Source organism: Geitlerinema calcuttense NRMC-F 0142, from assembly GCF_030285425.1.
Window position 1 is genome coordinate 1 of sequence record NZ_JASVEJ010000023.1, and the last position, 44,150, is coordinate 44,150.

Here is a 44,150-nt window from a genome sequence, read left to right on the forward strand (position 1 = left end):
CTGATGTTTCCCTACACAGGATTACAATAAACTTTCTCTCTATTTCCTTCCCCAACTCCTAATTCCCAATTCCCAACTCCCTTCTTCCCCAACCCCCAACTCCCAACTCCCAACTCCCTTCTTCCCCACTCAGCACTCAGCACTTTAAACTCAGCACTAACTATGCGTCCTCCAGATGATGAATTTTCCGGTTCGGTTCTCGGTTGTTTTGGGTGGGTGGTTTCGTATTTAGTGGCGGCGTTTGTTTTATTTGTGGTTGTTTTGATCGCCTGTAGCTATTTCAGAACCACCTTTTCAACCGCAATTTTGGCTTGGCTAGGGATAATGATGTTTGTGTCGCTGTTATTTTTGTTGAAACTAACTGAAGGGAGGGGTTAGTTTAGAGGCTTTTGCAGGCGACGGACGGCTGAAAGATATTGTCCCAAAAAGGGCAGACCTGCGATCGCGGGAATTAAGTAGCGCGAAGTACACAATAACCCTAGCGCGGCGGCGGTGGGGGCATCAAAATAGGGTTGATAAAACAGAATTAAGGCTGCATCGCGGGTTCCCACGCCAGCGAAGGTTAGCGGTAACAATCCGGCTAAAATTGCGAGGGGAGATAGGGCTAAATTAGCTAGAAAGGGCGTCCACGCGTTTAAAGCGAGGATGAAAAACCAGATTTGCAACAGGTGGCCTAACCAGATCAGAATGGAGGTGAGGGCGATAATTTGCAGTTGGCGTTGATCTTGCCAGAAATAGCGGTGCATTTCTCCCCAGGAGATTTGCAGGCTATCGAGTTTTTTGCGAAACTTGCGCGGCGCGATCGCTTTTGCTAATAAAAAGAAAAATCGGGCAAATCTCCGCGAGGCTAATAGCAGCGAGAAGAATAGGAAGCCACTCACCACGCAGACGGTCATCACCCAAAATAAAGTATCTTTCTGGGGATATAAGATTAAGCCAAACACGCACCACAATAGCAGCGAGAGGAAATCGCAGGACTTTTCAAACACGACTAGCGAGAGGGACAGCGAACCGTCTAGATGGCCTCGTTCCTTCATGAAGTAGGCTTTGGCGATGTCTCCCATTTTGGAAGGCAAAATCATATTCAGGGTACTGGAGGCTAAAATCAGGCGGTTAGCTTCCCCAATTCCCAAGGCGGTACCGGGTGGCATGAGTCGATCGAGTCGCCAAGAGGTTGCAAAAATTAAAGGGATAACCATCCCCAGGCTAATCGCCATCCAAGTGCGATCGCAGTTTTGAAAGACTTGTATCAGTCCTGAAAAATCTATTTTCCAGTAAATCGCCGCTAGAATAACCAGGCTGACGGCTAGTGAAATAATCCGCTTCATGCGCTTAGATGGCGTTCGAGTTTGAGGGTAGAGTGGGGGGGTAGGTGCTGAATGCGATCGCTTAAATCTAACCACGGTTGCAATTGTCCCCGTTGAAACGTCCGACTCATGACAACATAGATCGAAGTTTGATCGCCCCCTATCCCTGCTGATTCTACATTGTCCCAAGATTGCGCTTGCAACTCATCGGTGACGCGCCACTGTCCATTTTCCCATTGCACTTGTCGCAGAAACTTAAACGGGGCGGTTTGTTTGCCCGTAATCAGCATCTTTTGTAACAATTTACGAATTAAGTTGGGAAAAAATCGCCCTAACGTTAGCATCACCACCCGCAAAACTAACAAGTTCTGGGGGTTCATCTGTTTCTGCTTCGCCCATCCCAAGCTTCCCTGAATTAAAATCCGATCGGGTTCAATCTCAATGGCATAATTATCCACTAAATGCCCAACTGCGTTTTTCAGCTTGCCGCGATCGCGAACCTGTAGGGAAAATTGAGTATCGGAAAGGATGAGTTTGTTATCGCAAAATAGCTTAAAAACGCCTCCTTTGTTCAAGGCGATATATAATTCGGTATTCTCGCGACGGTCGATTAAAAGTTTGGCATTCTCTAGCCACATTCTTTCAGGTTTGCGCGGCGATAAGGCGGGGCGTTCTGGCACAAAATCGCGCCATGCTAAAAGATAATTCCAGGTATGATGTCCAATAATATGATCGTCTGCATAACAGGGATTTAAACCTTGGGCAATCCCTTGTAAAAAGCGGTCGTTAATTTGCAAGGCTTCCGGGAACCAGCGCCCGACTAATTCAAAGCCATGCGGAAAAAGTTATAGGTATTGCGACTAGCATATTCTCCGCCATAGGAACCATCGGGATGAATAAAGTATTGGGCGAGTTCAACGGCTTTAATCAGGGCATCTTTGAGCCGAGGATCGCTGTTTCTCTGATAAAGTCTGGCTAAACAAGAAATTGTTAAGGTATGGTATCCTGGATCGCAGCCTTCATATTCTTGGAACCAGCCTTCAGGATTTTGCCATGCTAATACGCGCTCAATTCGCAACATTTTAGCGCGATCCCATTGGGAGGTATTCAGCAATTCTGAAAGTAAATCGAGGCAAAGGGCAATTAAGGCTTGATGATTCGTCAGTTGTCCGCTTTCGTGATGGGATGACAGCCAGTTTGCCCGCTTTTCAAAGAATTTGAGTAGGGTTTTATTTTTTAAGTCTAGTAACTGATAGCTATCAATACAAGCTAAAAGGGAAAAAGCGGCTGCACCGCTGGCTCGTTCAAAGGGAAAATAATCGTCGCAAGAGCCATCTTTATGAGCGCTTTTTGCGGCGTATAAAATTCCAGCTTCTACCCAATCTCGGATTGCGGGTTGTTGATAATAGGGGTTATTAGGAATATCGCTGTCATAAGCTAAGGCTAGGGGTAAAACAAACTCTTGAGACATTCCGCTGGGAAAGTCGATAATTTTATAATGCCAAAAGTTACGGTCAAAACAACCATAGGTGGGACTATGGGGATTGCGGTCTAAAAGGGTTAGTATTTTAGGGATTTGAGCCAGTGCTTCTTGAGCAAATAAATCTTTCGTCATAGAGAAACCCAACGGCGGGAATTGAATCTTTAATAGAAGTAGCCTTAAAGAAGCTAGGAGCGATCGCTCCTCAAATTACCATGAAACTCAGCATTGTTAACGATACCCTAAAAATCCATTGGGAATGGTACGAGCAACTCTGGGGGTTTAACTTGCAAAATCCCTTTATCATCCCTTTTGAGCATATTACGGATGTCCAGATCGATGAACCTGAAAGCACCTGGAAAGAACTGCGGGCCCCAGGAACGTTTCTCCCCGGTGTCATTAAAGCCGGAACTTATTATACGCCAAGGGGTCGTGAGTTCTGGTACGTGACTCAGGACAAGAATTATTTAACCTTGGTGCTTTATGAAGAAGCCTACAAACGGATTGTTTTGACCCTTGAGGACAACGAATTCTGGCAGCATCAAATACGCCAGCATTTAACGATCTCTTAAAAGGACTCTGCATTTCAGACAGCGAGTCAACTCAGATCGCCCTATCGTATCAATTTTGCCTTTAAAATACGGAAGTAGCCCCTCCACGATCATTTTAGGAAACGACTGTGATTCAGGACTACAAAGGCTGGGTCATTCAACTTATCCAGCAGAATAACACTTGGCAAGTTTGCATCACTTCACCCGATGGGGTGAGTTCCAAAATCGGAAGTTTAGTCGGCTTTCATGCCCATCCAGAAACCGCGATTTTAGAGGCGCAATCTTGTATCGATCGTCACCAAACTGAAATTTTATTGCGAGATATCCTGGAGGATTGGTGCGATCGCGCTCTCATCTCTTGGCCGGAATGGGAGCATCTCAGCACCTCCGTCACCCGCTGGGTTATCCAACATTAAGCGAGCATTTCCTTGGCCCGTTGAATATTCTCGCGTACGGCGTTGGCTGAAACCTGCAACGCCTCTAACTCAGCATCAGTCAGGTTTAAACTCAGAACCTGACGCACGCCGCCACAATGAATCCAACAGGGAACGCCAATAAACACATCGTCAAGATTATATTCGCCCTGGACGTAAGCCGCGACAGGCATTAAACGCGACTGATTGAGCAAAATCGCTTCTATCATCGAACAAACCGAGGAAGCAGGTGCAAAAAAAGCCCCCCCAGTTTGCATCAATTCCACAATTTCCGCCCCCCCATTGCGCGTTCTGGCAACCAAACGCTCGATTGTCGCTGCATCCAAAAGTTCTGTAATCGGAATTCCCCGCACCGTCGAAAACCGGGGAATAGGTACCATTAAATCCCCATGACTGCCTAAAACCGTGGCGCTGATATCCGCAATTGAGCATCCCAACTCCATTGCAATAAACGTCTCAAACCGCGAGGAATCCAAAATTCCAGCCATTCCTAGCACGCGCTGGGGAGGAATTCCCGTCGCTTCCCAAGCGAGATACGTCATCACATCTAGGGGATTGGTCACAATAATCAAGATGGCGTTAGGAGAATGCGCGATCGCATTTTTGGCCGCCTCTACCACAATTCGAGCATTTATCTTTAACAAATCGTCGCGGCTCATTCCCGGCGTGCGGGGTTTTCCGGCAGTAATTACCACAATCGAGGCATCCGCCGTATCCGCATAATCGTTGGTGCCAATAATTTGGCGATCGTGGCGTTCTACTCCCCTAGCCTCCATTAAATCAAGCGCGACCCCTTGCGGCCAACCTTGAATGACATCCAGTAACACCACATCGGCTAAATTCTTTTCAGCAATGCGCTGTGCCAAAGTGCTGCCAACTCGACCTGCACCCACGACTGCTACGCGAGTGGGGGTACACATAATTGAGGAGAGGGGAGTAGAAGCCATGATTTAGATGCTATTTAAACTCTTCTAGTTGATCGAGACGCAACCAAATATTGGGTGTCGGAACTTGACCAAACTTTACCAAAGCATACTCTCCCCGCAAGTCTACCACCTCACCCTTCGTTTCAAACAGGTAGGGGGAAAAGCGCGAATCGCTTGCCTTTGCCTCTAAACTATTTTCTAACTTTTCGCGAACTGCGCGAACGAACGATCCTTTTTTAATCTTGCTCTCGGCCATAAGATTCCGTGCTAGCGTGCAACGAGATACCTTTTGAATTTTAAAGGACATTGCCACAGTTAGGGCTGTGGCGTTCTTTTCCCCCACCTCCCCGCCTCCCCATCCCCCCATCTCCCCACTCTGTTCTCACCACTGCACGGTCAATTCGATTAAGCTAGTCTAGTTATGACTTGAGTGTGAAAAAAAGGAAAGTGTTCATGACGGCAACTTCTGTCCAGTTACAACATGAGATCAAGGATATTTCTCTAGCTCCTCTAGGGAGAAAGCGCATTGAATGGGCTGGACGGGAAATGCCTGTGCTGCGGCAAATTCGCGATCGCTTTGCTCAAGAAAGACCTTTTGAAGGCATTCGATTGGTTGCCTGCTGCCACGTTACCACCGAAACGGCCCATTTAGCGATCGCCCTCAAAGCCGGTGGTGCAGATGCGCTGCTAATTGCCAGTAACCCCCTTTCCACGCAAGATGATGTTGCTGCCAGCTTAGTTGCAGATCATGGCATTCCCGTTTTTGCCATCAAAGGCGAAGATAACGAAACCTACCATCGCCACGTTGAAATTGCCCTCGACCACAAACCCAACATCATCATTGATGATGGTAGCGATGTGGTCGCAACCTTAATTGCCAACCGCCAAAACCAACTGGCTGATTTAATCGGAACCACCGAAGAAACCACCACCGGGATCGTCCGCCTCAAAGCGATGTTCAAAGATGGGGTACTCACCTTCCCCGCCATGAACGTCAACGACGCCGACACCAAACACTTCTTCGATAACCGCTACGGTACCGGACAATCCACCCTCGACGGCATCATCCGCGCCACCAACATCCTGCTCGCCGGAAAAACCGTTGTGGTTGCGGGTTATGGCTGGTGCGGTAAAGGAACCGCTTTGCGCGCTCGCGGTATGGGTGCTAATGTGATTGTCACCGAAATTGACCCGATCCGCGCCATTGAAGCGGTTATGGATGGTTTCCGCGTGATGCCAATGGCAGAAGCCGCACCCCAAGGGGATCTGTTTATCACCGTTACCGGAAACAAGCATGTCATCCGTTCCGAACACTTTGATGTGATGAAAGACGGCGCAATGGTTTGCAACTCCGGTCACTTTGATATTGAAATTGACCTCAAATCCTTGGGTGCCAAAGCCACTGAAATCCGCGACGCGCGTAACTTTACCCAAGAATATCGCCTGCAAAGCGGTAAATCGATTGTGGTATTGGGCGAAGGTCGTTTAATTAACCTCGCTGCGGCTGAAGGCCACCCCAGCGCCGTGATGGATATGAGCTTTGCTAACCAAGCCCTGGCTTGCGAATACTTGGTGAAGAATCAAGGTAAGCTGGAACCCGGCCTGCATTCTATCCCCACTGAAGTAGACAAAGAAATTGCGCGGTTAAAACTCACCGCAATGGGAATTGCAGTCGATACGCTCACCAACGAGCAAGTTGAGTATATCAATAGCTGGAAGTCAGGAACCTAACGCGGGGGTTGGGAGATGGGCGTCAGTTTAACACCCCAACTCCTGATTCACTGTGCAACTTTCTGAACTGTTGCTAAGAGTCAGAACATCTCTTGAAATCCCCTATTTCAGGGGATTTTGAGTATTATCATCCCTCTATTTTCAGATTCTCTTCCTCACCTCTTCAACCCTCAATTCCTACAATGGCTCGACTTTCTGTAGAACTGCAACGCTACTTTTTTGAAGAAGAACGCGCCTCTACTGTCACCCTATCGGAAATCCTATCGCTAGCGGGAGAGCGAATTTTTGGGTTTTTATTTGTTTTATTATCTCTGCCCTCAGCATTGCCCGTTCCTGCACCGGGTTATTCAGTGCCGTTTGGGATTGTGATTTTTTTATTAGCGGTGCAATTAATTGCGGGTGCTAAACAGCCTGCTTTACCAGAACGCATCAGCCACCGACCCATCGCGCTAAAGCAAATTCAAGGGATTATGAAAGCAGGGATTCCTTGGTTGCGTCGGATTGAAACGATTGCGCGTCCAAGACTCATGGGGGTTTGTACCAGTTTACCGGGTCGGGTTGTGGTGGGAAGCGCGATCGCGCTCATGGCGATTTCAATGATGATTCCAATTCCCGGTACCAATACCCTACCTGCGATCGGCATCTTCGTCACCGGATTTGGCTTAATGGAAGATGATGGCTTCATTAGCCTGGGTGGATTAATTCTGTGTGTAATGGGGGCAATTCTCAGCACCTCCATTATTGTTGCCCTCTATATCGGTGGCAGCAATATTCTCGATTTGCTCAAAGATTGGCTTTCTACCCTTTAACCTTGAAATACGCGATCTAGCCCTTTATGGCGCAGTGGATTACCACCATTATGAATTCCCTCGGCTATGGGGGAATCGCATTGTTGATGTTTCTGGAAAACCTATTTCCCCCCATTCCCTCAGAGCTAATTATGCCTCTAGCCGGGTTTACGGTCGCTCAGGGTCAGATGAATTTTACCTTGGCGGTTCTCGCAGGTTTAGCCGGAACCTTATTAGGGGCCCTGCCTTGGTACTATGTGGGTTATGCCTTTGGGGAAGAACGGATTAAGCAGTTTGTAGACCGTTATGGGCGCTGGTTAACCCTCAGCAGCCAAGATATAGAGAAGGCGAACCGCTGGTTCGATCGCAATGGCAAGAAAGCGGTATTAACAGGTCGTCTCGTTCCTGGAGTGCGGACGTTAATTTCGCTCCCGGCGGGTTTAAATCGGATGCCGTTTATCCCATTTCTCTTCTACACCAGTCTGGGTAGTGTCGTTTGGATTGGTTTGCTCACCTTTGCTGGCTATGCTTTGGGGAATAATTACGCCCTAGTTGAGCGATATATTGGGCCGCTTTCCAAAATTATTCTGCTGGCGTTGGTGATTTTCGTTGTCTTTTGGATTGTGAAACGCCAACGACGAGAATCAGAGTAATTGCACTAAGAATGTTGGTCGGTTTACCTATTTCGGCTTGAATACCAAATCGTTTGAATGACTCGTTCTAGTTCTGTTTCCTGCAAGTTAGAGCCGGAGGGCAGACAAAGACCGCGTTCAAACAGGGTTTCGGCAACCTGGCCCCCAATGCATTCGCAACCATTAAATACGGGTTGGAGATGCAGGGGTTTCCAAACGGGGCGGGCTTCTATTTGCTGTTGCGCTAAGGCTAGACGCACTTGTTCTCGCGTTGCCCCAAAGCGTTCGGGATCGAGGGTTAAGCAGGTGAGCCAACGGGTTGCCCGTCCATAGCGTGCCTCTGGCATAAATTCTAGTCCGGGTAGGTGCTTTAAGGCTTGCTGGTAGATGTCAAAGTTACGCCGTCGGGCGGCTACGCGCTCGTTAAGAACCTGGAGTTGTCCCCGTCCAATGCCTGCGAGGACGTTACTGAGGCGATAGTTATAGCCAATTTCAGAATGCTGATAATAGGGAGAGGGATCTCGTGCTTGGGTTGCCAGGTAGCGGGCGCGATGGACGAGGATAGGATCGTCTGAAACCAACATGCCGCCCCCAGAGGTGGTAATAATTTTATTGCCATTAAACGAGTAAATGCCAATGCGCCCAAAGGTTCCAGGCGATCGCCCTTTGTAGGTGGCTCCCAAGGCTTCTGCGGCATCTTCGATCAGGGGAATTTCATAGCGATCGCAAATTTGTAAGATCGGGTCAATATCGGCACTTTGTCCGTACAGATGCACCAAGACGACGGCTTTGGGTAATTTACCCCGCTTGGCTCGTTGTTCGATCGTCTCTTGTAGGAGTTCGGGGTTCATGTTCCAACTGAGGCGATCGCTATCTACAAAAATGGGGGTTGCACCCAGATAAACAATGGGGTTGGCGCTGGCGATAAAGGTGAGGGTTGAGCAAAGGACTTCATCTCCAGGTTGGATGCCCACTAAGCGCAGGGCTAGATGTAAAGCCGCAGTTCCAGAACTGACTGCTGCGGCATGGGGGCTTCCCACAACCTCACAGAATTCTTGTTCAAAAGCATCCACATGGGGACCGACTGGCGCGATCCAGTTGGTGAGGAATGCTTCTTTGACGAATTCCAATTCGCGATCGCTTAAATGGGGCGGTGAAAGTAAAATTGGGTGGTTCATTGCAAAACCGGGTTAACACCCCATCATTTACTACAAATGAAGTAAAGCCCCCCTTGGATGGGTTCATGGAGGAGGGGTTCTAGAGTATTGAGTAACTTTCCTTGGCTAATTTGATAGCTAGACCCTAGCGCTAGGACTTGAAAGCCTAGGTTTTTTAATTCCCGATACATTTCTTCGGCTCTGTACCAGTAGACATAAGGGCCGCGATCGAGTAAGGCGGCAAGATTTGGCTTGCCTCCAGGTTTGAGCCAAGGCTGTTCTTGAATGGGGCGATCGCTACCGGAAAATTGCCTAAACAAATGCAAATACTGGGAATACAACCAATACATCGGCGTCCGCATCCTAGAATCAAAATTGAGGAAGGAAAATAATCCAATCCCATTGCGTCGTAGGATACGATACGCTTCTTTTAACGCTTGCGATCGCTTTTCTTTCTCGTCAATCGATGAAATGATATTTTGGAGATAAACAATTTGGTCAAAGGATTGACTTTCATAACCCAAGTTGGTAGCATCTTGGACTTCAAAACAAATCCTGTGGCTCTTATCTCTACTTTTTGCGGTTTCAATTAATTCGGGAACAAAGTCAAAGCCATAAAGCGACTTAAATCCTAACTCTTGCAAGCCTAAAACAAGCCGACCTCCACCCGTTCCAGCTTCAACCGTTTTGCGGTTTTTATCGAGATAGTTGGCAAACAGAAACTTGTCATCGCGGTCTAAATTGACGCCATACGCCCAACGATTAAACTCCCAAGTGCTATACATCTCTTTGTTGGTTTTCATAACTTCGTTTCCCTCTAGATTTGGCGCAAACGTCTTTAGGCTCTATTTTTGATTTCTTCGAGTTGTCGATCGACCCATTTTTTAAGCGTTTCTGTGTTATCTTTAATTTCTGATAACTGATGCTTGGCTTCTTCCTTCTCTAAGAAACCCGTAATCACTTCTCGCGAAAGTAAGTTAAGTTCGGGATGATAGCCCAATCTTTTAGAGACTTGATACTCCACCAATCCAGGAATCACGCAGTTTGTGCTATTTCCATGAATTTTTACCGTTGACCAACCGATGCCATCCAGAATTCTATAGATATCTTTTTCGGTTAATTGCAGCACAAAAGGAAGCGCAAATAGTTGCATTTTTAATCCCGTTTTCTCATTTGTCACCCACCGAGTAGAACGGACTTCTGGCTCTATCCAATGCCACCAGTTACGCCCCATAATAATTCGATTGATACGGTTTTCAATGCAGTAATCTTGGATTGCTTTATGGAACATATCACCGCACTTGTAGCAGGGATATCCCGTTTTAAAGTTATTGTCCATCATCTCTTTAATATAAGGAGCGAGATCGATGTTAAGAACGACTAGCTCTACTCCCAGCATATCGCAAAGTTTTCGACCATTTTCAATAACCAGGTCGGGTATAAAACCATTTTGAACTAAAACGGCGGTGACATCTAAGCCTAACTTTTTCTTGGCAAGACACAAAGAAACCGCACTATCTTTACCTCCCGAAAACCCAACAACAGCATCCACTTTTGCTCCAGGTTCTCTCGGTGTATTCACAAAGGTTTGTAACTCGCTATCCAAAATTTCTGGCTTGAAGTTTTTCTGATAAGTCATGCACATATTGCACAAACCATCAGCCCCGATATAAATATTGGGAATGCGCGTATCAAATAAGCAATGACTGCACTCTACTGGCTTAATAAACGGGTTCTTGCCTGTATTCAACCAAGTTTTAATCCGATTTTGGAAGTGGATTCGCTTTGCCCGCAGGTTATAATGTTCTCGATTGGAAGAAACATTGCACTGATAGGGCGAGTAATCTTCTCGTAAAAACTTAGGCAATATTGCTTCCCAAGACTTGACTAGAGAAATCATAATTCTAAAAGTCTCCATTAATGTCGATTTCACACTTTTATCAACTGGGCAAAGGCACCCCAAAAACAGAATTAATTATCTGAAAATTGGAACATTTTCAACACCAGATAGGGTTCTATCTGAATATTGCTCTACTTCTTTTAAGGCATTGGTAGAACAACGATAGGACGGAAAAAAGCTGGTTTTCAATAAGAGGTCAGAAGAAACGTTTAAGGATTGCGATCGCAGTTTGACTAACCGAGAATATTGCTGCTCATCTACAATCAATCGCAAAGTCAGAAACTTGCGTCTTTGATGAGAGAAGCCCGCCTTAAAATAATAAACTCCATCTTGCTTAGAACTCCCAACTCCACCTCCCATATTAAAAAATTCATTACCTCGCTCTTTTGCCCAGAAACGAACGTAATCAAACAGAAGCTTTTCAGGAGCAAGCTTCAAGAAACTGTTTCTCGTTCCACCCAAAAATGAGTTAACGATACCGCAGCATTCAGTTACCAAACAAGCGCTAGCAACTCGATTATCTATTTCTACAATACAAAGGTGAAGCTGTTCTTCCAAGGCTAAAAGTGATGAAAAATAGTCGTAACTAAAATAGTAAGACTGGGCGGCGCTGACGCGTTCCATCGTTTCTCGGTAAATCTCGATGAATTCCGACATATAATTTGCAAAAGGAACCATCCTCGCAACCCATCCCGAACGCTTATGGCGATTGATATCTTTACGATGATCGGAACGAGTTTGTCGCCAAATCTCCTCTGGAGATTGCGTTAAATCAATGCCAATTGTCTCCCCGGTTTCTTGGCAAATACTAGCGGGATACACTTGACTTAAATTTTGATTCAAAAAGGGATGCAGGCGGAAAAAAGCAGAGCAAATTTGCTGAGATTGAAAGCTTAAAATAAGCTGCTCTAAAGCCTCCAGTAAAAAATCTGGCGATTGAGCTGCGGCTTCGCTCATCAGAATCCCTGGATAGCCGTAGGGAGACACAACATCATACAGCGGGTAGGGCAGTATTTCACAATTAAATAACTCATTGCAAGAGCGAAGCAAATAGGGAACAAAAAATTTCCGGCTTCCCTGTACGGCCAAAAAAGCCTGTGGGGTTGCGCCAATTCGAGCCGCTTCTAATGCTAGATAAGCCGGTAAATGAAAAACATCATGACGGAGTTGAGACAGGAAATGCTGCCATAACGGACTGGAAAGATTAATAATTTGAGTCTTCATTATTTGACTTATTCAATAATTTCACGTACTAACATGAAAGCCTCTGCGGCAGGCACGCTAATGGTTGACCCTCGAAATTGCGCGAGAGCTTCAAGAGCGGCTAAAGAACGGGGATGAGGCGATTGTTTGAGTTCGGCTTGGTAACAAGCCATTGCTTTAAGTTTTTGTGTCAGATAGGGCGTAATATCTACAAACACCGTTGGAATAAATGCATCTTGTCCAAACGGAGGGGCCCATTCTGTTTCCGATAAGGTTTCATAGCAGAGCAATTTGCGAACAGGACAGCGAGCGAAGGGACGAGCCGCAACTAAAGTGGCTTGAAATACGGCTTGATGATCGATATGAATATCTCCCCGATGGGGAAGATAAACAATATTGGGATGAAATGAATAGAGGGTTTGACGAATGGCATCTGCTAACAGATGACTGGGAATGGTATCGAGTTTGGGGGCTGGAAAGTCTAGGAAATGGACTTCAGTAATTCCTAAAAGAGCGTGGGCTTCCGCCAACTCGCGGCGCACCTGTGCTTCTTCTTCAGGGGAATATAGATCGAGCGCACCCTGGCTAATCACTGCAACCTGCACCTCATCTCCGCAGGCGGTATGGCGAGCGATCGCACCACCACAGCCCAGCACTTCATCATCTGGGTGGGGAGCAATGACCAGAACTTTATTGCTCATAATTAATACCCTTAAGAGGGCTAGCGAATCAATAGCAGCAAACAGGCTCTAAACGTTGTGGGTTCAGAGGTTCAGCGTCCAGAAACTTGCAAGTATCCGGGCCGCAGCAGAAAAGCACATCCAGAATCGAAAGCTGAGAAATAAACCCCACCTGGGGAAACAGTTGTGGATAGAGGGGATGGGCGAACTCTTGCCAAAGTACCTTCACGCCAGCAGCTTCAAACAGCGATAAATCCATATATCGCCTACCACCCGAACCCGATAAGTATGTATCTGCTCCAACAGCTTGGCACGCGTAAATCAAGAGTTCGCTTTTGTGCCCTTCCACCTTCAGCTCAGAGAGGCGCACGATGGGAATATGAATATCCAACTTCTGCATCACCCATTGCAGCAAAGTCATATTTAACTCGCATAAACTGCTCCAGTCTTGACAGAGAATTTGCTGAAGCTCGGAGGCGTACAAGTCAAAGTAAGGGGCGGGCTGATAATTGGTTTTCAATGTCCCCCAGTGCTTGCGCGCCCAAGGAAGTTCTCGGTCAATCTGGACTTGGAGAATGTGCTGTTTCTCCTGATGGAACACTGGAACGGTTAACCATTGCTCCCCCGTACGGGTTTTGATTTTGTTCCGGTGCTGGAGGCCGCGTCTGAGAAACTCAACGCTATCCATTGCAATAAAAATGTCGGCGCGGGCAAGCTTATGAAAAAAGCCAAGATAGGGGAAGTATTGGGGCTGATGAACTGCTGCAATTGTCATAAGGGTGGCTCCCAGAAAGTTGTTGTCTGTTTGGCCGAATTGACTGACACTCACTGCTGCAAGTCCTATGCTGCTGTTGGGTTACGCTAACGCTAATCCAACCGACTATCTTGATTGTCAGTCAACCCGTTAGATTCCTCGGCTACGTTCTGACCCGTTGCTTCCATAAACCCCTTCTTTGTTCAACACCACCTGAATTGTTCGAGCCAGGATGGTTAGATCGAGCCAGAGAGTCCAGCGATCGACATACCAAACATCAAGCGCGATCCGGCTGTCAAAAGGATTGAGGAGTCCCCCCTTCACGGCTTCCCAGCCTGTAATTCCGGGGGAAACGAGCAAGCGACGTTTTTCCCAATTGTTGTAGGTGGACAAACAAGCCACTAAAAGCGGTCGCGGACCGACTAAACTCATTTCACCCCGCAGCACGTTCCACAGTTGGGGCAATTCATCTAAATGGTATTCCCGCAAACACTTGCCAATGCGGGTGACGCGAGGATCGCCTTCAAAGGTGTTTAACCCGGTACCGAGATGAACCGCACCATCAACCATCGTGCGGAATTTGTAGATGGGGAAGGGTTGGCCTAACTTTCCTAAGCGTTCTTGGATGAAGAAAATGGGGCCGGGAGAATCTAAGCAAATGGCGATCGCCACTAGGGCAAAAACAGGCAGCAACCCTACCATTCCCAGGCTGGCGAGGATGATGTCTAATAGACGTTTGAGTGCCAACTGCACGCGCAGTCCTGGACGTTCTGCCAGATAAGCGCGTTCGGCTTGTTGCCATTGTTCTGCTGTCCAGTATTCAGTAACGCTCATCATTGCATTCTGTTCTATGGGGTGAGGGAGACTAGAGAAACGGCTCTTGGGCTGTCATCGATGGCTGAAGGTTCGGGGAAGACAATCCCTAAATCCTGGTAAGCCTCAACGAGTCGCTGAAATACAAAATGCTCGTCATATTCTGCTTCGACTCGCTGGCGACTCTTCGCCCCAAAGGTTTGGCGTAAATCTCGGTTGGCGAGGAGTTCTGCTAAGGCGTTGGCTAAGGCTTCGCTGTCTTTGGGCGGTACGATGAAGCCATTCTCGCCGCTCGCAACGGCTTCTCGACAGCCGCGAATGTCGGTCGCTACGATGGGTAAACCCATTGACATGGCTTCTAGGATGGATCGCGGTACACCTTCGCCGAAGTAGGTCGGTAGGGTGAAAATATCCAATAGCCCTAGCAATTGGGGAATATCTTCGCGATACCCTGTAAAGAGGATCTGGTCGGCAATGCCAAGGTGGGTGGCTTGTTGGATCAGTTCTGCTTGTAAGGGTTCTGAGTCGGTGCTGAGTTGCCCGCCAATGATGAGGACGTGGAGATTGGGAAACTGGGGAAGGAGAAGGGCGATCGCATCCACTAGGTCAGTAAATCCTTTCTCGCGAATTAGACGCCCAATCGTCCCGATGATGAAGTCGGCTGTCTGGGGAATTCCCAAGGATTGTCTAAGCTGTTGCTGTTCGATCGGATTCAGGCGATCGCGACAAAACAGGCTGCTATCTACGCCATTATTGAGGTGACGCACTCCCTGCACCGAATGCAATCCTTGCTTGCAGGCGGTCGTGAAATCCTCATAACTTTGGGTGAGAATTAAATCGGTAAATAAGGCACAGAATTTCTCAATCCCTAAGTAAAGGTGATATTCCAGGTAGGGCGATCGATCGTGGAAGGGAAACCCATGAGCCGTGTAAACAATCCGTTTAACGCCAGCTAATTTGGCAGCAATGCGCCCTAATACGCTTGCAACTGATGTGTGGACATGTACGAGATCGTATTGGTTTTCTTGGAAGAGTTTGACAAGTTGAATTAGGGTTTTGAAATTGCTGAAGGGTGAGATTTTACGATCGATGAAAATGGGGCGAACGATATAGCCTTCTTGTCGGAGTTGTTCGGCTTCAAGATCCGGCGAACAAGCAATTTCAACGTTTAACCCGCGCGATAGAAGGTAATCGACTTGAGGGCGTAATAACTTTTTGGCGGTAATGCCAATGGAACAGAGATGTAGGATTTTCATAAAAGTCAATTGGGGTTTGAGAGGGTCGAAGATTCAAAATTAAGCTAGCTTATAACGACTTTTGTGAAGAATTCGTTTGAGCCAAGAAACGAGTTTATATTTGAAGCTGACACTGGTATCGAGCTTCAAGGTCTTAACGTCCGATCTGATTTTTTGAGCGTAGGCAAATTTATCGTCAACGACCTTAAAGTTAGAATAATTGGGATGGCAGATTACCAAATTTTGAAAGATTTCTTCAATGTGAGGTTGAATCCGTTCTTCGTCTGAAAGTTCACAGTGATTAATTCCATCTGAAACTTTTTTTCCAGTCTGGGCTTCGATTTGAGCGTAACTCCAGGAGTAATCGTCAAAGACAATCCAACCTCGCTGTCTGAGTAATTTATCAACTAGGAAAAACGCAAAGCCATCGATTGTCCAGTTCTTTGCCCCATCAATAAAGCAAAAATCATAAATAGGCTGGCATTGATGCTCGACCATTGCCGCTTCTATTTTCTTTTTGAGAAACCAATTGTAGCCGGTTCTCTCTCGTACTACAGTTACCCAGTCTCCTAAACCCGTGCGGCTTAAAAGCAGCTCAATTGAGGGATGCAGGTTTTGACTCATTTCTAGATCTATACTGGTGAGATGACCGCGATTGAGTTCCTGCAAAGCAGCAGCCAGATAGCAACTACTCACCCCATGAGCAAAGCCAAGTTCTAGGCATTGATTCGGCTGAGTATCCATAATAAAATCGTAAAGAACTTTACCCATTTGAGGGCTTGTGTAAGGAATGCCTTCTAGTTGGGAGGCAACATCGTTGAATTTCATGGTTGTGAATTTTTATTGTCAATAAATTTGTTTGAAACGAAATTTCAGGTGGAGCAAGCCAAGAAACTTGGATTGCAAATCTCTACGACTAAAGCTGGAATAAAATTGTTGAATCTGGCAATTATATAAACATGTTTAGCTCATCTCAGTCTTGCCATTTTGCCGCCCTTTAAAAATGCATCTGCCCCTCTAAATGCAGCACTTTTTTCTGAATTGAGCCATGATTGTTAGCCGTTACCTGATAGGTTCCTTCCGGTAAATAGATAACCGCGACCTCAGAGGGGACTGAAACCTCTAGAATCTGTTGATTACCCCGTTCGATCCGCAATTGGGTGCCTCTGCGAGCGATCGCCACCTCCAAGCGACCGATCTTTTGACGAGCGATCGCAAGCTGTAAAAACGCCTCTCCCGCTTGTCCCCCCTCAGCTCGCATGACAGCCTTTCCCCGCTGCAAAATCCGTCGTCCCAAGGATTCAGCTTCCTGTAAAAAAACGCGATCGCCACTCACCCGATAAGCATCCACCAGAATGCTCAAAAAGATAGTCTGCTGCCGATCCAAACCCCCAGCCCGATCCCCAATTCCCCGATCGATGCGCTCAGGAACCAACCCCTCGCTTCCCATCTTCACCAAGTTGCTCCAGGCAACCTTCAGCCTTTGAAGATACTGCTCGTCTTGGGTGACTTGGTAAGCGCGAACCAGAATATGCAGCGTATTGTATTTCCCATCGCCATATAGCTCGCTCACCGCCGGAGTCCCCAGGGGGGTTAGCTTGCGAACAAAATGCCCCCATTGCGGGTTCCAAGCTTGCTCAAACCACAGACGGGTTACAGCCATTGCCCAATCTCGGTAGCGCGTGTTGCCCGTCATCTGATACAAATCGAATAACTGACGCACGTAATATAAAGTGTCCGTATCGCTTGATGGCTCCTCCGGTCGATTGAGGGCTTGAGACGGAATCAGCAATTCTGGTAATAGCGGTAAGTTGGGATTCATCCGGTTTTGCCAGACAAACTGCAACTTTTGGTCAGCCCACTGCAAAAACTGAGGATCTCCTGTCCTCGCTGATAAATAGGCTAATCCCTTTGCCACCTCCCCATAATCTTGAATCAGGGTAATTGCGCCCCTGGGTTCGCCGCCGTTCGCCACATTCACCCAACCCCACATCCCGCCCCGTTCGCCCGATGGAGTGCGAAAATCAAAATATTGCAGCGTCGCTTTTGCTAAGGCAACACAGCGATTCTGTAAAGTCAGGTCATTGGGAAACCATTGGCAAAAGTCGATTGCTCTCCCGATTAGGGCGACGGGTTGCTTGCCCTCAGTTTGGAAATGGCGGAGTTGCGGGCTGTAGGAGTTGGGCAGATTGCTGTAAGGTCGAGTGTTGTAAGAGAAAGGAATCAAACCCGTTTGAGGGTGGCGGGGGGCAAAAAAAGCCTCTGCCAATAGGCGCATCGTGGCATCGGCGGGTTTATAGTTCAACGACTTAAGGGCAATGGGTAAGTAGTTATCTAAATGCCCGCGTACCAGGTAAGTCTGGGTTTTGGCAATGTTGTTCCAGTAATCTTCTAACCCGTAAAATCCGGCGGTGAGAAATTCATCTCCAGCGGCGTAGTAGATTTCGCGATCGCCCTGGTGTACCGGACGCGCGCACGCTATAACCGCCACCCAATAAACGAAACAGACGATCACCGCTGCGATCGCCAGGAGTTTGTAAAAGGGCGATCGCAACCTTCGCATCCGGCGAAAACGCCGCTTGGCGATCCCTATCCTCATCATTATTTTTGCCCAGAAAAAATTAGAGAACTTTCAGCTTAGATTCAGCCGGGGGATAAGCGGGTACAGTCGGCTGCTCGAAGGAGGCTCGATCCGGGCGTTCTGACAGCAGCGCCTCATAGACTTGCATCACGCCGCTGACATAGGCATCGGTCGAAAAGAGACGCTTAACGCGATCGCGACCCGCTTTCCCCAAATCCTGCCGCAACTGTGGATCGCTCAGTAACCGTTCTAAAGCATCTGCAAGGGCAACAGCATCGGCGGGGGGAACCACAAAACCAGTCACCCCCTCTTCAATTTGTTCGCGCACCCCTGCGATCGCAGTTCCCACCACCGGCAACCCCAAAGCCATCGCTTCAAGATGAGTGCGCGGAAATCCTTCATTTCCCCGAATCTCAATCGCGCGATCGCCAGAATTAAACCATTCTCGGCTAACGGACGGCAACACTTCAATATCTGCAAGCTGGTAAAAGGGAAACGGATCGGACTGCCAACCTGTAAAGGTGACATTATCAATGCCCAGTTCTTGCTGTCGCTGCATTAACCCGTTGGCATATTCTTGATATTCCGACTCAATATCCCCAACGCAGATAAACATCACGCGATCGCGCCAACCGCGCCGATTCAGTTCCGCAACCGCATCCAACAGGTGATGATGTCCTTTAAAAGGCACCACCGAGGCAAAACACCCCACCATCAATTGACCTTCAGCCTTCAGCGCAGCTAGCCAAGGACTGGGTTTCCCCCGCACAGCAACCTCTTGAATCCCGTTGTAAACCGTTACAGCTTTTGTCCGGGCTGCGGCGCTTAAGCAAGATTGAATCGCCCAACAGACCGTAATGATGCGATCGGATACCGTTTCAAAGATTGTTTGAGCAATCCCAGCAAAAGGCATCTCGCCCCGGAGATGTCCAACCACCGGACAATCGGCCAAACGAGCCGCCAGTCCGATCGTCAGCGCCCCTCTAGCCCCATTGACGTGAATAATATCCGGTTGCCAGTCTTGGATCAGCGACAGACATTGAAAGGTGTAGGGTAATAACTCGCTCACCCCCACCCAAAGCTGGCGCGGCAAAGACCAACTCAGCATCGCTTTACCAAACTGATTGAGGGAACGTCCGGGAGGCAAAACCACCACCTCAATCCCTGCATTTCTATACGCCTCAGCCGCCCGTCCTTCACCCGCCAGTACCACCAGGGGCGTTACTGTTTTGGGCAGATGGGCGATCAATTCAAATAAACTGCGGTTTGCCCCCGCCATGCGCTGATAGTAAGCGATGTAGTAGAGGACGCGAATGGAGCCTCTAGCGGAGTTGCGAGCATTCAGTTGAGCATCAGAAAAAAGACTAAAACAAAGCATGGGTGAGTTGTCGTCATCGGGGATCGAACCTAGCCGTTCCTTAGTACCTGCTAGGCGGCGATAAGACATCGCTAGGGGATAGGGTTTTATCAATAAACAGTTGGAACCACAGCTCTAGAATGAGTAATGCCCATAAGCTTTGTCCGCGATCGGCAATGCCTTGTTGGTGTTCGTCAATGAAATGGGCGATCGCTTCGGGGCGGAAATACCCCCGCTGTCGAGCCGTCTGAGACAGCAGGATGGGATGTAACAGCGCCCCCAAATCAGAGCGCAACCAATCGGATGTGGGCAAAGAAAAGCCTTGCTTGCGGCGATAGATCAGATCGCGAGGTAAATAGTTTTCTGCCAAGCGCTTCAGCAAGCGTTTGGTATGCCACTGCTTGAGCTTGAGGGAGGAGGGAATTTTGCTAGACAGCGCCACCACGCGCATATCGAGTAAAGGCGATCGCGCCTCTAACCCATGTGCCATCGTGGCAACATCCATCTTGGTGAGAAAGTCATCGGGTAACAACGCCATCAAATCGACGTACAAAGCCCGATCCACCCAATCGGGGCTTCCTGCCTCATGCCACAAGGCTCGATATAAAAGATCGCTATCCCATTCCTGAGCCAAACTCCTCAGTAAAGGGCCGAATAAATCCTGTTTGGAGAAGCGGAACGTCCGGCTACCCACCGAATCAAAGACATAATTACCCTGTTTGCCTCGGCTAATCTCGCTAACCCAGCGCAACTTGCGAATTCCCCGCACGCCGCGTTTTTCCAGATTGCGGCAGAGTGCCGCCAACCCCTCCCGCACACCATCAGGGAGACGATGCAAGCTTTGGGCCGCTTTCACCGCTAGCACGCCCCGATACCCTGCAAAATTTTCGTCTCCGCCATCCCCAGTCAGGACAACCTTAACGCGATCGCGGGCTGCTTTTGCGAGGTAATAGGTTGGCAAAGCGGAGTGATCGGCAAAAGGTTCGCCATACTGAAAAATCAGTTCGGGCAGCACAGCAGCAGCATCGGGATAGAGAATCTGTTCGTGATGCTGAGTGCCGTAAAGTCTCGCCACCCGTCGAGCATGGGGCAGTTCATTATGGGATTGCTGCGGGAAGCCGACCGAAATCGTCGTGACGGGATTGCTAGAGAGTTGGCTCATCAAGGCAACCACCAGGCTAGAATCAACGCCCCCACTTAGGAAGGCTCCTAGGGGCACATCGGCAACTAAGCGATCGCGCACGGCATCTTTCAACAGGGCATCAAGGCGCTCTAACCACTCCTGTTCGTCGAGTTGTTCCTGCTGAGAGAAGTCGGGATGCCAGTAGCGCAGAATTCTAGGGTTTTGGTGCTGTCGGTACTCCAGCCGATGGGCAGGAGGGAGCTTGAAGACGCCCTCAAATATGGAATCGGGAGAGGGAACGCACAGGTAGGTTAAATAATCGAGAATGGCGCTTGGCGAAACTTCAGGCGTTTTTCCTAAAAGTTCTAGCAGGGCGGGTAATGTAGAGGCAAAGGATAGCCCGCCCCCCAATTGCGTGTAATAAAGCGGTTTCTTGCCCAAATGGTCGCGAACCAGGTGCAAGGTTTCAGTCGGCTCATCCCACAGAGCAAAGGCAAACATACCGCGTATCCGCTGCAATAAGCCTTCAATTCCCCATTGCTCGTAGCCGTGAATTAGAACTTCTGAATCAGTGCGGGAGCGGAAATGGTGTTGGGGTTCCAGTTGGGTTCGCAGCTCGGCAAAGTTGTAAATTTCTCCGTTAAAGACGAGCCATATCGTCCCATTTTCATTGGTCATGGGTTGCTGACCGTCATCGGATAAGTCAATAATTGCCAGACGGCGATGGCCGAGAGCAACGCGATCGCCCCATCGAGTTCCCTGGCAATCTGGCCCGCGATGAGCCATACGTTGCAATGCTGCTAGCAAACGGGAGTTGGCCGTGACGGAGCCAACCGTTCCGCAAATCCCACACATGAGTCCTCCTTAGAGTGATTGAGCGAGCAATTGTAGGAATAAATTTCCATAGGTAGCTGCGATGGTCTGAGCCTGAAAGTCTTGCGATCTCAGTCGTCCGCGATCCGAGAGATGCTGTCTCAGCGCTGAATCGGTCAGTACCCGCGCGATCGCCTGGGCGAGGGATTCCCCATCGGCTGGGGGAACGAGCAGACCGTTAACGCCATCCTCAATAATTTCTGCCGGGCCGTGATGGCAGCGGGTGGCAATGACAGGCGTACCGCAGGCCATCGCCTCAACAATGACGTTCCCAAATCCCTCATAAAGGGATGACAGCACGAAGACATCGGCGGCGGCCATGTATTGATACGGGTTGCTTTGAAAGCCAACGAGACGCACGCAATCTGATAAGCCTCGCTTCTGGATCTGCCGTTCTAAAGAAGATTTCAGAGGTCCTTCTCCCACAATCCACAGGTGGGCGGGTACCGTCTCCCGCACCCGCGCAAGGGCGTCAATTAGATAGGAAAACCCTTTTTGCTCGTGCAACCGACCGCAAGCAACGATTAGGGGGATAGCGCGATCGCGCCCAATGGGATGAGTTGCGCCTTGCAGAACGTGGGGATCGACCCCAGCATTGTAGATGACTTCAAGCGGACAAGGCTTGCCCGACATCAGGGTGGCGATCTCTGCGGCGACGCCTTGGGAGATGGCGATAATTTGGTCAGCCCGATCGTAGAAATGCGCGATCGAAAAGCACATGAGCCGATCGAGGGGATGCCAAAGGCGATGATACTGAGCAATGGGGGCGTTCTGAACGCTAATTGCAAGGCGGGGAGGTTTGGCGAGTTTGTAGCAGGCCAAAATGGCGGCTAGGTTGGCATGATCTTGCACCGCACATAACAGATCGGGCTGTACGGTTTGAATCAGGCGTCGTAGGGGAAGGATGGCTCGAATTGTACGAACGAGACTAGAGCGGATGTGGGGTGGATTTAAGGCATAGACGGCGACATCCTCGGCGAGGGCCGCTTCGTAAGTGCCGCCTGTTTGGGCTAAGGCCACCGACACGGTAAACTGACTGCGATCGAGGGCATTGATCGCCCGCAAGACGTGCATTTCTGCTCCGCCATTGCCCAGAGATGGGGTAAAGAATAAAACTTGCGCTTTTTTAGCACGAGGTTCCCGATGGTTCTGAGCGCGATCGTTGGGCAATCCAACCGGGCGGGTATAGGGCTGCATAGAGGTCAGAGTTTTTAGGCGATGAGTTGTATGGGGGTGGATGCAACCCATTGGAATCGAGAGCGGCTGCAATGGGTTTTGTTCTAAGCGGGGCAGCGATCGCAATATTTGGTAAAACCCGATTGTTCTATCAGTCATCCTGTTAATAGTGTTGTGAAAATGCGGGGAGAAGTCTTGCCAGTTTGCCATTAAGGAGAGCGGTTTGGGGGGGCAATCGCGATCGCGCCTGTTGACCACAAAAACAGAAAAGCGGGAATTTCCTTTAACAGCAGGTCGATGGCGCTGAGTCCGGTTGGTTCGGGAAACAAAAAAAGGGCGATCGCATACAGCACAATTACCGCAGGCTCCCCTGCATACTGCTCGAAACTGGTGGCGAGTCCTTTACAGAATGCGCCAAAGCAAAAGAAGACCATCAACACGCCGGGAAGCCCAAAGTTCCAGTACGCTTCCCCAATGGAACCCGGTGGCATCCCCACATTGACATTAAAAAAGGTTTCCCCAACCATCCCAGCAATCAGGCTCGGTTTTGCGGGCCATAGCCCTCTAGGAACGGGCAGCGTCAGCACGGCGAGATAGGAACTGCCATACAAAAAATCAACGTCGTTGGGGACGAGGGCTAAGATTGGAAACACGCCTGCAAACACGCTGCTGCGATTGGTGACTTCCCCTAATCCCGAACTGAGAGCCGATTCATCGACGGCATCGTTAGGAGCAGCCCCCATGAGCGCTGCCCAGTTAATTTCGCCGTCGTAGGTACTATCTCGAAAATTCCCCAAGATGCCCAAGAGAAATAAACCCAGGAAGGTAATGCCGATAATCTTGGTAATCTGAATTTTTCGCTCTCGCAACAACCACGCAATTAGCCCCAGAATCATGAAATAGATGGCGCTAGAACGAGAACCGCTCGATAGAAACATAAATCCTACAGACATCAGCGTGCATCCCCAGAATAGGGGGCGGAGGACGGAGTTACGATCGAGAATCAGCCAACTGAGACAAGCCAATAATCCAAACTGAATGACAAATTGCCAATAAAACTCCCCTGCCAGTTCCGTCGTGCGCCCGCGTCCCCAGGAAAGAATGTGGCTGGTAATTCCTCCGCGTTTCTGCATATAGGCAGCAAAGACGACAAACGAGAAGAGAACCACCAGCAAGACTTTAGAACCGAGATGGCGCGGTTGCCCAAATTTCAGTTGGGGCAGCCGCAAAGGAGGGCTAAGGAAGAACCCAAAATACCAGCTCATTAAACTAATGGCTCGCAAAACCAACTCGTATACCAGCAGCAGAGTTAAGCTATCGGGACTCCATCCGGGTAAGCCCGCGTGCCATTGCAACCCATGTATGTAGGTGTCAGCGCGGCGCAGGTGATTGAGCAGCGAAAAAACAATGCCAAAAATTAAGGGATGAAACCAACCATAGGAGGGTTGATAGAACACTAGGGGGACGAGCATGAGGCCGATATTGCCAGCTAGGGCCAGAAAAACCCAGCCCATTGTTGTGAGGGAAGACGGATGGATGAGTTGTTGAAAACCAATCCACAGCAAGAAACTGCTTAAAATACCAGCCACGCAGAGCCGTTGCCAAGGGGTCATGCGGACAAAGGGCGATTCTTGGGAACTCCTCATGGCCCCACTCGCTGGCTCTGGGGTAGGGGAGGCGAGCTAATCTGGCTTTCTGGGGAAATGGGTGTTGCGAGGGTGCGATACAGTTTTTCATACTGGTGGATAATTGGCTCTGGCTGGAACAGTTTGGCGGCGACTGAGGTGGCATTTTGATGGAGCGATCGCCACAGCGAGGGTTTGGACGCCAGTTCTGTCACAGCTTGGGTTAGGGAAAGATAATCGCCCTGCACGACGACTCGCCCGCATTGGTAGTGCGTGAGAATTTCTTGGGCAGAACAGACATCAAATGAAATAACGGGGGTACCGCAGGCAAGGCTTTCAATCATGCAGCGGGCTAACCCTTCCTGACGCGAGGCAACGATCGCTAAGTCGAGCGCCCGATACCAATCGGCTACGGTTGAGGTATAGCCGATAAAGGTGAGGGTGGATTGCAATCCTAAATCGTTGGCGGCTGCCAGACATTGCTGGGCGTAGGGGTTGGTGTCTGGCTCGAAGTCTCCAATCATGTAGAGTTGAAGATTGGGAATCGCTTGTTGGAGGGGAACTCCAGCCCGTTCGATTAGGGGAAGTTGTGCTTTTTTGGGATTGAACGCGGCGATGTATCCGACGGCAAAGGTATGGGGGGCAATTCCTAGGCGCGCCCGCAGTTGCTGCCGTTGTTCGGGTGCAACCGGATGCAGTTGCTGAGGCTCGACAATGCTGTAAATGGGCTGAATTTTGGAGGGCTGATGTTGCAAATGGGGAAAGCGATCGCTCAGAAATTGCTTCATCTCTTGGGAGAGGACCACCAGGCGATCGCTGATTCGCATGGCGAGCTGCCATTTCCAACCGTAGGATTCATTGGGCGCTTTTGTATCCCGAATATTGAAAACAAGCTTTGCGCCGGCTAGTTTGGCTCCCAAGGCGGTATGCCAGAAGGCGCTGGGATCGTTACAGTGAACGACACAACACCCGGTTTGGCGGACAAGCGCGTACATTTGGAGGTTGGTTTGCCACAGGGAGTAAAGACGATGCCCCCTGGCTTGCCAAGGGCTTTGCCAAAATCCGCTACCGATGCGGTAAGGAATGTTCCACACTTGAACGGGTGCGCCTGCTGCCTGCCAGCGTTGATTGACTGGGGTTTCAATCTGAGTCACGATTTGGGGTTCTATTTGTTGGCAATGCTCAATAATTTGAGTAATGCTTTCAACGCCGCCATTGGCTCGATTGGTTGTTTGGAAAATGACAAAAATAACTTGAATGGCTCGTTTCATATTAGGAGTGAATGAATGATAAAAACATTTTTGGCAGTCGAAATGGGAGGCAGATGGCTTTGGTCATCAGGATGGCGTTGTTTCTGGTTTGGGGAATGAATAGGAAATATAAATAGCTGCCAATTGCATAGGAAATGAGCGTGGCGATCGCGGCTCCAGTTCCTCCATAAGTTGGAATGAGCAACCCATTTAGGGCGATGTTAGAAATTAAGCCTGCTAACCGGGAATAGAAATTAAACAGTTGCAATCCTTCGGCGACAATCCACTTACTCTGAGCAATCCCTAAGAAGGTAAATAATGTACTCCAAATATGGATTTTCAAAATGGGAATTGCGGCTTGGTAAGAGTTACCATATAAAAGAGCGATCGCTAAACCAGACAGGGGAATCATCAGCGCGATCGCACTATAGGATAAAAAGCTGATTGAGTCATAAAATCTTTGCATCTTTTTCTGATAAACGCTGGATTCGGAGTTTTTAGATTGAATAATCGCAGGATACAAAGAAGAACAAACAATTAAGGGCAAAAAAGAACTCGCTTCTGATAAGGCGGAAGCACTGGAATAGATCCCAACGGCTTGACTGTCAATCATGTTTCCCAGCATGATTTTATCGATATTAATATAAATGACGCAGGCAGTCGAAGAAAGCAAAAGAGGAAAGGATTCTTTGAGGAGATACTTAAAGGTTTGGAGATTGCCTTTCCAGTTATAAATAGATTGGCGATCGCGCTGATAATAGAAAATAAGAAATAATCCATAAAGTAAAGCTTCGAGGATGATGACAATTGCAAAAGCGACTAAAGGAGCTTGCCAAATAATCAAGCCGCATTTAATCGCAGAAATCACTAAAAAAGATAGATGTTCGGCAAATACCGTAAACTTAGAATTAACTTGCGATTCAAACCAGTTTTCAATCGGTTGCAGCGAATTTAAGAAAAACTTGAGAGATACAATAAAAACGAGAATCCGAATCAAAGAGTTACTCGGTGCTAGGATAAAAATTCCCACAACGCACAAACTCGCTGCAACCATTCCGCCCAACAGTTGTAAAATAAAAGCAGTCCCTAAAATGATGGAACGATGCTCCGGTCGTCGAACCAATTCTCGCGTAATAATAGGACCCATCTGTCCTGTAGATAAGGGCATGAAAAAGCCAGAAAAGGCTAGCGCGTACTGTAATGTACCAAATTGATTAGGTCCAAGATAGCGAGCAACCCAAGTTGCGACAAATAGACTGACAAACATCCGCCCAATCTTACTTGCAAATAGCCATCCAGTATTGTGAATAATCTTGCGAGATTCTGGGCTGAGTTCCTGGCGACTTCTGACAATTTTGTTCAACATTGCTGATTAAAAAAGAGAGAATTTAATCCCATTAGATGAGAACTCCCGAAAACAAGAATGATAACGCGCTGTTGCGCCCTTAAAAAGTGTGATTTTATAGCGTTTTTTGATTGGATGAGATACGGCACGATCCCCTAACTCCCCCTTCAGTAAGGGACGTTGTAAGAAAGCGCACTTCACGAACCTGAAAAATGCTGTAACTCCAGTCCCCCGGCTAGGGGGAATCGAAACCTTGTAGAGCAATGTTAGAAGCCTGATGTATAAACGGGAGAGGAATTGGGAGTGGGGGAAAGCTCGCAGCGCATTTCAATTCCAATCATTATTGTTGGGTAGAATCCGCTTAGACTCCGTTTCTTCTAGGGAAGAATATTGCGTGTAATAGTAATAGCTGTAAGGTTCATTTTCAAACATAACGCCATTAACAACTTGTCCTAAAATATGGGGTTTTAACTGCTCCAATCGTTCTTTAGCGAACGCCGCGCTCACCGCATCAATAACACCTGGACGGGTGACAAATAGCACGCCATCCGACATTTTGCTCAGAATCGGAACATCGGCTGCAACCTTCAGAGAAGGAGTATCGATAATCGTAAAATCGTAGGAGCGCGAACAAAGCTCAATCAACTTTGCCATCCGTTGGGAATCGAGCAAAGCGGTTGGATTTGGAGGCAGAACGCCAGCCGTTAAGACATCCAGATTCCGGGCTGCTTTTTTGATGGCAACTTTCGGATCGAGGTGTTCGACAATGACATTACTCAATCCGGTGTTATTCAGTAAATCCCAAATTTTATGCTGGCGCGGGTGGCGCATATCAGCATCAATTAGTAACACCCTTTGACCTGTCTGTGCCTTGGCCATTGCGAGATTCGCTGAGACGACAGACTTACCTTCATTCGCAACCGCACTGGTGATGACAATTGTTTTTAAGGGGCGATCGGAACCCAAAAATTTGAGATTGGCTTGCAGCAAGCGATAGGCTTCGCAGATTGGAGAATTGGGAAATTGTCTAACAATAACCTCAGAAGTTGTCCAGTCAGGTTCTCCAAAAGAGCGACCTAGCTTACCATTTTTGTGCAGCGGGATGACACCCAATAGGGTAAAGTCAAACAAGTCTCGCGCTTCTTTGACCGTTCGGATGGATTTATCGAGGGCTTCTAGAGCTACGGCGGTGGCGATCGCGCAGAACAAGGCAAAGATCCCCCCACTTGCCAGGTGAGAGAGTTTGCGAGGAGCCACAGGTTTTTCTAACACAAAAGCACTTTGCAGGATGCGCGCATTCCCTACATTCTGATTTTCCGCCACCCTCGCTTCATGCAATTTCTGGAGCAGCATTGCGTAAGTAGACTGAGCCGCTTCTAACTTGCGGGCAAGTTCGCGTTGTTCTTGTTGCAAGCGAGGCAGCCTCCGCAGTCTGTCTTCATAGGCAAGTTCTGTGGTTGCTAACGTTTCTACGCGATCGGCTAATCCGGTGCGTCTAATTTCTGCTCGGAAAAAGTCGCCAATTAACTCAGCTCTAAGGGTGCCGATTTGCAAATTACCCTTGGCGAAACTCTCCCTGCGGGAATCGCGAGCCATCGGTTGCCCGTCTAGCGTTTGCTGAATGCGGGCGTTGAGAAGCGTTTCTAAGTTGGTTCTGCGAGCTTCTAAGGCTTGGATAATGGGATTTTCATCAAAAAACCGCACCCGTTCAACGGCGAGCTGTGCCTCAACTGCTTGCAACTGCTCAAATACATCTTGAACGCCGGGTGATTGGCTCAAACCAGCGATCGCGATCGCGTCTTGGGCATTCATCCCTAATTGGCTGTTAAAGGCGATCGCTTGAGCATTGGCATCGGCAAGCTGGGACTTTGTTTCGCTGATATTGGTGCGTAACTCTTCAAGGGCGATTACTAAGGTGCGTTCCTCTTCTTCTAAGGCGGCAACTTCGTACTTTTCTTTAAACTGTCGCAAAGCCGCTTCAGCTTCGCGCACCCTGGATTCGGCATCCGGTAGCTGTTGCTCAATAAAGGTACGGGCTGCCATCGCTTCAGCTCGATTTTCCTGTAAGTGGTTTTCGAGATAAAGCGACATCAATGTCTCGGTGACGGCTTTGGCGATTTCCGGGGAACCGTCTTGATAGCCAACTTGCAGGATATCTGTCCCTTTCAGGCTATTGAGGCGCAAGCGGCGTAAAAAGTCTCGGCGTTGCAGCGTTTGACCGCTAGGATCTTTTAAGTTGAGTTGATGAATGGTGGCTTGGATGAGCGGTACAGAGCGGATTGCTTCCATCTCTGTGTTGATGGGATTGTTATCTTCAATTAGCGGATCGAATTGTCCCATCTCCCGCCCTACACCTGTCAGGATGGTGGTTCTGTCCCCTCTGGTAAAGCGAATTTTACCTTCTGCTTGATAGATGGCTTTTTGTCGTAGCAGGGAGATCCCGGAAAGGGTGCAAATGGCGATCGCCACCAGGCTAGCTGGCAACCAACGTCGTTTGAGAATAAGCCAATAGTGCTGAGTCTCCATAAAATTGGCTCTAAAACCACAGCTACGGGCAATTTAGCAAACATGACCGTGAGAAATATTGCCACTTTGCCACCCGGTTTGGGATCGAGAGGCGATCGCGGAGTCTGCTTTGTTGCTCGGTGGTACCTGCGAATGCTAGCACGCAGCACGGAGAGCATTTTTTTACCCTTTCTCACAACCTTTGTAGGTGGAGGTACAAAACCCAACACAACCCTGGCTGCTGTTGGGTTTCGCTAACGCTCGCTCAACCTACGACAACATAGGACTTTCAGCAGTGAGTGTCACTCAGGGTTCGATCTCAGTCTTTTTACTTAAAAAGTAGGCATTTTGGCAACCCGTTCCCCTGAACTTACAGTATCTTTTTTTTACAGGGACGCTGTGAATTTACTTTTTTATTTGATGAAAATTTTTTTCCGGTTCTAGCAAACGCAGTATCAACTAAAACCAGATAGCTAAGGGAGTAATAGCAGAGGACAATGAGGCAGTTTTAAATATTTAACTGTCGGCAACCAAACGCTAGAGACTTTCTTTAGTTCTCTTTGCCCCAGGGGACTGCGATTTCAATTTCTCTGTTCCTCTAGGCGCTACTTTCCGATTCAGGAGAGACGCTGCGGAGTTTAAGAAGGTATTTAACATCACGAGACATTGATTTTTCAACCGCCTCTACTCAGTCCCACGTCCCTAAACTGTTGATGGCAAGAAAGGGTATTAAGCGGCCCTATCCACAAGCCAACTGCTAGCCAGAAGAGTGGAGAAAGCACGGTTATCCGATCGAAAACTCTCATCGCCCCGATTTTCGATCCCTCTCTTCTTCTTGTGGCTCAAAAATTTAATGACAGTCTCGCCCCTGTAAGCGATTGCAATGCAGAGATGGGCTAACATACGTCTCTGCATTGTTCCTAATGCGGCGGTACAGAGAATTAAACAAGGGAGATCGGCCAGACTTGCTGTGCGCTCTTCTTCCTCCCCCTTCTGGTGCCGATCGAGGGGCAGAATTGAACGACACCCTTTCAGCAATTGATTCATCAAATTCTCCAATTCATAGAACCCTAAGACTTTCAAGTTCCTATCGCCTGTCATAAGAGGTTCGGGCTGATGTTTTCTATATTGAGTAAGCAATTGTTAGGGCTAAGAAATCGCCATTTCTTGCTGATTGATAGCGCCATCTTTTTAATAACCCCTTTTTTAGCACTCTTTTTGCGCTTAGATGGAGCGATTGACCTGAGCGTGTATCAATCGGGTCTGTTAGAAGTGAGTTTAGTCTTCCTCGTGCTGAAGCTAGGCGTACTGCACGCCTTTGGCTTCTACAGGCGTTGCTGGAAATATGCAGGAATTGAAGAACTGCAACAGATGGCGATCGCCACGATCGCTGCGATCCTTTTGCAATCGCTTGCCTTTACTGGACTTCAGCAGAGTCTTTTGCAAAACTTACCCCGCTCTTTGCCGCTCCTAGATGGCATTCTGAGCTTTCTACTCGTTGCAGGATTCCATTTTAGTATCCCCACCGCCGATCGACTGGCTCACCGCAGTCGGGCCTTTTTTCGCCGCGATCGCGTCTTGATTGTTGGGGCGGGGAGTGCGGGAGTTGCCCTAGTCAAAGAGATGCAGCGCAATCCCTCCCTAGGGTTGCGTCCTGTTGCCTTCATTGATGACAATCCGGCAAAGCTGAATTTGCGGATTCGCCACTTACCCGTTGTGGGCGATCGCCACAGCATCCCCGAAGTGGTTCGTTCTCTGCATATTCGTAAAGCCATCATTGCCATGCCCACTGTTCAGGGAAGCGTTATTCGAGAAATCCTAGACATTTGTCAGAAAGCGGGCGTACAGACCAGTACCTTACCCGGCATTCACGAAATTCTCAATGGTCGCGTCTCCCTCGGAAAAGTTCGGGAAGTCCAAATTGAAGACTTGCTCAGACGCGAACCGATTCAAATGGATACCCAGCAAGTTTCCGAACTGATCCAAGGCAAGCGCATCATGATCACCGGGGCCGGAGGATCGATTGGTAGCGAATTGTGCCGCCAACTGCTGAAGTTTTCTCCAAGCGAACTCGTACTGATCGGACACGGAGAAAATTCTGTATTCAACATCCAGCAAGAACTCGAAAAAGTGGCTGGGAATCCGAACGCGCAGAACATTCCCCGGATCTCTACCTTCATTGCCGATATTCGTTTCCTATCGCGGCTAGAGTCTGCTTTTGACCAATTTAGACCCAACATCATTTTTCATGCGGCCGCCCACAAGCACGTCCCCTTAATGGAAGCGAACTCGCCTGAAGCCATTACCAACAATGTCCAAGGGACTAAGAACCTGTTGGATTTGTCATTGCGGTACGGGGTAGACAACTTTGTGATGATTTCCACAGATAAAGCGGTTAACCCAACCAACATTATGGGCGCAAGCAAGCGAGTCGCAGAAATGTTAGTGTTGCAAGCGGCTCGAAAAAGTAAAAAGCGCTATGTTGCTGTCCGCTTCGGTAATGTTTTAGGTAGCCGAGGCAGCGTTATTCCCACCTTTAAACGTCAAATTGCCGAGGGGGGCCCGGTGACAGTGACTCATCCAGAGGTTTGTCGCTACTTCATGACCATCCCGGAGGCCGTCCAACTGGTGTTACAGGCGGGCGCGATCGGTCAAGGGGGAGAAGTGTTTATGCTCGATATGGGCAATCCTGTCAAAATTGTAGACTTGGCTGAGGAACTGATTCGGCTGTCTGGTTACGAAGTCGGTAAGACAATGGAAGTGGTGTTTACAGGGCTGCGACCGGGCGAGAAGTTGTTTGAAGAGTTGTTTCTTCCCGGCGAGCAATACGACGCCACCCAACACGAAAAACTCTTGATTGTTACCAATGCAACAAGAATTGTTCCAGAAAAGCTAGATTCTATTGTTGAAGCGCTCTGTCGGGCCGCTCTCCGCAATGAGCCTAACGAAATTATCTTTCTACTAGAACAGGTCGTTCCAGGGTTTAAGCCGCAATACAATCTCGCTCCAGTTGAAGTCAACCGGAAGCCGGAAAGTGCGATGTCATTGCAGTGGAGTTATCTCAGCACTCCCTAAGCTTAGGCAGTTGTGAATGGAGTAGAAACGTTCCAGCAAAACGTCTTCAGCCCAATCTGTTTTGCCTAATCAATGGGTCTGCTGCTAGATTCACAATTCAATCGATCTCTTGAGATTTAATTCCATTGAGCTTTTAAATCGCCTGAAAGGGTAAAAGCTCAATGATATTTCGTGTTTGAATTTAAGATTTAAGGGAAAATTGCTCGATAATCTGGTCTGATTTCAAATTCCTAAGAACTATTAAATAAAAAGGTTCTCTATTGACAATAGATGGCCAGCTTGTTTACGATTCAAATCATAAAACACGCTGTTTCCCTTTTAACAAACTTATTTTAAAGAATGGATAATTGTCATGAGCCTATACTCAGCGGTCAGAAACCCCCAGACCCCTGTCGGAACTGAATCTGGCGATCGGTTGGCGAATGCTAAACATTACAAAGTCATGACTCAAGAACAAGTTGACCAGATTGTGAAAGCAATTCTTGAAGGCAAATATTCTTGGGCTTGCGTTCTGATTCTGCGTTTTGCTGGGTTTAACCCATCGCATTACATCCCCTATCGAACCTACAAGCGGTTGCTGAAGGAAAATGGTCGTCACGACCGACAAAAGTTACGAGAAACTATTGTAGAAAGTCTGGAGTATTCCTCTAAGGTGCTAAATTAACGAGCGCTAATTACTCCAACCCATAGCAACACCCGATCGAGGATAGAGGGCTGTAAAACCCAATTGCGTTTTACAATTCCCTCTATCCGTTTATCTCACATCCCTAGAGAGGGCTGCAACCCGCAAAAATTGCACTTTTAGCCTTCTTATCTCTCTTTCAACCTTTGCAAATGAGTCTAGTCCAGGCGTGTCATTTTAAGAAGTTACAGACTATTCTCGATTCTACTTAAGATTTTGAGCCTAGGGTTTTGCGATCGCCTAATCTAGTCCACTAACTTGAACTGACATGCTCTCTCCCTCAAACTATTGGAATAAAATCCCTTCTAGGCGAATGGACATGTATGGCAAATCTTCCAAGCCTATCTTTAGAAACAGAAGAAATCATTGATTTTCTCAGACGAGATCTGCGCCTTAAGGACATTTATCAGGAAATCGCTAGCCAAAAAATCATTAACCAAACGGCCCAAGAACAAGGGTTAACCGTGACCTCTAACGAAATTCAAGCAGAACTAGACAGAATTCGTTACGAAAAGTGTTTTGATAGTCCCTCGGTTCTCCTCAATTGGCTAGACAGACAGAGAGTAACGTTAAATGAATTAAGGCAAAGAATTGGCGAACATCTACTGACCAAAAAACTAGCAAACTACTTGTTTTCAGAAAAAGTCGATCGACTCTTTTCCGAACATCGCAGCGATTTTGAACAGGTATTACTTTATAAAATAGTGGTTCCTTATGAACAACTTGCCAACAATATTTTATATCAAATCATAGAAGAAGAGGTCAGTTTCTATGAAGCGGCTCATCTTTATGATATTGATGAAAAACGGAGATTGCATTGCGGTTACGAAGGCAAAAAACGGCGCTGTCAGCTAAATCCCGAACTTGCTGAAACCTTGTTCAATGCCAATACGGGTGAAGTTATTGGCCCGCTAAAATCTTTTGAGAAAACCTATGAATTATTTCTCGTCGAGGAATTTTCCTCTCCCGGACTAACGACCGAAATTTATGAAGAGACGTTGAATGGTATGTTCAAGGAGTGGTTAGAAGCTAAATTGCATTGATATTGCGATCGCAAACCTTCAAATCTCCCCAAAATATTTCCCTTTCAAGCTTTGGGGAGGTTGGCGCGCGATCGCAAAGAAGTTATCCTAAACTGGACTTTGCTGCAATTCGCGAACCAGTTGGTAGAACGGTTCCCAGTTGTCTTCGGTGGTGATGGCTTCCCAGACGGATTCAATCACTGGACGTAGCAAAACCGTTTTAGGATTATGCTGGCGCAGGCGCGTTGCAACTTGAGACAATTCCTCTGGAGAATAGGATTGTAACTGGCGATAGTAGAGATTTCGCCAGTTTTCCCAGGTGGTGCTTGGCCCAGCATTCGCCCAATTGGGAATTTGGGTAGCGTCTTCGCGCCAACTCGCATCAAAGACTTCGCTGAGGCGGATAAAAAACTCATGATATCCCAGTTGGGTATCCTTCAACAGATAAATCGTCTGTTCGAGTAAAGCTTCGGCGACGGCGGGAGGAACGCCTTCTAAGCCTAACTTCCGCATCATTAACTGCTGATAGGTTTGGAAGTAATGGCTGTCATATTGCGCTAAACCCGTTTCTAACTCCTGCTGGGGAACGACCAATTTTAGGGGAATTTGCAGCATTTCTAGGTTGAGGCGACAAATTTCCGGCTGGTTTCCGTAGCTGTAGCGTCCGTAATAGTCAAAATACGCGGCGGTGAACTGGGGGTTGTAGTTGGGGATAAAGGCGTAAGGGCCATAATCAAAGCTTTCCCCGGTAATCGACATATTATCGGTATTAAGGACGGCGTGGCAGAATCCTGCTGTCATCCACTGGGCGGCAAGTTCGGCGACTCTTAGCACTAATTCTGCATAAAACTGGGCGTAGAGTTCGGTGCAGTCTGAACCTTTTTTGGATTGTGCGGCTAGCGGTGAGGCTAGGGTGGGGTAGTAAACTGCGATCGCGTGGTCTAAGAGTTTTTTGATTAAATCGGAACGCTGGAAGTAATAGAGGCGTTCAAAGGTGCCAAAGCGGATGTGAGAACGGCTAAACCGAACCATGACGCAGGAACGGGTGGGGGAAGGTTCGTCGCCGCGCCAAAGTTGTTCGCCGGTTTCGACGACGCTTAGACAGCGGGAGGTTTTCACCCCAAGTTGATGTAAGGCTTCGGCGGCTAAAACTTCGCGAACGCCGCCTTTGAGGGTCAGTCTACCATCGGCGGTGCGAGAATAGGGGGTTCTACCCGATCCTTTGGTGCCAAAGTCATAGAGTTCGCCGTCTACTCCTCGAACTTGTCCGAACAGAAAGCCGCGTCCATCTCCTAAATGAGGGTTATATTCACCAAATTGATAGCCGTGGTAGCGTAAGGCAAGGAAGGAACGGGGGACTTCAAATTTCCCAAAGGTTTGAATGAAGTGTTCGTCGGTGACACTTTTGGGATCGAGTCCAATTTTAAGTAAGAGTGGGTCGTTACGCCAGCGGAGAATATGTTGGGGAAATTCTGCGGGTGCAACTAGATCGTAGTAATCTTCGCCTAATTCTTCAAGGGCGGGTTCGTAATTCAGGTCGATGAAGGGGTTGGGAGTCATCAAGGGGAGGTTTGGAGGGATGGGTTCTCCTTAATTTTAATCAATAGGGGCGATCGCCATCGCGAGCCAACCGGAAGTGAGTTCCGAGTTCCGAGTTCCGAGTTCCGAGTGGAGAAGAAGTTGTTATAGCTGTACTTAGTAAGGTTAGGACAGAGTGAACTGCTTAAAGGATGAGACTCACTCGGTTTTAACTCAGCACTCAGCACTTTACACTCAGCACTAAGAGAAGCACTCAGCACTTTGCTATACCACGAAAAAAGGTGGGGGGTTCCCACCTGATCCATCACTAACCTACCTGAGAAACAAAGTTTGACTCGCCAGGTAAAACCTAGTAACAAGTCAAATTCTTTGTATAGCAATCTAAACAGCTGGTGTGTCTTTGTGATGTCACAGGTGTGATAATTTTATGAATCTTCGGTTTTACCGATGCGACGCAGGTTGAGAATATCGCTCATTTTGCGAATTTGAGCAAAGACTTGTTCGAGTTGACGGCGATCGCGAATATCAATCCCTAGATCGATAATCGCAGGTTTCCCCGGACAAGTCTTGACTTGCACGTTCCGCACGTTAATGCTGTTATCGCTCAAGCGCAATAGAATATCTTTGAGGACGCCAACCCGGTCAATGGCTTCAATCTGCACTTGGACGGTATAGGTTTGGGGACGGCTTTCTTCACTGGTGGCTGAGTTCCAGCTAACCGGGACAAGGCGATCGCCCTCAACATTATCTACATTAACGCAGCCTTGACGGTGAATAGAAATGCCCCGGCTTCCCCGCGTCACTACTCCAATAATCGGTTCCCCAGGAATGGGCGTACAACATCCGGCAATATGATACAGTAGCCCTTCAACCCCCACAATCGGCGATTTACTTTGAGGGATCGGAGAGGGGGCCGGCGAGGGAAGCATGGTTGAGATAATCGTACAAGCATCCTCGCGATCGACCGCCGGAGTAATGGGTTGTTTGGCTTTAATGGCTTCTCGCAGGCGGTTAACTACGAGATTTAGCGTGACTTCGCCATATCCCAACGCCGCCAGCAAGTCTTCAACGCCGTGATAGTTGCAGCGTTCGGCGGTGGCTAACATGGGTTCGGACTTCAGTAAAGCCTCAAAACCATTTTTCCCTAACTCCTTCTCTAGCAATTCTCGACCCCGCATCACGTTTTCTTCTCGGTGCGATCGCTTGTACCATTGGCGAATCCGGTTTCTCGCCCCGGTCGTCACCGCAAAGTTCAGCCAGTCTAAGCTAGGGTGAGAATTCTTTTGGGTGATAATCTCCACAATATCGCCATTTTTCAACAGCGTATCGAGCGGGATCATCTTACCATTCACCTTTGCACCCGCACAGTGATTCCCCACTTCCGTATGGATGCGGTAGGCAAAATCCACAGGCGTTGCACCGCGATTCAGCGATAGCACGTCACCTTGTGGTGTAAATACGTATACATCGTCTTCAAATAAGTTATCTTTTATACTCTCTAAATATTCTTGAGCGTCTTTTAAGTCGCTTTGCCACTCTAAAAGTTGTCTTAACCAAGTAAACTTTTCATCCGAATTGGTCAGCGAGGCATTACTCGATCCCGTTTCCTTATACTTCCAATGCGCCGCGATCCCATATTCGGCAACATGGTGCATTTCCCAAGTCCGAATCTGAAATTCAATCGGACGACCCGTATGGCCAATCACGCCCGTATGCAAAGATTGATAGCGATTGGGCTTCGGTAAACCAATGTAATCTTTGAAACGTCCGGGAATGGGGCGAAACGCATCGTGAACAACTGCTAAAGCGCGGTAACACTCGTCATTACATTGCACAATAATCCGCACCGCCGCAATATCAAAGATTTCGTGAAATTCTTTCTGCTGGCGCTGCATTTTCTGATAAATGCCATAGAGATGCTTAGGGCGGCCTTTAATTTCAAATTCGCGCACGCCAATTTGTTCGAGGCGCTGTCCTAACATTTCAATCACCCCAGACAGGCGCGCCTCTCGGTTCACCCGTTTTTCGGCGATTAGTTCTTGAATTTGGCGATATTGTTCGGGTTCAAGATATTTAAAGGCTAAATCTTCCAATTCCCACTTAAACCGACCAATTCCCAGGCGGTTCGCCAAGGGCGCAAAGATTTCGCGCGTCTCTAGAGCGATCGCTCTTTGCTTCTCCGGACTCATATATTCTAGCGTCCGCATATTGTGGAGGCGATCGGCCAGCTTCACCACAATCACGCGAATATCCTTCGCCATCGCCAAAAACATCCGGCGAAAATTTTCCGCTTGGCGTTCGGTTTTGCTGGAAAAGGTAAATTTCGATAGCTTCGTTACCCCTTCCACCAAATGGCGAACCTCAGTCCCAAAGCGCTGTTCAATCTCCTCTGGGGTGACATCAGTATCTTCTACCACATCATGGAGAAACCCGGCGGCGATCATTGGCGCGCTTCCGCCTAACTCGCGCAGCAGTCCCGCAACCGCTACTGGATGGGAAATATAGGGTTCTCCCGATTTACGATATTGACCGCGATGCAACTGGTAGGCGAATTCAAAGGCTTGGCGGATCAAATCGCCATCGCGTGGCGCTTCCCTGGGTGAATCGCGTTCTTGGCGTTCAACTTCGGTTTTCTCCACAATGGAGGAGGTGGCTAGACAGTCCTGAAGCCAGTCAGGAACGGTACATTCATAAGTTGCTGTTAGAACCATTGTGATTTTGCGATAGATAGGGGAATAAAGATGAATAGTTATAGGGCTTGCTCATTTTCCGCAAGCCTCTAGATTAAGCGCCAGTTTAAAAAAGCTAGTCCTTAATGGCACATACTTGGCTGTATAGACCCCCCAAGGAGATGTCTATACTCGCTTCGGGCGCTTGTATGCTGAATCCATTAATCCTCTACTTGTATGATACAAATAAACTTCTAAGCATTAAAAGAGAATTGAGAAATTATACGCGATTGTGTTGCCTTTTACTCACCGTCAAAACCTGCAACAATTCCAGCAAGCCTTAACGGACTTGCAGCACCAGACTGCTTCAACCGAACTCAATCCCGCACAGCTACGAGAAAGCGTGCAAACCCTACAAGCTTTATTTCAACAGCAGATTTCTCCTCTTCTAGCTGAGGAGGGAGAAGCCGCGATCGCGCCTCGCGTTTCCTCGATATTAACTGAAATTCACAAGCAACTACAGTTACTCGCAATGGATGTTACCTTTTTGCAAGTCTCTCGCCAGTCTGCAACCGGACAGCAACGCCTCACTCAAATGCGCGATCGCATTGCAACTATTCTGCGTTATTGCGAGCCTCTTGTGAGTGCTGAGTAGAAAGTGCTGAGTGCTGAGTGGGGAAAGAGTGCTGAGTGCTGAGTGGGAAGTGAGTTCCGAGAAGGATAGGAAAGAGTGAGTGCTGGGGAGAAGACTGGGCTTCGCGATCGCGCAGAGAGCATATTAAGCTATTCTCAGAGTTAATCTCAAAAACCTATATTCCCCAATTCCCCCCAACTCCCAACTCCCAACCCCTAACTCCTTCTTAATCTTCCCATGACTGATTTGTTTCGCGTTGAGAATCTGCGAGTTGCTTATCCTCATACTAGCCCGTCTGTTGAATGGGCTGTAGATGACGTTTCCTTTACCTTGAAGGCGGGGGAACGCATGGGGTTAGTGGGGGAGTCCGGTTGCGGGAAATCGACCCTTGGGCGGGCTGCTATGCGCCTGTTACCGCCAACAACGCAGATTGAGGGGAAGGTTTGGTTTCAAGGTCAATCGGTTTTTGAGTTAAATCCAACCGAGTTACGCAAATTTCGCGGGGAAGCCGTAGCGTTGGTGTTTCAAGACCCCATGACGCGCCTCGATCCGTTAATGACCATTGGCGATCATTGTATTGAAACCTTAAGAGCGCATCAACCGGAACTTTCCAAACAGCAAGCGAAAGAGATTGCACTTTCTACCTTAGAGGCAGTTAAGATCCCTGCTGCGCGATGGTCGCAGTATCCCCATGAGTTTAGCGGCGGGATGCGTCAACGGGTAGCGATCGCGCTGGCTTTATTACTCAATCCTAAACTGATCGTTGCCGATGAACCCACGACTAGCTTAGATGTCACCGTCGCCGCCCAAATTTTGCAGGAACTCACCCGCCTGTGTCGAGAACGAGAAATGGGGCTACTGGTGATTTCCCATGATTTAGCGATGATTGGCGAATATTGCGACAAAATTGGCGTGATGTACAACGGTCGCCTGGTGGAGTTGGGCGAAACTGAGGAAATTTTCCGCCAACCGCAACACGAGTATACGCGATCGCTCTTAAAAGCCGCCCTGCATATTCAAGCCACCCCCGATGCGGATACCCCCCCGCAACTGCTTGAGAAAATAGAACCCCTTCTGCGCGTCACCGAACTCAAACAACACTACACCCTAGAAGGGAGTTTGATTCAACAACTCTTTCGCAAAGAGACACCCGCGATTAAAGCCGTTGATGGCGTTACCTTAGAACTTTATCCTGGGGAAATCTTTGGCTTAGTCGGAGAATCCGGTTGTGGCAAAAGTACCCTATCGCGCACCTTGTTGCAACTGATTCGTCCCACTAGCGGTACGGTGGAATTTTTGGGGCAAAATTTAACCCACGCCAACCGCAAAACCCTGCGAGAATTTCGCCGCCAGATGCAAATGGTGTTTCAAGACCCCCACGCCTGCTTGAATCCCTTAATGACGATTGGAGAAAGTATCGCCGATCCGTTGTTAATTCACAAACTGGCAAATCCCAAAGAAGCAAAAGTGCAAGTGCTGCAAATGCTAGAACGGGTTGGCCTCTCTCCAGCGACCGGGTATTATGAGCGCTATCCTGGCGAGTTGTCTGGGGGACAACAACAGCGAGTGGCGATCGCCAGAGCTTTAATTACCCGCCCAAAACTGCTAATCTGTGACGAACCCGTCAGTATGCTAGACGCCAGCGTCCAAGCCCAAGTGCTAGACCTGATGTTAGAACTCAAGCGCGATTTCGATCTAACCTATTTATTTATTACCCACGATCTTTGGTTAGCCCGCTTTTTGTGCGATCGCATCGCCGTCATGAACGCTGGCAAAATCGTCGAAATAGGCATCACCCAAGACATTTTCAACCAACCTCAACACCCCTACACGCAAACCCTCCTCAGTTCCGCCCCCCTGTTGGCGAGAACGCCCTAGGGGAAAAGAGGGAATTGGGAGTTGGGAGTTAGGAGTTGGGGAAAAGAGGAGATGGACGGAAGAAGGTTGAGTAGGTTGGGTCAGTTGACCCAACTCCGATAGAGTTTTGATAGGCAAGCGCGATCGCGCTATCGATTCTACAAGAGCCTAAAATTTAAGATATTAAGAGCTATTCTCCGAGTTGATCTCCCCACCATCTTCCCCATTCAGAACACCGCTACGCGGAAGCAAGCTACGGAACTTTGCACTCTTTCCCCCCATCTCCCCACCTCCCCATCCCCCCATCCTCTTCTTACCCACTCAGCACACTGCTACGCAGAAGCTAAAGCAACAGCACTTTCTACTCAGCACTCTTTCCCCCACTCGGAACTTGGAACTCGGAACTCGGAACTCGAAGAAAGATGTTAGCCTTAAACTCCTAACAACATTAAGTTGAAATAAAATTACCTAACGACTACTGACGCGATCGAATCGGAGAAATTGTAGATGCTTGCTGAATATCGGAAGCACGTAGCGGAACGGGCTTTATTAGGGATACCTCCGCTGCCTTTAAATGCCCAACAAACCACCGAACTGTGCGAACTGCTGAAAAATCCCCCAGCAGGTGAAGAAGAAGCACTGTTAGACTTATTACGCGATCGCATTCCGCCCGGTGTTGATGAAGCGGCATATATTAAAGCCGGATTTCTCAGCGCGATCGCCAAAGGTGAAATTCAATGTCCCCTGATTGTACCGCAAGGAGCCGTTTCGCTTCTGGGAACCATGATCGGCGGCTACAATGTGCAATCATTGGTCGAACTCCTCAAAACCCACGACTCTAACATCGCCTCAGCCGCCGCCACCGCCCTGAGTAAAACCACCCTCGTCTTTGATGCGTTTAACGACGTACTCGAACTTTCCGAAACCAACCCCTACGCCAAACAAGTCATCGACGCTTGGGCAAATGCGGCGTGGTTTATCGGGCGTTCTCAGCTTCCCAAACAAATTACCGTCACCGTCTTCAAAGTTCCCGGCGAAACCAACACCGACGACCTTTCTCCCGCCCCCCACGCCACCACCCGCCCAGATATTCCCCTGCACGCCCTGGCTATGCTAGAGTCGCGGATGCCAGGAGCCTTAGAAACCCTAGTCGAACTCAAACAAAAAGGGCATCCCGTCGCTTACGTTGGCGATGTCGTCGGAACGGGTTCTTCTCGGAAATCTGCCATCAACTCCGTCCTCTGGCACATTGGTCAAGATATCCCCTACGTCCCCAATAAACGCAGCGGCGGTTACATCCTCGGCGGTAAAATTGCCCCCATCTTCTTCAATACTGCTGAAGACTCTGGCGCGTTACCCATCGAATGCGATGTCACCCAGATGAACACCGGGGATATCATTACCCTCTATCCCTACGAGGGCAAAATCACCAACGAAAGTGGCGAAACCATTTCCACGTTCACCCTCAAACCCGAAACCATCTTAGATGAAGTCCGCGCCGGAGGACGCATCCCGTTGCTGATTGGTCGCAGCCTCACCGATAAAACCCGCCAAGCTTTGGGTTTAGAGGCTTCCACCCTATTCGCCCGTCCGACAACGCCCGAAGATACAGGTAAAGGCTTCACCCTAGCACAGAAAATGGTGGGGAAAGCCTGCGGTTTACCCGGCGTTCGCCCCGGAACATCCTGCGAACCGATGATGACCACAGTTGGATCGCAAGATACCACAGGCCCGATGACGCGCGACGAACTCAAAGAACTCGCCTGTCTCGGCTTCTCTGCGGATTTGGTCATGCAGAGTTTCTGCCATACAGCCGCTTATCCCAAACCCGTCGATATCAAAACCCACAAACAACTTCCCGATTTCTTTGCAACTCGTGGCGGCGTTGCTTTGCGCCCCGGCGATGGAATTATCCACTCCTGGTTAAACCGGATGTTGCTACCCGATACGGTAGGAACCGGCGGCGACTCCCACACCCGTTTCCCCTTGGGGATTTCTTTCCCCGCCGGATCGGGTTTAGTGGCGTTTGCGGCGGCTTTGGGCGCAATGCCTTTAGATATGCCGGAATCTGTTTTAGTCCGGTTTACGGGTAACTTGCAACCCGGTGTCACCCTGCGCGATATTGTTAATGCCATTCCCTGGGTGGCAATGCAGCAAGGGAAGCTAACTGTTGGCAAAGAGAATAAGCAAAACGTCTTCAACGGGCGGATTATGGAAATGGAAGGTTTGCCAGACTTGAAAGTCGAACAAGCCTTTGAGTTAACCGATGCCACAGCCGAACGTTCCTGCGCGGGTTGTACGATTAAACTGGGTACGGAAACGGTTTCTGAATATCTGCGTTCTAATGTCGCCTTGCTGAAAAATATGGTTGCCCGTGGCTACCAAGATGCACGAACCATTATGCGCCGAGTCGCCAAGATGGAAGAATGGCTGGCCAACCCCGTCCTGATGGCAGGCGATGCGGATGCTGAATATGCAGATATCCTAGAAATTGATTTGAATCAAATCAAAGAACCCATTGTTGCAGCCCCTAATGACCCCGACAATGTGAAACTGATGTCGGAATGTGCGGGCGACAAAATCGATGAGGTGTTTATCGGTTCCTGCATGACCAATATCGGCCATTATCGGGCGGCGGCGAAGATCCTAGAAGGGGCGGGTACGGTGAAGGGCCGCCTGTGGATTTGTCCGCCAACTCGGATGGATGAGAAGCAGTTACGCGAAGAAGGCGTTTATGGTATCTTTGCGGCGGCAGGTGCCAGAACGGAAATGCCCGGTTGTTCGCTGTGTATGGGCAACCAAGCCCGCGTTGAAGATGGGGCGACGGTGTTTTCTACCTCTACCCGTAACTTCAATAACCGCATGGGCAAAGATGCCAGGGTTTACCTCGGTTCTGCGGAACTGGCGGCGGTTTGTGCCCTTCTCGGTCGCATTCCCACGGTGGAAGAATACCTGGAAATTGTCAAACAGAAAGTCGATCCGTTTGCGGGCGATTTATATCGCTATCTCAACTTTGACCAAATTGCCGGGTTTGAAGATGAGGGGCGCGTTGTTCCTCTAGAAGAGATGCCTCGGATTGAGGATATTCTGGGAATGCCAACTCCAGCAAGCCGTTAGACTCTTACCGCGCATACACATTTGGTGTCTGAATCCCAAATTGAGGTGAGATCCCCCCTAAAAAAGCTACGGTGTATGCACATCTAGGGTAAGAACCCTAAATCTAATCGAGATCCCCCTAAATCCCCC

At 48.6% G+C, this 44,150-nt stretch carries 35 protein-coding genes and 1 pseudogene; 13 read left to right on the forward strand and 23 right to left on the reverse strand.

The genetic code is table 11. The annotated features are described in order from the left end of the window. The first annotated feature begins 162 nt into the window (after nt 1-162). Nucleotides 163-378, forward strand: a complete 216-nt coding sequence (locus tag QQ055_RS06135; protein WP_286004372.1) for a hypothetical protein — start codon at nt 163-165, stop codon at nt 376-378. Here QQ055_RS06135 and QQ055_RS06140 read toward each other — a convergent pair. Together QQ055_RS06140 and QQ055_RS06145 are read right to left on the reverse strand one after the other, a co-directional pair. Continuing rightward, nucleotides 375-1,328 carry a lysylphosphatidylglycerol synthase transmembrane domain-containing protein gene (locus QQ055_RS06140; RefSeq protein ID WP_286004373.1) on the reverse strand — a complete coding sequence of 318 codons (954 nt, stop codon included), beginning with the start codon at nt 1,326-1,328 and terminating at the stop codon, nt 375-377. The genes QQ055_RS06135 and QQ055_RS06140 overlap by 4 nt on opposite strands. Continuing rightward, nucleotides 1,325-2,922: pseudogene (locus tag QQ055_RS06145) on the reverse strand (hypothetical protein). The gene QQ055_RS06140 and the pseudogene QQ055_RS06145 overlap by 4 nt, the downstream one beginning before the upstream one ends. Nucleotides 2,923-3,002: 80 nt before the next feature. Here QQ055_RS06145 and QQ055_RS06150 point away from each other — a divergent pair. Continuing rightward, the gene (locus tag QQ055_RS06150) at nt 3,003-3,359 is read left to right on the forward strand and encodes a hypothetical protein (RefSeq protein WP_286004374.1); all 357 of its coding nucleotides are present in this window, start codon (nt 3,003-3,005) and stop codon (nt 3,357-3,359) included. Between the two features lie 107 nt (nt 3,360-3,466). Continuing rightward, complete coding sequence (locus QQ055_RS06155; RefSeq protein ID WP_283358376.1) at nt 3,467-3,754, forward strand: hypothetical protein; 288 nt, start codon at nt 3,467-3,469, stop codon at nt 3,752-3,754. On the opposite strand, the gene mdh is transcribed toward QQ055_RS06155, so the two are convergent. Together mdh and QQ055_RS06165 are read right to left on the reverse strand one after the other, a co-directional pair. Further along, on the reverse strand, nt 3,751-4,719 hold the full coding sequence (gene mdh, locus QQ055_RS06160; protein ID WP_283358375.1) for a malate dehydrogenase: 969 nt from the start codon (nt 4,717-4,719) through the stop codon (nt 3,751-3,753). The two genes, QQ055_RS06155 and mdh, sit on opposite strands and share 4 nt — an antisense overlap. A gap of 10 nt (nt 4,720-4,729) precedes the next feature. Further along, a complete protein-coding gene (locus tag QQ055_RS06165) occupies nt 4,730-4,954 on the reverse strand; it encodes an NAD(P)H-quinone oxidoreductase subunit O (RefSeq protein WP_069965909.1) in 225 nt (74 codons plus the stop codon). Between the two features lie 197 nt (nt 4,955-5,151). On the opposite strand from QQ055_RS06165, the gene ahcY reads away from it, so the two are divergent. From ahcY to QQ055_RS06180, 3 genes are all read left to right on the forward strand, one after another. Beyond that, complete coding sequence (gene ahcY / locus QQ055_RS06170; RefSeq protein WP_069965908.1) at nt 5,152-6,429, forward strand: adenosylhomocysteinase; 1,278 nt, start codon at nt 5,152-5,154, stop codon at nt 6,427-6,429. A gap of 182 nt (nt 6,430-6,611) precedes the next feature. Continuing rightward, on the forward strand, nt 6,612-7,238 hold the full coding sequence (locus QQ055_RS06175; protein WP_069965907.1) for an exopolysaccharide biosynthesis protein: 627 nt from the start codon (nt 6,612-6,614) through the stop codon (nt 7,236-7,238). Between the two features lie 26 nt (nt 7,239-7,264). Next, nucleotides 7,265-7,870, forward strand: coding sequence for a DedA family protein (locus QQ055_RS06180; RefSeq protein WP_286004375.1), 606 nt, complete (start codon nt 7,265-7,267; stop codon nt 7,868-7,870). 23 nt (nt 7,871-7,893) lie between these two features. Here the strand turns inward: QQ055_RS06180 and QQ055_RS06185 are convergent, their stop codons facing one another. From QQ055_RS06185 to QQ055_RS06265, 17 genes are all read right to left on the reverse strand, one after another. Next, entirely contained in the window at nt 7,894-9,027 is a 1,134-nt protein-coding gene (locus tag QQ055_RS06185; RefSeq protein WP_283358373.1) for a DegT/DnrJ/EryC1/StrS family aminotransferase, read from the reverse strand. Nucleotides 9,028-9,050: 23 nt separating this feature from the next. Further along, on the reverse strand, nt 9,051-9,809 hold the full coding sequence (locus tag QQ055_RS06190; protein ID WP_283358372.1) for a class I SAM-dependent methyltransferase: 759 nt from the start codon (nt 9,807-9,809) through the stop codon (nt 9,051-9,053). Between the two features lie 35 nt (nt 9,810-9,844). Continuing rightward, nucleotides 9,845-10,906, reverse strand: a complete 1,062-nt coding sequence (locus QQ055_RS06195) for a 7-cyano-7-deazaguanine synthase (protein ID WP_286004376.1) — start codon at nt 10,904-10,906, stop codon at nt 9,845-9,847. Nucleotides 10,907-10,981: 75 nt separating this feature from the next. Then, on the reverse strand, nt 10,982-12,130 hold the full coding sequence (locus QQ055_RS06200) for a GNAT family N-acetyltransferase (protein WP_283358370.1): 1,149 nt from the start codon (nt 12,128-12,130) through the stop codon (nt 10,982-10,984). Nucleotides 12,131-12,138: 8 nt separating this feature from the next. Then, nucleotides 12,139-12,810, reverse strand: a complete 672-nt coding sequence (locus tag QQ055_RS06205) for a PIG-L deacetylase family protein (protein WP_283358369.1) — start codon at nt 12,808-12,810, stop codon at nt 12,139-12,141. A 28-nt stretch (nt 12,811-12,838) separates the two neighbouring features. After that, the gene (locus tag QQ055_RS06210; RefSeq protein WP_286004377.1) at nt 12,839-13,564 is read right to left on the reverse strand and encodes a WbqC family protein; all 726 of its coding nucleotides are present in this window, start codon (nt 13,562-13,564) and stop codon (nt 12,839-12,841) included. A 129-nt stretch (nt 13,565-13,693) separates the two neighbouring features. After that, nucleotides 13,694-14,377: a sugar transferase gene (locus QQ055_RS06215; RefSeq protein ID WP_286004378.1), complete on the reverse strand. Its 684-nt coding sequence runs from the start codon at nt 14,375-14,377 to the stop codon at nt 13,694-13,696. A gap of 14 nt (nt 14,378-14,391) precedes the next feature. Next, nucleotides 14,392-15,612 carry a glycosyltransferase family 4 protein gene (locus QQ055_RS06220; protein ID WP_286004379.1) on the reverse strand — a complete coding sequence of 407 codons (1,221 nt, stop codon included), beginning with the start codon at nt 15,610-15,612 and terminating at the stop codon, nt 14,392-14,394. A gap of 39 nt (nt 15,613-15,651) precedes the next feature. Further along, nucleotides 15,652-16,419 carry a class I SAM-dependent methyltransferase gene (locus QQ055_RS06225; protein WP_283358365.1) on the reverse strand — a complete coding sequence of 256 codons (768 nt, stop codon included), beginning with the start codon at nt 16,417-16,419 and terminating at the stop codon, nt 15,652-15,654. 169 nt (nt 16,420-16,588) lie between these two features. Beyond that, nucleotides 16,589-18,193, reverse strand: a complete 1,605-nt coding sequence (locus QQ055_RS06230) for a hypothetical protein (protein ID WP_286004380.1) — start codon at nt 18,191-18,193, stop codon at nt 16,589-16,591. 19 nt (nt 18,194-18,212) lie between these two features. Next, a complete protein-coding gene (locus QQ055_RS06235) occupies nt 18,213-19,619 on the reverse strand; it encodes a glycosyltransferase family 4 protein (protein WP_286004381.1) in 1,407 nt (468 codons plus the stop codon). Further along, nucleotides 19,591-21,507 carry an asparagine synthase (glutamine-hydrolyzing) gene (gene asnB, locus QQ055_RS06240; RefSeq protein ID WP_286004382.1) on the reverse strand — a complete coding sequence of 639 codons (1,917 nt, stop codon included), beginning with the start codon at nt 21,505-21,507 and terminating at the stop codon, nt 19,591-19,593. The genes QQ055_RS06235 and asnB overlap by 29 nt, the downstream gene beginning before the upstream one ends. 9 nt (nt 21,508-21,516) lie before the next feature. Next, the gene (locus QQ055_RS06245; protein WP_286004383.1) at nt 21,517-22,860 is read right to left on the reverse strand and encodes a glycosyltransferase; all 1,344 of its coding nucleotides are present in this window, start codon (nt 22,858-22,860) and stop codon (nt 21,517-21,519) included. Between the two features lie 50 nt (nt 22,861-22,910). Then, a complete protein-coding gene (locus tag QQ055_RS06250; protein ID WP_286004384.1) occupies nt 22,911-24,347 on the reverse strand; it encodes an oligosaccharide repeat unit polymerase in 1,437 nt (478 codons plus the stop codon). Further along, complete coding sequence (locus tag QQ055_RS06255) at nt 24,344-25,597, reverse strand: glycosyltransferase family 4 protein (protein ID WP_283358359.1); 1,254 nt, start codon at nt 25,595-25,597, stop codon at nt 24,344-24,346. Before QQ055_RS06255 ends, QQ055_RS06250 begins: the two co-directional genes overlap by 4 nt. Before the next feature lies 1 nt (nt 25,598). Continuing rightward, nucleotides 25,599-26,942 carry a flippase gene (locus tag QQ055_RS06260; protein ID WP_286004385.1) on the reverse strand — a complete coding sequence of 448 codons (1,344 nt, stop codon included), beginning with the start codon at nt 26,940-26,942 and terminating at the stop codon, nt 25,599-25,601. 306 nt (nt 26,943-27,248) lie between these two features. After that, nucleotides 27,249-29,447, reverse strand: a complete 2,199-nt coding sequence (locus QQ055_RS06265) for a GumC family protein (RefSeq protein ID WP_286004386.1) — start codon at nt 29,445-29,447, stop codon at nt 27,249-27,251. Between the two features lie 42 nt (nt 29,448-29,489). Between QQ055_RS06265 and QQ055_RS06270 the strand changes: the two genes are divergently transcribed. The 4 genes from QQ055_RS06270 to QQ055_RS06285 all read left to right on the forward strand — a co-directional run bounded on the left by QQ055_RS06270 (nt 29,490) and on the right by QQ055_RS06285 (nt 34,226). Then, on the forward strand, nt 29,490-29,684 hold the full coding sequence (locus tag QQ055_RS06270) for a hypothetical protein (RefSeq protein ID WP_286004387.1): 195 nt from the start codon (nt 29,490-29,492) through the stop codon (nt 29,682-29,684). 858 nt (nt 29,685-30,542) lie between these two features. Then, entirely contained in the window at nt 30,543-32,501 is a 1,959-nt protein-coding gene (locus QQ055_RS06275; protein WP_286004388.1) for a polysaccharide biosynthesis protein, read from the forward strand. A gap of 352 nt (nt 32,502-32,853) precedes the next feature. Next, the gene (locus QQ055_RS06280; protein WP_286004389.1) at nt 32,854-33,165 is read left to right on the forward strand and encodes a HetP family heterocyst commitment protein; all 312 of its coding nucleotides are present in this window, start codon (nt 32,854-32,856) and stop codon (nt 33,163-33,165) included. A gap of 341 nt (nt 33,166-33,506) precedes the next feature. Then, nucleotides 33,507-34,226 carry a peptidylprolyl isomerase gene (locus QQ055_RS06285; RefSeq protein WP_286004390.1) on the forward strand — a complete coding sequence of 240 codons (720 nt, stop codon included), beginning with the start codon at nt 33,507-33,509 and terminating at the stop codon, nt 34,224-34,226. An 87-nt stretch (nt 34,227-34,313) separates the two neighbouring features. On the opposite strand, the gene QQ055_RS06290 is transcribed toward QQ055_RS06285, so the two are convergent. Continuing rightward, nucleotides 34,314-35,765: a protein adenylyltransferase SelO gene (locus QQ055_RS06290; RefSeq protein WP_286004395.1), complete on the reverse strand. Its 1,452-nt coding sequence runs from the start codon at nt 35,763-35,765 to the stop codon at nt 34,314-34,316. 404 nt (nt 35,766-36,169) lie between these two features. Continuing rightward, nucleotides 36,170-38,455, reverse strand: coding sequence for a RelA/SpoT family protein (locus QQ055_RS06295; protein WP_286004391.1), 2,286 nt, complete (start codon nt 38,453-38,455; stop codon nt 36,170-36,172). A 253-nt stretch (nt 38,456-38,708) separates the two neighbouring features. On the opposite strand from QQ055_RS06295, the gene patD reads away from it, so the two are divergent. From patD to acnB, 3 genes are all read left to right on the forward strand, one after another. Further along, the gene (patD, locus tag QQ055_RS06300; RefSeq protein ID WP_286004392.1) at nt 38,709-39,068 is read left to right on the forward strand and encodes a heterocyst frequency control protein PatD; all 360 of its coding nucleotides are present in this window, start codon (nt 38,709-38,711) and stop codon (nt 39,066-39,068) included. Between the two features lie 216 nt (nt 39,069-39,284). Beyond that, the gene (locus tag QQ055_RS06305) at nt 39,285-40,925 is read left to right on the forward strand and encodes a dipeptide ABC transporter ATP-binding protein (RefSeq protein ID WP_286004393.1); all 1,641 of its coding nucleotides are present in this window, start codon (nt 39,285-39,287) and stop codon (nt 40,923-40,925) included. A 486-nt stretch (nt 40,926-41,411) separates the two neighbouring features. Continuing rightward, complete coding sequence (acnB, locus tag QQ055_RS06310) at nt 41,412-44,021, forward strand: bifunctional aconitate hydratase 2/2-methylisocitrate dehydratase (protein ID WP_286004394.1); 2,610 nt, start codon at nt 41,412-41,414, stop codon at nt 44,019-44,021. Nucleotides 44,022-44,150 lie beyond the last annotated feature (129 nt).

Coding starts and splice junctions, on each gene's coding strand:
- QQ055_RS06135 (WP_286004372.1), top strand. CDS start 163: ATGCGTCCTCCAGATGATGAATTTTCCGGTTCGGTTCTCGGTTGTTTT.
- QQ055_RS06140 (WP_286004373.1), bottom strand. CDS start 1,328: ATGAAGCGGATTATTTCACTAGCCGTCAGCCTGGTTATTCTAGCGGCG.
- QQ055_RS06150 (WP_286004374.1), top strand. CDS start 3,003: ATGAAACTCAGCATTGTTAACGATACCCTAAAAATCCATTGGGAATGG.
- mdh (WP_283358375.1), bottom strand. CDS start 4,719: ATGGCTTCTACTCCCCTCTCCTCAATTATGTGTACCCCCACTCGCGTA.
- QQ055_RS06165 (WP_069965909.1), bottom strand. CDS start 4,954: ATGGCCGAGAGCAAGATTAAAAAAGGATCGTTCGTTCGCGCAGTTCGC.
- ahcY (WP_069965908.1), top strand. CDS start 5,152: ATGACGGCAACTTCTGTCCAGTTACAACATGAGATCAAGGATATTTCT.
- QQ055_RS06175 (WP_069965907.1), top strand. CDS start 6,612: ATGGCTCGACTTTCTGTAGAACTGCAACGCTACTTTTTTGAAGAAGAA.
- QQ055_RS06180 (WP_286004375.1), top strand. CDS start 7,265: ATGGCGCAGTGGATTACCACCATTATGAATTCCCTCGGCTATGGGGGA.
- QQ055_RS06185 (WP_283358373.1), bottom strand. CDS start 9,027: ATGAACCACCCAATTTTACTTTCACCGCCCCATTTAAGCGATCGCGAA.
- QQ055_RS06190 (WP_283358372.1), bottom strand. CDS start 9,809: ATGAAAACCAACAAAGAGATGTATAGCACTTGGGAGTTTAATCGTTGG.
- QQ055_RS06195 (WP_286004376.1), bottom strand. CDS start 10,906: ATGATTTCTCTAGTCAAGTCTTGGGAAGCAATATTGCCTAAGTTTTTA.
- QQ055_RS06200 (WP_283358370.1), bottom strand. CDS start 12,130: ATGAAGACTCAAATTATTAATCTTTCCAGTCCGTTATGGCAGCATTTC.
- QQ055_RS06205 (WP_283358369.1), bottom strand. CDS start 12,810: ATGAGCAATAAAGTTCTGGTCATTGCTCCCCACCCAGATGATGAAGTG.
- QQ055_RS06210 (WP_286004377.1), bottom strand. CDS start 13,564: ATGACAATTGCAGCAGTTCATCAGCCCCAATACTTCCCCTATCTTGGC.
- QQ055_RS06215 (WP_286004378.1), bottom strand. CDS start 14,377: ATGAGCGTTACTGAATACTGGACAGCAGAACAATGGCAACAAGCCGAA.
- QQ055_RS06220 (WP_286004379.1), bottom strand. CDS start 15,612: ATGAAAATCCTACATCTCTGTTCCATTGGCATTACCGCCAAAAAGTTA.
- QQ055_RS06225 (WP_283358365.1), bottom strand. CDS start 16,419: ATGAAATTCAACGATGTTGCCTCCCAACTAGAAGGCATTCCTTACACA.
- QQ055_RS06230 (WP_286004380.1), bottom strand. CDS start 18,193: ATGATGAGGATAGGGATCGCCAAGCGGCGTTTTCGCCGGATGCGAAGG.
- QQ055_RS06235 (WP_286004381.1), bottom strand. CDS start 19,619: ATGTCTTATCGCCGCCTAGCAGGTACTAAGGAACGGCTAGGTTCGATC.
- asnB (WP_286004382.1), bottom strand. CDS start 21,507: ATGTGTGGGATTTGCGGAACGGTTGGCTCCGTCACGGCCAACTCCCGT.
- QQ055_RS06245 (WP_286004383.1), bottom strand. CDS start 22,860: ATGACTGATAGAACAATCGGGTTTTACCAAATATTGCGATCGCTGCCC.
- QQ055_RS06250 (WP_286004384.1), bottom strand. CDS start 24,347: ATGAGGAGTTCCCAAGAATCGCCCTTTGTCCGCATGACCCCTTGGCAA.
- QQ055_RS06255 (WP_283358359.1), bottom strand. CDS start 25,597: ATGAAACGAGCCATTCAAGTTATTTTTGTCATTTTCCAAACAACCAAT.
- QQ055_RS06260 (WP_286004385.1), bottom strand. CDS start 26,942: ATGTTGAACAAAATTGTCAGAAGTCGCCAGGAACTCAGCCCAGAATCT.
- QQ055_RS06265 (WP_286004386.1), bottom strand. CDS start 29,447: ATGGAGACTCAGCACTATTGGCTTATTCTCAAACGACGTTGGTTGCCA.
- QQ055_RS06270 (WP_286004387.1), top strand. CDS start 29,490: ATGACCGTGAGAAATATTGCCACTTTGCCACCCGGTTTGGGATCGAGA.
- QQ055_RS06275 (WP_286004388.1), top strand. CDS start 30,543: ATGTTTTCTATATTGAGTAAGCAATTGTTAGGGCTAAGAAATCGCCAT.
- QQ055_RS06280 (WP_286004389.1), top strand. CDS start 32,854: ATGAGCCTATACTCAGCGGTCAGAAACCCCCAGACCCCTGTCGGAACT.
- QQ055_RS06285 (WP_286004390.1), top strand. CDS start 33,507: ATGGCAAATCTTCCAAGCCTATCTTTAGAAACAGAAGAAATCATTGAT.
- QQ055_RS06290 (WP_286004395.1), bottom strand. CDS start 35,765: ATGACTCCCAACCCCTTCATCGACCTGAATTACGAACCCGCCCTTGAA.
- QQ055_RS06295 (WP_286004391.1), bottom strand. CDS start 38,455: ATGGTTCTAACAGCAACTTATGAATGTACCGTTCCTGACTGGCTTCAG.
- QQ055_RS06305 (WP_286004393.1), top strand. CDS start 39,285: ATGACTGATTTGTTTCGCGTTGAGAATCTGCGAGTTGCTTATCCTCAT.
- acnB (WP_286004394.1), top strand. CDS start 41,412: ATGCTTGCTGAATATCGGAAGCACGTAGCGGAACGGGCTTTATTAGGG.